General features: G+C 71.9%; 35 protein-coding genes (1 of these 35 running past the window's edge). 27 read left to right on the plus strand and 8 right to left on the minus strand.

From position 1 onward, the window contains the following. Together ubiB and ubiE are read right to left on the minus strand one after the other, a co-directional pair. Positions 1-379 carry the start of a 2-polyprenylphenol 6-hydroxylase gene (ubiB, locus tag AAC134_RS08300; protein WP_339948608.1) on the minus strand. It extends 1,166 nt beyond the left edge of the window, so only the first 379 of its 1,545 coding nucleotides appear in the window; its start codon is at positions 377-379; the stop codon falls past the left edge of the window. A gap of 2 nt (positions 380-381) precedes the next feature. Further along, positions 382-1,188: a bifunctional demethylmenaquinone methyltransferase/2-methoxy-6-polyprenyl-1,4-benzoquinol methylase UbiE gene (ubiE, locus tag AAC134_RS08305; RefSeq protein ID WP_339948609.1), complete on the minus strand. Its 807-nt coding sequence runs from the start codon at positions 1,186-1,188 to the stop codon at positions 382-384. 37 nt (positions 1,189-1,225) lie between these two features. Here ubiE and mutM point away from each other — a divergent pair, with 37 nt between their 5' ends. The 5 genes from mutM to dnaA all read left to right on the plus strand — a co-directional run bounded on the left by mutM (position 1,226) and on the right by dnaA (position 6,086). Beyond that, positions 1,226-2,098 carry a bifunctional DNA-formamidopyrimidine glycosylase/DNA-(apurinic or apyrimidinic site) lyase gene (gene mutM / locus AAC134_RS08310; RefSeq protein WP_339948610.1) on the plus strand — a complete coding sequence of 291 codons (873 nt, stop codon included), beginning with the start codon at positions 1,226-1,228 and terminating at the stop codon, positions 2,096-2,098. A 133-nt stretch (positions 2,099-2,231) separates the two neighbouring features. Next, positions 2,232-3,008: an enoyl-CoA hydratase gene (locus tag AAC134_RS08315; protein WP_339948611.1), complete on the plus strand. Its 777-nt coding sequence runs from the start codon at positions 2,232-2,234 to the stop codon at positions 3,006-3,008. A gap of 245 nt (positions 3,009-3,253) precedes the next feature. Then, a complete protein-coding gene (gene rpsT, locus AAC134_RS08320) occupies positions 3,254-3,520 on the plus strand; it encodes a 30S ribosomal protein S20 (RefSeq protein WP_339948612.1) in 267 nt (88 codons plus the stop codon). Positions 3,521-3,956: 436 nt separating this feature from the next. After that, on the plus strand, positions 3,957-4,409 hold the full coding sequence (locus AAC134_RS08325; RefSeq protein ID WP_339948613.1) for a rhodanese-like domain-containing protein: 453 nt from the start codon (positions 3,957-3,959) through the stop codon (positions 4,407-4,409). A 114-nt stretch (positions 4,410-4,523) separates the two neighbouring features. Beyond that, a complete protein-coding gene (gene dnaA / locus AAC134_RS08330; protein ID WP_339948614.1) occupies positions 4,524-6,086 on the plus strand; it encodes a chromosomal replication initiator protein DnaA in 1,563 nt (520 codons plus the stop codon). A gap of 63 nt (positions 6,087-6,149) precedes the next feature. Here dnaA and AAC134_RS08335 read toward each other — a convergent pair whose 3' ends face one another. Continuing rightward, positions 6,150-8,408, minus strand: a complete 2,259-nt coding sequence (locus AAC134_RS08335) for a methyl-accepting chemotaxis protein (protein WP_339948615.1) — start codon at positions 8,406-8,408, stop codon at positions 6,150-6,152. 291 nt (positions 8,409-8,699) lie between these two features. On the opposite strand from AAC134_RS08335, the gene dnaN reads away from it, so the two are divergent. The 5 genes from dnaN (at position 8,700) to AAC134_RS08360 (ending at position 16,439) form a co-directional block, all read left to right on the plus strand. Further along, positions 8,700-9,818, plus strand: coding sequence for a DNA polymerase III subunit beta (dnaN, locus tag AAC134_RS08340; RefSeq protein WP_339948616.1), 1,119 nt, complete (start codon positions 8,700-8,702; stop codon positions 9,816-9,818). 58 nt (positions 9,819-9,876) lie between these two features. Beyond that, positions 9,877-11,040: a DNA replication/repair protein RecF gene (gene recF, locus AAC134_RS08345; RefSeq protein WP_339948617.1), complete on the plus strand. Its 1,164-nt coding sequence runs from the start codon at positions 9,877-9,879 to the stop codon at positions 11,038-11,040. 186 nt (positions 11,041-11,226) lie between these two features. Beyond that, positions 11,227-11,979 carry an aldolase/citrate lyase family protein gene (locus AAC134_RS08350; RefSeq protein WP_339948618.1) on the plus strand — a complete coding sequence of 251 codons (753 nt, stop codon included), beginning with the start codon at positions 11,227-11,229 and terminating at the stop codon, positions 11,977-11,979. Positions 11,980-12,112: 133 nt separating this feature from the next. Then, complete coding sequence (gene gyrB / locus AAC134_RS08355; RefSeq protein ID WP_339948619.1) at positions 12,113-14,569, plus strand: DNA topoisomerase (ATP-hydrolyzing) subunit B; 2,457 nt, start codon at positions 12,113-12,115, stop codon at positions 14,567-14,569. Between the two features lie 376 nt (positions 14,570-14,945). Further along, on the plus strand, positions 14,946-16,439 hold the full coding sequence (locus AAC134_RS08360; RefSeq protein ID WP_339948620.1) for a carboxypeptidase M32: 1,494 nt from the start codon (positions 14,946-14,948) through the stop codon (positions 16,437-16,439). A gap of 25 nt (positions 16,440-16,464) precedes the next feature. Here AAC134_RS08360 and AAC134_RS08365 read toward each other — a convergent pair whose 3' ends face one another. Further along, positions 16,465-17,442, minus strand: a complete 978-nt coding sequence (locus tag AAC134_RS08365; RefSeq protein ID WP_339948621.1) for a DMT family transporter — start codon at positions 17,440-17,442, stop codon at positions 16,465-16,467. Between the two features lie 452 nt (positions 17,443-17,894). Here AAC134_RS08365 and sucC point away from each other — a divergent pair, with 452 nt between their 5' ends. The 14 genes from sucC to AAC134_RS08435 all read left to right on the plus strand — a co-directional run bounded on the left by sucC (position 17,895) and on the right by AAC134_RS08435 (position 32,623). Continuing rightward, on the plus strand, positions 17,895-19,088 hold the full coding sequence (sucC, locus tag AAC134_RS08370; protein WP_339948622.1) for an ADP-forming succinate--CoA ligase subunit beta: 1,194 nt from the start codon (positions 17,895-17,897) through the stop codon (positions 19,086-19,088). Between the two features lie 38 nt (positions 19,089-19,126). Beyond that, positions 19,127-19,456: a hypothetical protein gene (locus AAC134_RS08375; protein ID WP_339948623.1), complete on the plus strand. Its 330-nt coding sequence runs from the start codon at positions 19,127-19,129 to the stop codon at positions 19,454-19,456. 15 nt (positions 19,457-19,471) lie between these two features. After that, a complete protein-coding gene (sucD, locus tag AAC134_RS08380; protein WP_339948624.1) occupies positions 19,472-20,356 on the plus strand; it encodes a succinate--CoA ligase subunit alpha in 885 nt (294 codons plus the stop codon). Between the two features lie 185 nt (positions 20,357-20,541). Next, on the plus strand, positions 20,542-23,499 hold the full coding sequence (locus AAC134_RS08385; RefSeq protein WP_339948641.1) for a 2-oxoglutarate dehydrogenase E1 component: 2,958 nt from the start codon (positions 20,542-20,544) through the stop codon (positions 23,497-23,499). 15 nt (positions 23,500-23,514) lie between these two features. Beyond that, positions 23,515-25,068 carry a 2-oxoglutarate dehydrogenase complex dihydrolipoyllysine-residue succinyltransferase gene (gene odhB / locus AAC134_RS08390; RefSeq protein WP_339948625.1) on the plus strand — a complete coding sequence of 518 codons (1,554 nt, stop codon included), beginning with the start codon at positions 23,515-23,517 and terminating at the stop codon, positions 25,066-25,068. 7 nt (positions 25,069-25,075) lie between these two features. After that, positions 25,076-25,582, plus strand: a complete 507-nt coding sequence (locus AAC134_RS08395; protein ID WP_339948626.1) for a hypothetical protein — start codon at positions 25,076-25,078, stop codon at positions 25,580-25,582. 15 nt (positions 25,583-25,597) lie between these two features. Continuing rightward, positions 25,598-26,170, plus strand: coding sequence for a hypothetical protein (locus tag AAC134_RS08400; RefSeq protein ID WP_339948627.1), 573 nt, complete (start codon positions 25,598-25,600; stop codon positions 26,168-26,170). Between the two features lie 2 nt (positions 26,171-26,172). Beyond that, positions 26,173-26,586 carry an MAPEG family protein gene (locus tag AAC134_RS08405; protein WP_339948628.1) on the plus strand — a complete coding sequence of 138 codons (414 nt, stop codon included), beginning with the start codon at positions 26,173-26,175 and terminating at the stop codon, positions 26,584-26,586. 48 nt (positions 26,587-26,634) lie between these two features. Further along, positions 26,635-28,035: a dihydrolipoyl dehydrogenase gene (gene lpdA, locus AAC134_RS08410; RefSeq protein ID WP_339948629.1), complete on the plus strand. Its 1,401-nt coding sequence runs from the start codon at positions 26,635-26,637 to the stop codon at positions 28,033-28,035. Positions 28,036-28,203: 168 nt separating this feature from the next. Further along, the gene (locus AAC134_RS08415; RefSeq protein ID WP_339948630.1) at positions 28,204-28,590 is read left to right on the plus strand and encodes a PaaI family thioesterase; all 387 of its coding nucleotides are present in this window, start codon (positions 28,204-28,206) and stop codon (positions 28,588-28,590) included. A 190-nt stretch (positions 28,591-28,780) separates the two neighbouring features. After that, positions 28,781-29,269 carry an N-acetyltransferase gene (locus tag AAC134_RS08420; protein WP_339948631.1) on the plus strand — a complete coding sequence of 163 codons (489 nt, stop codon included), beginning with the start codon at positions 28,781-28,783 and terminating at the stop codon, positions 29,267-29,269. Then, positions 29,266-30,216, plus strand: coding sequence for an ABC transporter permease (locus tag AAC134_RS08425; protein ID WP_339948632.1), 951 nt, complete (start codon positions 29,266-29,268; stop codon positions 30,214-30,216). Before AAC134_RS08420 ends, AAC134_RS08425 begins: the two co-directional genes overlap by 4 nt. Beyond that, positions 30,213-31,031, plus strand: coding sequence for an ABC transporter permease (locus AAC134_RS08430; RefSeq protein ID WP_339948633.1), 819 nt, complete (start codon positions 30,213-30,215; stop codon positions 31,029-31,031). The genes AAC134_RS08425 and AAC134_RS08430 overlap by 4 nt, the downstream gene beginning before the upstream one ends. Further along, positions 31,028-32,623: a dipeptide ABC transporter ATP-binding protein gene (locus tag AAC134_RS08435; RefSeq protein ID WP_339948634.1), complete on the plus strand. Its 1,596-nt coding sequence runs from the start codon at positions 31,028-31,030 to the stop codon at positions 32,621-32,623. The genes AAC134_RS08430 and AAC134_RS08435 overlap by 4 nt, the downstream gene beginning before the upstream one ends. Before the next feature lie 140 nt (positions 32,624-32,763). Here the strand turns inward: AAC134_RS08435 and AAC134_RS08440 are convergent, their stop codons facing one another. The 4 genes from AAC134_RS08440 to AAC134_RS08455 form a co-directional block, all read right to left on the minus strand. Continuing rightward, positions 32,764-35,058, minus strand: a complete 2,295-nt coding sequence (locus AAC134_RS08440; RefSeq protein WP_339948635.1) for a penicillin acylase family protein — start codon at positions 35,056-35,058, stop codon at positions 32,764-32,766. Between the two features lie 96 nt (positions 35,059-35,154). Then, positions 35,155-35,844 (minus strand): HAD family hydrolase, encoded by a 690-nt coding sequence (locus tag AAC134_RS08445; protein ID WP_339948636.1) that lies wholly within the window; start codon positions 35,842-35,844, stop codon positions 35,155-35,157. Between the two features lie 60 nt (positions 35,845-35,904). Then, complete coding sequence (locus AAC134_RS08450) at positions 35,905-37,089, minus strand: MFS transporter (RefSeq protein ID WP_339948637.1); 1,185 nt, start codon at positions 37,087-37,089, stop codon at positions 35,905-35,907. Between the two features lie 260 nt (positions 37,090-37,349). Further along, on the minus strand, positions 37,350-39,611 hold the full coding sequence (locus tag AAC134_RS08455) for a primosomal protein N' (RefSeq protein WP_339948638.1): 2,262 nt from the start codon (positions 39,609-39,611) through the stop codon (positions 37,350-37,352). Positions 39,612-39,761: 150 nt separating this feature from the next. Here AAC134_RS08455 and fsa point away from each other — a divergent pair, with 150 nt between their 5' ends. From fsa to AAC134_RS08470, 3 genes are read left to right on the plus strand one after another with little or no spacing between them, the layout of a single operon-like run. Continuing rightward, positions 39,762-40,412 carry a fructose-6-phosphate aldolase gene (gene fsa / locus AAC134_RS08460; protein ID WP_339948639.1) on the plus strand — a complete coding sequence of 217 codons (651 nt, stop codon included), beginning with the start codon at positions 39,762-39,764 and terminating at the stop codon, positions 40,410-40,412. After that, a complete protein-coding gene (locus tag AAC134_RS08465; protein ID WP_339948640.1) occupies positions 40,412-41,149 on the plus strand; it encodes a DUF484 family protein in 738 nt (245 codons plus the stop codon). The genes fsa and AAC134_RS08465 overlap by 1 nt, the downstream gene beginning before the upstream one ends. 41 nt (positions 41,150-41,190) lie before the next feature. Continuing rightward, positions 41,191-42,081 carry a tyrosine recombinase XerC gene (locus AAC134_RS08470; protein WP_339948642.1) on the plus strand — a complete coding sequence of 297 codons (891 nt, stop codon included), beginning with the start codon at positions 41,191-41,193 and terminating at the stop codon, positions 42,079-42,081. Positions 42,082-42,202 lie beyond the last annotated feature (121 nt).

Raw genomic sequence — 42,202 nt, forward strand, 5'->3', positions numbered from 1 at the left:
CGGAGAACGCCTCCTCCAGCGGGCGGCCCAGCTCATGCTCGACCGTGGCGCGGGCTTCGGCGTCGGGGAAGGGGGCGATGCGGTCCTGCAGCACCCGCAGCTCGCGCGCCAGCTTCGGCCCGGCGACGTCGGGCCGGGTCGAGAGGGTCTGGCCGAACTTCACATAGGCCGGCCCCAGCGCGGTCAGCGCGCGGACCACCGGCGGCAGGGCGGGGTCGCCGCGCAGACCCAGGGGCCCGAGCGGCCAGCCCAGGATGCGCGCGGCCACGCGGATCGAGCGGGGCGCGTCGAGGGCGGCCAGCGCCTCCTCCATCGCGCCGGTGCGCTGGAAGGTGGCGCCGGTGCGCGCCAGCCGCCAGAGATTGGCGAAAACGCCCATGCTCAGATGCGCCAGCCGGAGTGGATCGCCGCCACGCCCATCGTGTAGTTGCGATAGCTCGCCCGACCGAAACCGGCGGCCTTCACCATGTCCAGAAAGGTCTCCTGATCGGGGAACTTCCGAATGGATTCGACCAGATACTGGTAGCTGTCGCGATCTCCCGTCACCGCCTTGCCCATCGCCGGGATCATCGAGAAGGAATACGCGTCGTAGATCTTCTGCAGCGTCGCGTCGGGGATCTGGCTGAACTCGAGGCACAGGAACCGGCCGCCGGGCTTCAGCACCCGGTAGGCCTCGGCCAGCGCCTCCTGCGGGCGGGTCACGTTGCGGATGCCGAAGGCGATGGTGAAGGCGTCGAAGCTGCGGTCGGGGAACGGCAGCGCCATCGCGTCGCCGACCACCCAGTCGAGCTGCTCGGCGAACCCCTGCGCGTCGGCGCGCCTGCGCCCCTCCTCGAGCATGTCGGAGGTCAGGTCGCAGACCGTGGCGTGGCCCTCGCCCTTCAGGCGCTTGAGGAACCGGAAGCTGATGTCGCCGGTGCCGCCGGCCACGTCCAGCAGCTTCATGCCCGGCCGGGGCGCCATCCAGTCGATCAGCGCGTCCTTCCACAGCCGATGCACGCCCCCCGACATCAGGTCGTTCATCAGGTCGTAGCGCGCCGCGACCGAGGAGAAGACTCCCCGCACCAGCCCCGCCTTGTCGCCCTCGGGCACCTCGCGGTAGCCGAAATGCGTGGTGCCCTCGGCGGCCTCCCGGGCCGTCAGGGCGGGGGGCGTGGCCCCCTTGTCATTCTCGGTCGCGTCCGTCATGGCGTTTCCCTTAGCCGAAAGGAGCGCGCGCAGGAACATGCCCGAGCTGCCCGAAGTCGAGACGGTGCGTCGCGGGCTGGAGCCCGTGATGACCGGCGCGCGCCTGACCCGTGTCGAACAGCGCCGCCCGGACCTGCGCTGGCCCCTGCCCGAGCGTTTCGTCGCGCGGCTGACGGGGGCCGAGATCCTGCGCCTGCGCCGCCGCTCCAAATACATCCTCGCGGACCTTTCGACCGGCGAGACCCTGCTGATCCACCTCGGCATGACCGGCCGGATGCTGATCGGCCAGGAGGTGCAGGGCGAGTTCGTCCACGACCCCGGCCTGCATCCCCAGCATGACCATGTGGTCTTCCACCTCGACCGCGGCGAGGGGGGCGACGGGGGCCGGGCCCGCGTCACTTTCAACGACGTGCGCCGCTTCGGGGCCATGGACCTGATCGGGCCGGGGGCCGAGGCGCAGCACTGGCTGCTGGCCTCGCTGGGGCCCGAACCGCTGGGCAACAGCTTCGACGCGCAGCTGCTGCGCGAGCGGTTCTCGGGGCGCAAGGCGCCGGTGAAGGCGCTGCTGCTGGACCAGCGAATCGTCTGCGGGCTGGGCAACATCTACGTGTGCGAGGCGCTATGGCGGGCCGGCGTCGCCCCCGCCCGCGCCGCCGGGCGCATCTCCCGCGAGAGGCTCGAGCGCCTGGCGCACGCGGTGCGCGAAGTGTTGATCGAGGCGCTGGCGGCGGGCGGCTCCAGCCTGCGGGACTATCGCCAGGCCTCCGGCGAATTGGGCTATTTCCAGCACGCCTTCGCGGTTTACGGTCGCGAGGGGGAGCCCTGCCGGCGCGAGGGCTGCCCCGGCGTCGTGGCGCGCATCGTGCAGTCGGGACGCTCGACCTTCCATTGTGCGCGCTGTCAGACGTGACGTAACGGCCGCCGCGACCGGACGGGGAACAGGCCGCCTTGAACGCCCGGCGGCGCTCCGTTAACACCCGCCGGCCGGCTTCAAGGAGGGCGAAGCCGCCCCGCCAGAGGGACCGCAGCAACGGGAGGGGCCGATGGCCTACGCCAACCTGATCGTAGAGACCCGGGACCACGTGGGGCTCGTGAAGCTCAACCGGCCCGACGCGCTGAACGCGCTGAACCACGACCTGCTCAAGGAGCTGGGCGAGGCGCTGGCCAAGTTCGACGCGGACGACAAGATCCGCTGCATCGTGCTGACCGGCTCGGCCAAGGCCTTCGCCGCGGGCGCCGACATCAAGGAGATGTCGGACAAGACCGCCCCCGAGATGTTCAAGCTGGACTTCTTCGCCGAGGGCTCGCGCGGGATCGAGCGCACGCGCACCCCGATCATCGCCGCGGTGGCCGGCTACGCGCTCGGCGGCGGCTGCGAGCTGGCGATGATGTGCGACTTCATCCTGGCCGCCGACACCGCCAAGTTCGGCCAGCCCGAGATCAACCTGGGCGTCATCCCCGGCATGGGCGGCACCCAGCGCCTGACCCACGCGGTGGGCAAGGCCAAGGCGATGGAGATGTGCCTCTCGGGGCGCTTCATGACCGCCGAGGAGGCCGAGCGCTCGGGCCTGGTCAGCCGGGTGATCGCCGCCGACAAGCTGCTCGACGAAGCGCTCTCGGTCGCCGCCAAGATCGCCGACAAGTCGCCCATCGCCACGATGGCCGCGAAGGAGGCGGTGAACCGCGCCTTCGAGACCAACCTGACCGAGGGCGTGATGTTCGAGCGCCGCCTGTTCCACGGGCTGTTCGCCTCCGAGGACCAGAAGGAAGGCATGGCCGCCTTCATCGAGAAGCGCGAGCCGCAGTTCCGCGGGCGCTGAACGCCTGACGCCCGGGTCCGCCCGGGCGACGAATCGCGGGCCGGATTCGGACGCGGGGACAGCGGGCGACTCGCCCGTCTCCGCGGCCGCGCGGCCCAGACGATCCCTCGCCGGAATCCGGCCTGTGGGAATATCGAGACGTCGGAAGGGTTTGGCCAAAGGCCACCGCTCCGCCGTTGACCCCTCGCGGGGCGGCGTGTATACGCCGCGCCTCACGTAGTACGAGCAGAGTTCGGGAATCACAGATGGCCAATTCGCCGTCCGCACGCAAGCGCATTCGCCAGATCGAGCGCCGCACCGCGGTTAACAAGGCTCGCCGCAGCCGCATCCGTACCTTCCTCCGCAAGGTTGAGGAAGCGATCGTCCAGGGCGACGCCGCCATCGCCGCCGAGGCGCTGAAGAACGCCCAGCCGGAGATCATGCGGGGCGTCACCAAGGGCGTGATCCACAAGAACACCGCGTCGCGCAAGGTTTCGCGCCTGGCGTCGCGTGTGAAGGCCCTCTCGGCCTGATCGCCCGGCCGGACCTGGCGTCCGGTCTACCGACAGCGAGACGAGGACGATGCCCAGGGGCATCGCGCCGGTCGGCATGGCCGACCGGCGCGTCTTGTCGTGGCGTCACGGTCTCGACGTCGCGATGTCATGTTCCTGATTTCGTCCTGTTGCCAGCGCGGGCGCCTCGGGCCTAAAGTCGACCTCGTGCTGTTCGAGGGACACGGGACAGCCTCCAAATAAAATCGCAGAACAGACCGATTGAGATGAGACTACTCGCCTCAAATCGGTATCGGCGTTGCTATGCCGTGTCGCAGCGCGTTCAGGAGGCAGACCAAGATGACTCAGTCACTTGAGCGAAAATCCGCCGCGCGACTTGCGAGCGCCTTGCGGGACTTCCCCGCCGCCGCCTACCATACCGCCGATTCCACCGCGACGGCTTGAGGGAGACACGAAGGTGACGCAGGAAACGGGCTCGATCGCGGGCATTCCCCAGCTTCCCCCGGCGCAGGCCTTCGAGGTCCTGTCGGGCGGCGACGCCGCGCTGGTGGACGTGCGCACCCGGGCGGAATGGGCCTGGGTCGGCCTGCCCGACTTGTCGCCCATCGGCGGCCAGCCGGTGCTGGTCGAATGGCAGCGCTACCCCGACATGACCCGCAATCCCGCCTTCGTCGAGCAGGTGCTGGGCGCGCTGGGCGATGCGACGCCGGCGAAACTGCTGTTCCTGTGCCGCTCCGGCGGCCGGTCCCAGCAGGCGGCGCTGAGCGTCGCCGCGGCTCTGTCCGAGAAGGGCCTCGCCGTCGAATGCTGCAACATCGCCGAGGGCTTCGAGGGCGACCTGGGCCCCGACAACCACCGCGGTGGGGTCAACGGCTGGAAGGTCCGCGGCCTTCCCTGGGTCCAGAGCTGACCTGCTGACGCAGCGCCCGTCCCCGACGGCGCATCGTCGCCGCCCGGGCCGGCGCGCCGCCGACCCGCCCGCCGCCTGACCGTCCAGGGCGCCCCACCGCCCACAGGAGACCGAATGCCCGCCATGACTTCCCCGGATGGCCCGGCGCACGGCCGCCAAGCATACCCGTCGTTCGAAACGCCTCGAAGCTGCCCGCCGGCGCTGGTCGCCGCCTGGGACCGCGCCAAGGGCCGCGTGCGCGACGAGATCGGCGAGGCGTTGCATGACAGCTGGATCGCCAACCTCGAGATCGAGGGCGCCGGACAGGGCGTGGCGAAGCTGACCGCGCCGACCGGCTTCATCGCCGAGTGGGTCGACCGCTACTATGCCGAGAGCCTTCTGCGCGCCCTGCGCGCCGAGCTTCCCAACCTGCAGCGGGTCGACCTGCGCGCCGCCCCGCGCCGCGCCGCCGACGGCGCGGCCGAGCCCGACGCCGCGAGCCCCCGGCGCGAGGCGCGATCGGGCCTCGCGCCCGCGGCGCCGGTCGTGCGCGAGCCGGTCGTGCGCGAGACGCTGGACGCGGCCGCGGTTTCCGCGCCCCGGCGCGAGGCCGCGCCCAGCGCGCCGCGCGCCGTCGCGACCACCGATCCGGGCGAGTCGCCCTCGATCCCGCTCGACCCGCGCTTCACCTTCGACCGCTTTGTCGTCGGCAAGCCCAACGAACTGGCCCACGCCGCCGCGCGCCGCGTGGCCGAGGGCGGGGACGTCACCTTCAACCCGCTGTTCCTCTATTCCGCCTCCGGTCTGGGCAAGACCCACCTGATGCACGCCATGGCCTGGCGGCTGGCCGAGTCGCGCCCCGAGGCCAAGGTGGTGCTGCTGACCGCCGAGCAGTTCATGTACCGCTTCATCCAGGCGCTGCGCTCGAAGGACATGATCGGCTTCAAGCAGATCTTCCGCTCGGTCGACGTGCTGATGATCGACGACGTGCAGTTCATCGCTGGCAAGGACTCGACGCAGGAAGAATTCTTCCACACCTTCAACGCCCTGGTCGATCAGGGCAAACAGGTGGTGATCTCCGGCGACCGCAACCCGGTGGACATGGAGCACCTGGAGGAGCGGATCCGCTCGCGCCTGCAGTGGGGCCTGGTCGTCGACCTGCATCCCACCGACTACGAGCTGCGGCTGGGCATCCTGCAGTCCAAGCTCGACCTGTTGCAGGCCAGCCACCCCGATGTGGTGATCCAGCCGCGGGTGCTGGAGTTTCTGGCCCACCGCATCAGCTCGAACGTGCGCGTGCTGGAAGGGGCGCTGACCCGGCTGACGGCGTTCGCCAACCTTGTCGGGCGCCCGGTGGACCTCGACATGGCGCAGGAGTGTCTGGCCGACATCCTTCGCGCCGCCGACCGCAAGGTCACGGTCGAGGAAATCCAGCGCAAGGTCGCGGCCCACTATAACGTGCGTCTGACCGACCTGCTGTCGCCGCGCCGCGCCCGCGTGGTGGCCCGGCCGAGGCAGGTGGCGATGTGGCTCTCGAAGACCCTGACCTCGAAGAGCCTGCCCGACATCGGCCGGCGCTTTGGCGGGCGCGACCACACCACCGTGATCCACGCCTGCAAGACCATCGAGAAGCTCAAGGAAACCGACAGCCAGATGGCCGAGGACCTGGAGCTTCTGCGCCGGATGCTGGAGGCCTGAGGCCCGGTTCGCGCCGCGCTCCCGCCCGGCCCTTGCGGTCGGGACGGGAGCGGCGCCCGTCCCCTATGCCGCCCGGCGGGCGCGCGGGGCCTGACCAACCTTGAACTCGGCGACGCGGGCCTGCACGGCGCGGGCGGCGTCGGTCATCTGCTCGGTCCTCCGCACGGCGTCCTGGGCCATCTCGGCGTTGCGCTGGGTGGCCTGGTCGAGGCTGGCGACGGCCTGGCTGATCTCCTCGATCCCCGAGGTCTGTTCGGCGCTGGCCGCGCTGATCTCGGCGATGGTCCGCTCGAGCGTCGAGACCGCCTCGACGATCTCGGTCAGCGAGCCGCCGGCCCGCTTGGCCGAGGACACGCCCTCGGCGACCTGCTTCACGCTTGTCTCGATCAGGCCCTTGATGTCGGAGGCCGCGTCGCCCGAACGCTGGGCGAGCTGGCGCACCTCGGCCGCGACGACCGCGAAGCCCTTGCCGGCCTCCCCGGCGCGGGCCGCCTCCACCGCCGCGTTCAGCGCCAGCAGGTTGGTCTGGAAGGCGATTCCGTCGATCACCGAGGTGATCTCGGCGATGCGGGCAGAGCTCGCCTCGATCCGTTCGATGATCGCGACCGTGTCGGCGACGACCTTGCTGCCGGCCGCCGCGCTGCCCGAGGCGCGGCGCGAAAGATCCGCCGCGGCGCCGGCGTTCTGGGCGTTGCCGCGCACCGTGGCGGCGATCTCCTCCATCGTGGCGGCGGTCTCCTCCAGAGAGGCGGCCTGACCCTCCGCCCGACCGGCGAGATCGCCGGCGTCGCCAGCCATCTCGGTCGCCAGCGAGACGATCGAGCCGGCGCCGTCGCGGGTCTCGGAGACCAACTGGGCGAGGCGGGTGGCGGCGGCGTCAAGGTCGTCGCGCAGCTGCGCGAAGGCGCCGGCGAAACTGCCGATCATGCGGGCGTCGAGGTCGCCGCCGGCGACCCTGGACAGGGTCTCGCGCGCGGCGCCGACGCCGGCCTCGACGCTGGCCAGCATGCGGTTCATGCCGGTGGCCAGCGCCTGCAGCTCGGCGTCGTCGAAACGGGCCGAGACGCGGCGCGAGAAGTCGCCCGCGACCGCCGCCTCAACCACCACGCCAAAGCTCTGGCCCAGTTCGCGCATCATCTGCGCGCGATGCCGCGCGGCCTCGGCCGACTGCGCCGCGCGGTCCGTCTCGGCCTGGCGCAGGGCGAGCTGGTTGTCGCGGAACACCGCCAGCGCACGGGCCATGGCCCCGATCTCGTGCGTCTGATCCGCGCCGCGAATCTCGACCGAGAGGTCGCCGCCGGCCAGCCGTTCCATGTCCGAGGCAGCGCCGCGCACGGCGCGCCCGATCGAGCCGCCCACGATCGCCGCGACGCCGATCGCAAGCGCCAGCGCAACGGCTGCGCCGATCGCCACGGCGAACAGGCCCGCATCGGCCGAATCGCCCGCCTGGCCGGCGAGCCGCGTCTGGCGACCCACCACGAGGCGCTTGAGCTCGGCCGTCACGTCCAGCAGGCCCGGACCTGCGATGTTCAGACGCTGCTCGAGGATCTCGCGCCGGGCGCCGGCCGCGGACGCGACGGGTTCGACGGCGTCGGCCGCCGCCTGCACCGCGGCGACGCCGGCCTGGGTGTCGCCCGGCACCCCGGTCTGTCCGGCCACGTAGGCGGCCCGGCGGATGGCGCGCGCCGCCGCCTCGTAGCCCGCCTCCGCCGCCTCGAGCGTCGCCGGCGCGCCGGTCAGCCTGAACACCATCAGCTCGGCCTCGGCGGCCAGCAGCATGCGACGCACCGTCTCGGCCAGCAGCAGGACCTCGCTCGCCCGCGGTTCGAAGGCGAGCCGCCCCTCGGCCCGCACCGCCAGCCCCTCCATCTCCTCGAAGGCTGTCGCCCGCGCGGCCTGAGCGTCGGCCAGCCCCTTGGCCCCGCGCTGGGTCTGCACCCTGAGGTCGGCGAAGCCCGCCCCATACTCCTTCGACAGCCGCGCCGCCTCGGTCACCAGACGCGCCTCTTCGGGCCGGTCGGCGAAGGCGGCGGCGAGGGCGCCGAGCGCCTGTTGCTGTTCGGCCACATGTTCGGCGATGTAGTCGACGTCCTGCGAGTTGCCGAAGGCGAGGTAGCGGAAGGCCGCCACGCGCATGTCGGCCACGCTGCGCACCACGAGGTCGAGGGCGATGTTGCGCTCGCTCGCGGCGCTGACCGAGGTCACGTCGCGCTCGATCCGCTGCATGGTCAGCCCGGAGACGCCGGCCAGCGCCAGGACCACGACGATCATCGCGGCGAAGCCGCCCGCGATGCGTTGGAAAATGCTGAGACGGGCAAGCATGGACGGGCTCCGGGTCGTGGGGCTTGGGGGGCGAGGGTCGCCCTGCAGGCCATAGCCGGCGCAGGTTTCCGAAGTCTGAAGGCCCGCCCGACGACGACGCGCCCCGCGCGCCTTCGGCCCCGGTTTCGCGGCCCGACCCGCGACCCGGCGCCTCCGCGGTCGTCGCGACCGTTGCGCCCGCCGCGCCAGCCGCTAGTGTGACCCTCCGAACAATCCGCGCCCTCCCGCCCCACGCTGCGCGCCCCGCGCGCGCGTCGGGCCGAGGGGGGCCATCCGACCCGGCGGGGGACCATGAAGATCAGCGTCGAGAGGGCGGCCCTCCTCAAGGCCATGAGCCGCGCCCAGGGCGTCGTCGAGCGCCGCACCACCATCCCGATCCTGTCGAACGTGCTGCTGGAGGCCTCGGGCGACACGCTCTCGATCCGGGCCACCGACCTCGACGTCGAGGTGCTCGAGCAGATCCCGGCGCTGGTCGAGCAGGCCGGCGCCACCACCGCGCCCGCGCACATGCTCCATGACATCGTGCGCAAGCTGCCCGACGGCGCGCAGGCCACCCTGATCGACGACCCGGCCACGGGCCGGCTCGAGGTGCGGGCCGGGCGCTCGGATTTCAGGCTGGCGACGTTGCCGCGGGAGGATTTCCCGGTGATGGCCACGGCCGACTACGCCTGCGATTTCGAGGCGCCGGCGAAGGTCCTGCGGCGACTGTTCGACAAGGCGAAATTCGCGATCTCGACCGAGGAGACGCGCTATTATCTCAACGGCGTCTACATGCATGTCGCCGAGGGGGCCGAGGGCAAGACCCTGCGCTGCGTGGCCACCGACGGCCACCGGCTGGCCCGCGTGGACGCGCCGCTGCCCGTGGGGGCCGAGTCGATGCCCGGCGTGATCGTGCCGCGCAAGACCGTGGGCGAGCTGAACCGCCTGCTCTCGGACGACGAGGCGGTGATCCAGGTCGGCGTCTCGGAGACCAAGATCCGCTTCCGGGCCGACGGCGTGGCGCTGACCTCGAAGGTCATCGACGGCTCCTTCCCCGACTACACCCGCGTCATCCCGCAGGGGAATCCCAAGCGGATGGAGGTGGATGCCGCCGAGTTCGCCGCCGCGGTGGACCGCGTGGCCACCGTCAGCTCCGAACGCTCGCGCGCCGTCAAGCTGGCGCTGAGCGAGGACCGGCTGGTGCTGTCGGTGAACGCCCCCGACAGCGGCGCGGCGACCGAGGAAGTCGCCGTCGCCTACAGCGAGGAGCCGCTCGAGATCGGCTTCAACGCCCGCTACCTGCTGGAGATCGCCGGCCAGGTGGATCGCGAGAACGCGGTGTTCCTGTTCAACAACTCCGGCGACCCGACCCTGGTGCGGGAGGGCGACGACGAAAGCGCCGTCTACGTCGTCATGCCGATGCGGGTCTGAGGGCCCGACCGTTCCATAGGACCATGCCCCCGCAGGGGCGCAACCGGGCCGCGGGCGGATGAGTCACGTCTCGAGCCTGGCGCTGTCGCACTTCCGCTCCCACAAGCTGGCGCGGCTGGCGCCGGGCGGGCGCTCGGTGGCGCTGTTCGGGCCCAACGGGGCGGGCAAGACCAACCTGCTCGAGGCGTTGTCGATGCTCTCCCCCGGCCGCGGCCTGCGCCGGGCCGAAGCCGAGGCGCTGGCGCGACGGCCCGAGTCGCTGGGCTGGCGGGTGGACGCGGTGATCGAGACCCCCGAGGGCCCCCACGAGGTCGAGACCGGCGCCGAGAGCCCCGGCGCCTCGCGACAGGTGCGCATCGACGGCAAGCCCGCGCCGCAGACCCGTCTGGGCTCGCTGCTGCGCATCGCCTGGCTGACGCCTGCGATGGACCGGCTGTGGACCGAGGCCGCGGCCGAGCGGCGACGGTTCCTCGACCGCACCGCGATGGGCTTCGACCCCGACCACGCCGAGGCCTCGCTGACCTACGAAAAGGCGATGCGCGAGCGCAACCGGCTGCTGAAGGACGACGTGCGCGACGCCCGCTGGCTGGACGCGCTGGAGGCGCGGATGGCGGCCTCGGGCGCGGCGGTGGCCCGCGCGCGGGCGGTGGCCGTCGCCCGTCTGGCCGAGGCCCAGGCCGGCGCCGAGACCGCCTTCCCCACCGCCGACCTGGCGCTGGAGGGGGAACCGGACGCCGCCCTCGCCGAAGCGCTCGCGGCCGGCGAGACGCCCGAGGCCGCGCAGGCGGCCGCCGAAACCGCGCTCCGCACGGCGCTGGCCTCGGGCCGGGGGGCGGACTATGCGGCCGGCCGGACCCTGTCGGGGCCCCATCGCACCGACCTGAAGGCGGTCTACGCGGCCAAGGGGATCGAGGCGCGGCTGTGCTCGACCGGCGAGCAGAAGGCGCTCCTGATCTCGCTGGTGCTCGCCACGGCGCGGGCGCTGGCGGCCCAGACCGGCACGCCCCCGGTGCTGCTGCTCGACGAGGTCGCGGCCCATCTCGACGAGGCCCGCCGCGCCGCGCTCTACGCCGAGATCCGGGCGCTGGGCGCGCAGGCCTGGATGACGGGGACCGAGGCGCATCTCTTCGACGCGCTGGGCGACGAGGCCGTGCGCGTGACGGTGGCCGAGACCGCGGGCGAAAGCCGGGTGCACCCGCCCCCCGACATGGCCCCGTTCTGAGCCGAGGCCCGCGACGCTCGCCCCCTGCGCATGGCCCGATCCCCGCACGACGCCTGCCGCCCGCGCGACGCAGCCAAGCCCGCCCGCAGGGCGCCTGCAGACCGTTTGCCTGCGCTCCCGCGGGACCGCTCGCCATCGGGCCCGTCCCGGCGTAGCCTCGGCGGCGCAGCCAGGGAGGGCTCCCCGATGAAGTTCCGCCACAAGCTGGCCGATCCGGCCCGCGCGCTCTCGATCCAGTTCGCCACCATCCCCAGCCCGGTGGTCACCCAGGCGATGGCCGCGGCCGGCGCCGACGGAGTGCTGATCGACCGGGAGCACGGGGCCGTCGACTGGGCGACCTGCCACGCGATGATCGCCGCGACCCAGGGCTTCGACTGCTCGCCCGCCGTGCGCATCTCGAGGATCGACGAGGCCGAGTGCGGCAAGGCGCTCGACATGGGGGCCGAGGGCATCTGTTTTCCCTTCGTCAACACGCCCCGGGACGCCGCCCGCTGCGTCGCGGCCCTTCGCTACCCGCCCGAGGGAACCCGCGGCTGGGGCCCGTTCCTGGCCGCCTCGCGCTGGGACGCGCCGCTGTTCGACTACCAGCCCCGCTTCGGGGACCGCCCCTACGGCTACTTCACGCTCGAAACCGCCGAGGCCGCCGCCAACGCCGAGGCGATCCTCGCCGTCCCCGGCGTCGATATCGCGGTGATGGCGGCCTTCGACCTGAGCTCCGACCTCGGCGTCGCCGGCCAGTTCGACCACCCCGACTTCCTGGCGGCGGCCAGCAAGATCGAGGACGCGGCGCTCGCCGCCGGCGTGCCGCTGGCCGGCGGCGCCCGGGACGAGGCGCAGGTGCGCGCCATGAAGGCCCGCGGCTACCGGATCTTCGCCAGTTTCGACGTGCTGATGCTCAAGGGCGCCACGGCCGCGCAGGCGGGCTGGGCGCACGGCTGACCTCAGCCCCCCGGGGACGCGCCCGGAAGCCTCCCAGATGAGCCCATTTCTAAAGAACGCGCGCGCGTGCGCGCGTGGACTTCGCCCCCTGCCCCCGATAAGGTGCGCACGCCTATCAGGGAACAGGACGAGCATGAGCGACGAGGCCCAGCCGGGCGCCGAGTACGGCGCGGATTCCATCAAGGTGCTCAAGGGGCTGGACGCGGTGCGCAAGCGCCCGGGCATGTACATCGGCGACACCGACGACGGGTCGGGCCTCCACCACATGATCTACGAGGTCGTGGACAACGCCATCGACGAGGCGCTGGCCGGCCACGCCGACCGGGTGACCGTGACCCTGCATGCCGACGACTCGGTCTCGGTCACCGACAACGGCCGCGGCGTCCCGGTCGAGATCCACAAGGAAGAGGGCGTCTCGGCGGCCGAGGTCATCATGACCCAGCTCCACGCCGGCGGGAAGTTCGACCAGAACTCCTACAAGGTCTCCGGCGGTCTGCACGGCGTGGGCGTCTCGGTGGTCAACGCGCTGTCGGACTGGCTCGAGCTGCGCATCTGGCGCAACGGCAAGGCCCACTACGTCCGCTTCGAACATGGCGCCACCGTCGAGCCCCTTCGCGTCACCGGCGAGGCCGAGGGCCGCAAGGGCACCGAGGTCCGCTTCCTCGCCAGCCTCGACACCTTCTCCAACCGCGAGTTCGTCTGGAAGACGCTGGAGCATCGCCTGCGCGAGCTCGCCTTCCTGAACTCCGGCGTCCGCATCCTGCTGACCGACGAGCGCAGCGCCGAGCCCCATGTTGAGGAGCTGTTCTACGAGGGCGGGATCGAGGCCTTCGTGCGCTATCTCGACCGCTCCCGCACGCCGCTGATGTCCGCTCCCGTGGTGGTCAAGGGCGAGCGCGACGGGATCGAGGTCGAGGCCGCGCTGTGGTGGAACGACAGCTACCACGAGACGGTGCTGCCCTTCACCAACAATATCCCCCAGCGCGACGGCGGCGCCCATCTCGCCGGCTTCCGCGGCGCGCTGACCCGCACGATCAACGCCTATGTCGGCTCCTCGGGCATCGCAAAGAAGGAGAAGGTCTCGCTGACCGGCGACGACGCCCGCGAAGGCCTGACCTGCGTGCTCTCGGTCAAGGTGCCCGACCCCAAGTTCTCCTCCCAGACCAAGGACAAGCTGGTCTCCTCGGAGGTGCGCCCGGCGGTCGAGAACCTGATGAACGAGAAGCTCTCCGAGTGGTTCGAGGAGAACCCCAAGGAAGCCCAGCACGTGGTGGGCAAGATCGTCGAGGCCGCGCTGGCGCGCGAGGCCGCCCGCAAGGCCCGCGAGCTGACCCGGCGCAAGACCGCGATGGACGTGGCCTCGCTGCCCGGCAAGCTGGCGGACTGCCAGGAGAAGGACCCGGCCAAGTCCGAGCTGTTCATCGTCGAGGGCGACTCCGCCGGCGGCTCGGCCAAGCAGGGCCGTCACCGCGGCAACCAGGCCGTCCTGCCGCTGCGCGGCAAGATCCTCAACGTCGAGCGGGCGCGCTTCGACAAGATGCTCGGCTCCGACCAGGTGGGCACGCTGATCACCGCGCTCGGCACCGGCATCGGGCGCGACGAGTTCAACCTCGACAAGCTGCGCTACCACAAGATCATCGTGATGACCGACGCCGACGTCGACGGCGCCCACATCCGCACCCTGCTGCTGACCTTCTTCTACCGGCAGATGCCCGAGCTGATCGAGGCCGGCTACCTCTACATCGCCCAGCCCCCCCTCTATAAGGTCGCCCGCGGCAAGTCCGAGGTCTACCTGAAGGACGAGCGGGAGCTGGAGAACTTCCTGATCCGCGAAGGCTCGGCCGACGCCTCGCTGGAGCTTGCGGGCGGCGAGGTCCGCGTCGGCCCCGACCTGCTCGCCGCGATCGAGGAGGCCCGGACCGCCCGCGCCATCCTCAACACCTTCCCCACCAACTACCCGCGCTTCATCCTCGAGCAGGCCGCCATCGCCGGCGCCTTCGCCCCGGAGGCCGCCAACGACCCCGAACAGACCGCGGCCCGCGTCGCCCAGCGCCTCGACTCCGTGGCCCCGGACACCGAGCGCGGATGGCGGGCCGAGACGATCGGGGACGGCGGCATGCGCCTGATCCGCACCCTGCGCGGAGTGACCGAGACGCGCACCCTTGACGGTCCGGTGTTCCGCGCCGCCGAGGCGCGCCGCCTCGCCTCGGTCGCGCCGAAGCTGGCCGAGGTCTACGGCGGCGGCGGCACCACCGATCCCAACGCCGAGGCGCCCCTGACCTCCCCTGTCACGCTCCGCCGCAAGGAGCGCGGCTATCCGGTCCGCGGCCCGCTGGAGCTGCTGGATCTGGTGATGGCCGAGGGCGAGCGCGGCCTGAGCCTGCAGCGCTACAAGGGTCTGGGCGAGATGAACCCCAACCAGCTGTGGGAGACCACGCTGGACCCCGACGCCCGCACCCTGCTGCAGGTGCGCATCGACGACATGGAGGACGCCAACGACCTGTTCTCCCGTCTGATGGGCGACATCGTCGAGCCGCGCCGCCAGTTCATCCAGGACAACGCCCTGAACGTGGTGAACCTCGACGTCTGAGCCGTGCGGGGCCGGGTCCGGCCGGCCTTCGACGCGTCGCCTCCGATTGCAGGGGCTCCGGGCCCGTCCCGGAGCCCCTTTTGCTGTCGGGGCAGGCCAGACGGCGAGCGACGGCCCCCTTCCAGCGAAAGCCAGACCCGGGCCCTGGCCCGCCGGCCGAGGGCTGCGCCCAATACGCCGGCCCCTGTGAATCGTCGCCGCACGGCATCGACGGGACGGCTTGCGTTCATTCCCCGTGTGGCATTGTTGAACGAAGTTACGAATTCGGCCGCTCAGCCTGCAACGCAGGCGCGGCGCGCTCCGGGCTGTTTCGGCCCGGTCGGCCGCGCTCGCCCCCGCGGCCGCCAGGATTGAAGAGACCTCCGGAAAGGACCCGATGACGCCTGCCGACGCCTATGCCGCCCTGCTCGACCACGCGCGACGCGTCTCGGCGCTGGAACAGACCGAAGGACTGCTCGCCTGGGACCAGGAGACGATGATGCCGCCCCGCGGCGCCGCGCAGAGGGCCGAGCAGATGGGCGCGCTCGCCGCCGTGCTGCACGCCATGCGCACCGATCCGCGCCAGGAGGACTGGCTGGCCACCGCCGAGGGGCTCGACGATCCCGCGCCCGACGTCCGGGCCGACCTGCGCGAGATCCGGCGCGAGCTGACCCGCGCCGCCCGCCTGCCCGACGGCCTCGCCGAGGCGCTGGCCCGCGAACGGTCGGCCAGCCACCAGCTGTGGGCCGAGGCGCGCTCGACCCGCGACTTCGCGCCGTTCGCCCCCGCCCTCGCCCGCGTCCTGGCCCTGCGGCGGGAGGAGGCGCAGGCCGTCGCCGAACCGGGCCAGACCGCCTATGACGCGCTGCTAGACCGCTACGAGCCCGGCGCCCGGGCCGCCGAGCTGGAGCCCGTCTTTGCACGGCTGCGCGAGGGACTGACCGAGCTTCTGGACCGGATCCGCGGCTCCTCCGCCCGGATCCCGAAGATCTCGGGCGCCTTTCCCGAGACGGCGCAGATGGCGCTGGCCCACGAACTGGCGGGCGACTGCGGCTATGACTTCGCGGCCGGGCGGCTGGACCGGGCGGTGCATCCGTTCTCCTCGGGCTCTGGGCTCGACGTGCGGATCACCACGCGGGTCGACCCCGCCGATCCGACCGAGTGCATCTTCGCCACGATGCACGAGACGGGCCACGCCCTCTATGAACAGGGGATCGCGCGGGAGCTGCACGGCCGGCCGGCCGGCGGCCACGCCTCGATGGGCGTGCACGAGAGCCAGTCGCGCTTCTGGGAGAACCATGTCGGCCGCTCGGCCGCCTTCGCGCCGTTCCTGCGCGACCGCATGAAGATCGCCTTCGGCAGTCTGGGCGTGCGCAGCCCCGAGGCGCTGTTCGCGGCGGTGAACGCGGTGACGCCCGGCTATATCCGCACCGCCGCCGACGAGGCGCAATACGACCTGCATATCCTGATGCGCTTCGATCTGGAGCGTGCGCTGCTGTCGGGCGACCTGCCGGTCGAGGATCTGGAGGTCGCCTGGGCCGACCGGTTCGAGGCCGATTTCGGTCGCCGCCCCCCGCACGCGAGCCTCGGCTGCCTGCAGGACGTGCACTGGTCCGAGGGGCTGATCGGCTATTTTCCCACCTACACGCTGGGCAACCTCAACGCCGCCGCGCTGGCCGAGGCGCTGCGGCGCGACCTGCCCGATCTGGACGCGACGCTGGGGCGGGGCGACCTCGAAGCGCCGCTCGACTGGCTGCGCGACAGGATCCACCGCCACGGGCGGGTGAGCACGGCCGAGGACCTGATGACCGGCGCCTGCGGCGGTCCGGTGGACGAGAAACCGCTGCTCGCCCATCTCGAGGCGAAGTTCGGCGCGATCTACGACCTTTAGGCGCGGACGCGGGCCGGCGCGGGGCTCAGGCCCCCGCCGGCCGTCGCGACAGCTGCACCAGCAGAATGCCGACGGTCACGATGCCCACGCCGAGCAGATCGCGGGAGCCCAGCGTCTCGCCCAGGAACAGGGCGGCGACGGCGACGCCCAGGCACGGGTTGAGGAAGTGGAAGGCGGCCGCGTTGGTCGGCCCGATCCGGCGCACCAGCAGGAACCACACCAGCGTCGCCAGGATCCCCGAGAACACGATCGAATAGCCCACGCCCAGCAGCATCGGCAGGCTCCAGGTCACGTCCGCGACGCTCTCGAACATCAGGCCGAACGGGGCCAGGCCGAGACCGCCGACCAGCATCTGCAGTCCCACGATCATCAGCACGTTGGGCCCCGGCGAGACGCCGCGCACCACCAGCGTGGCCACCGCCAGCGCCAGCGCGCCCAGGGCCGCGAGACCCACGAACAGCGGATCGGCCCCGCCCTCGATCCGCGCGCCCATGATCACCGCGACGCCGGCGAAGCCCAGCGCCAGGCCCGCCGCGCCGAGCCGGTTGGGCCGCTCGGACAGGAAGGCCCAGGCGCCGGCGGCCACGAACAGCGGCAGGGTCGAGGCGATGATCGCCGCCAGCCCCCCGTCGATCCGGGTCATCGCCAGGAAATTGAGGCCCAGGTAGAGGCTGTTCTGGCAAAGCCCGAACACCACCACCAGGCCCCACTGCTTGCGCGACAGGCGCGCCGACTGCCCCATCGCGGCGGCAAGCCCGCAGGCCAGCGCCCCGGCGACGGCGAAACGCGCGGTCAGCGCCAGGAACGGCGGCGCGTCGGCCACCACGAACTTCGCCGCGGTAAAGGCCGAGGACCACATCACCGCAAAGGCCAGCCCCATCAGCATCGCCAGCGGATCCAGCCGCGCCCACCACCCCTGCGGAGCGGAGGCGGGCGCCCCGGCGGTTGCGGAGTGGGCGTCGGGGGAAGCTGAGGGGGAGGAAGCTGAGGGCGCGTCGGTCATCCCGGGGCCTTAGCATTTCCCCACACGCCCCGCCAGCGAGAGCGCGCCGCCGACGCGCCTTCGAAAGATCGCCCTTTCCGACCGCCTGGCGCCCTGGGCTCGCCCCGTGACGGTCGGCGGAGCGCGCGCCTGACCGTTGCCGCCCGGAACCTTGCGGGCCGCCCGTGCTGCGCCGCAGCAACACCGACACCGGGCGAATCGCCGTCCGGGCGAGGCGCCGCCACCTCCTTCAAACCGGCGCATCCATTGTGATCACAGCATTCGGACGTGTGATCACAGACGTCGGTTTTTCGGCATTGCGTGAAAGAGTCGATTGCGGCCGGCGCGCGAGGGCGTCTAAAAGGCGCCGAAGGCCGGATCGCCGGCGACGGGGCTCCTCCCGCAAGGGAAGGGCCCGATGCGCGCGCCGCGACCCGGCTCCCGAGGGAGAACCGCGGAAGGGTGCGAGCGACATGAACATCCACGAATACCAGGCCAAGCAGCTCCTCAAGGAGTATGGCGCGCCGGTGGCCGACGGCCGGGCCGTGACCCGCGCCGAAGAGGCGAAGACCGCCGCCGGAGGCCTGGACGGCCCGCTGTGGGTGGTGAAGGCCCAGATCCATGCCGGCGGCCGCGGCAAGGGCAAGTTCAAGGAGGCCTCGGCCGGCGAGAAGGGCGGCGTCCGCCTGACCAAGTCCGTCGAGGACGCGGCCGAACAGACCGCGATGATGCTCGGCCGCACGCTGGTCACGCACCAGACCGGCCCCGCCGGCAAGCAGGTCAACCGCATCTACATCGAGGACGGCGCGGACATCGAGACCGAGCTGTACCTGGCGCTGCTGGTGGACCGCGACACCTCGCGGATCTCCTTCATCGCCTCGACCGAGGGCGGCATGGACATCGAGGAGGTCGCGGCCTCGACCCCCGAGAAGATCGTCACCTTCTCGGTCGACCCTGCCTCGGGCGTCTCCAGCTTCCACGGCCGCAAGGTCGCCTTCGCGCTGGGCCTCAAGGGCCAGGCGTTCAAGGAGTGCGTGGCGCTGGTCGCCAAGCTCTACAAGCTGTTCGTCGAGAAGGACGTCTCCCTGCTCGAGATCAACCCGCTGATCGTGATGACGGACGGCCACATCCGCTGCCTCGACTGCAAGATGAACTTCGATTCCAACTCGCTCTACCGCCAGCCCGACGTGTTCGCGCTGCGCGACGAGACCGAGGAGGACCCGAAGGAGCTCGAGGCGTCCAAGTACGACCTCAACTACATCGCGCTCGACGGCGAGATCGGCTGCATGGTCAACGGCGCCGGTCTTGCGATGGCGACGATGGACATCATCAAGCTCTACGGCTCCGAGCCCGCCAACTTCCTCGACGTGGGCGGCGGCGCGACCAAGGAGAAGGTGACCGAGGCCTTCAAGATCATCACCTCCGATCCGCAGGTGAAGGGCATCCTGGTCAACATCTTCGGCGGCATCATGCGCTGCGACGTCATCGCCGAGGGCGTGATCGCCGCGGTGAAGGAGGTCGGCCTGCAGGTCCCGCTGGTCGTCCGGCTCGAGGGCACCAACGTCGATCTCGGCAAGAAGATCATCGGCGAGAGCGGCCTGAACGTGATCGCGGCCGACAATCTCTCGGACGCGGCCGAGAAGATCGTCAAGGCGGTCAAGGGCTGAGGCTCCGCGGGGCCGGACCGGGCATGAGGGGCCGACACATGTTCCACAACGACCGCGAACCGATCCGCGAGGCGCCGCTTCTGGCGGCGGGCGCGCTGATCGTGGCGGGGATGTTGCTGCTGCGCTCCGACCCCGAGACCCTGTCCATGCCCAGGCGGCGCGGCACGCTCGCCTCCGCCAGGCGGCGGTTCCGGCGTGGCGACCGCGTCGGCGCCGTCGCGCAGGAGACGCGCGACCGCGTGGCCGACGTTCTTCCAAGCAATCTTGCGGCCGGGATCGGCCGCTCCGTTCTGTTCGCCGGGATCGGCATCGTGCTGGCGCGGGTCCTCGACCGGCTCGCCGACGATCGCCCGGCCTCGAAACTCTGAAGGGAGAGACGGAACATGGCCGTTCTCGTCGATGAAAACACCAAGGTGATCTGCCAGGGCATCACCGGCTCGCAGGGCACGTTCCACACCGAGCAGGCGATCGCCTACGGCACCAAGATGGTCGGCGGCGTCACGCCCGGCAAAGGCGGGATGGAGCATCTGGGCCTGCCCGTCTTCGACGGCGTCATCGACGCCAAGGAGAAGACCGGCGCCAACGCCTCGGTGATCTACGTGCCGCCGCCCTTCGCGGCGGATTCGATCCTCGAGGCGATCGACGCCGAGATCGAGCTGATCGTGTGCATCACGGAAGGGATTCCAGTGCTGGACATGATGAAGGTGAAGCGCGCGCTGCAGGGCTCGTCCTCGATCCTGATCGGGCCGAACTGCCCCGGCGTGATCACGCCCGACGCCTGCAAGATCGGCATCATGCCCGGCCACATCCACAAGCGCGGCAAGGTCGGCGTCGTGTCCCGCTCGGGCACGCTGACCTATGAGGCGGTGCTGCAGACCACCGTCGCGGGTCTCGGCCAGTCGACCTGCATCGGCATCGGCGGCGACCCGATCAAGGGCACCGAGCATATCGACGCGCTCGAGTGGCTGCTGGCCGACGACGAGACCGAGTCGATCATCATGATCGGCGAGATCGGCGGCGCCGCCGAGGAAGAGGCCGCGCAGTTCATCGCCGACGAGGCGAAGAAGGGCCGCTCCAAGCCCATCGCCGGCTTCATCGCCGGGCGCACGGCCCCTCCGGGCCGCCGCATGGGCCACGCGGGCGCGATCATCTCGGGCGGCAAGGGCGGCGCCGAGGACAAGATCGAGGCGATGAAGTCCGCCGGCTTCGTCGTCGCCGACAGCCCCGCCGGTCTCGGCGAGGCGGTGCTGAAGGCGATGGGGCGCTGACGCGGCCTCTCGCCGCGCGAACGTCCCTGCATAGTCCCTCGTCCGGCGCGTCCCTATATGGGGGCGCGCCGGCCGAACCCGTTTCGGAACGTCCGGCGCCGACCGGCGCTCCGAAGCGTCCCAGCCGGAGGCGGGCCAGCCGACCTCCGCAACCGTAGGGAGGGCGCGAAGGCGCCTGAATGAGCATGACGGATCAGAGCCCCAACAAGGCCTTCCACTCCTCGTCGTTCCTGCAGGGCCACAACGCGGTCTTCGTCGAGCAGCTCTATGCGCGCTACGCGAAGGACCCGTCCTCGGTGGACGAGAGCTGGCGGAAGTATTTCGACAGCCTGGGCGACGATCCCGCCGCGGTCGAGGCCGAGGCCGCCGGGCCGAGCTGGCAGCGCGACGACTGGCCCCCGCAGGACTTCTCGGAGCTGACCGGCGCGCTGACCGGCGAATACGCGCCCGGACTGGAGCGCTCGCCCAGGGAGCTGGGCGAGAAGATCGCGGCCAAGGCGCAGGCCGACGGCAAGCCCGCCTCCGCCGCCGAGATCAAGCAGGCGGTGCTGGACTCGGTCCGCGCCATCATGCTGATCCGCAACTACCGCATCCGCGGTCACCTCGCCGCCGATCTCGACCCGCTGAAGCTGACCGCGCAGACCCCGCACCCCGAGCTCGATCCGCGCACCTACGGCTTCGCCGAGGCCGACATGGACCGCGAGATCTTCCTCGACCAGGTGATGGGGCTCGAGACCGCGACGATGCGCGAGATCGTGGCGCTGGCCTCGCGCACCTACTGCGGCACCTTCGCGCTGCAGTACATGCACATCTCCAACGCCGACGAGGCCGGCTGGCTGAAGGAGCGGATCGAGGGCTACGGCAAGGAGATCCAGTTCACCAAGCAGGGCCGGCGCGCGATCCTCAACAAGCTGGTCGAGGCCGAGGGCTTCGAGAAGTTCCTCCATGTGAAATACATGGGCACCAAGCGCTTCGGCCTCGACGGCGGCGAGGCGCTGATCCCGGCGATGGAGCAGATCATCAAGCGCGGCGGCGCGCTGGGCGTTAAGGAAATCGTCATCGGCATGCCTCACCGAGGGCGTCTCAACGTCCTGGCGGCCGTGATGGGCAAACCGTATCGCGCGATCTTCCATGAGTTCCACGGCGGCTCGGTCACCCCGGACGAGGTCCAGGGCTCGGGCGACGTGAAGTATCACCTGGGCGCGAGCTCGGACCGCACCTTCGACGGCAACTCGGTGCACATGTCGCTGACCGCCAACCCCTCGCATCTCGAGGCGGTGAACCCGGTGGTGCTGGGCAAGGTGCGCGCCAAGCAGTACCAGCTGCATGACGAGGACCGCATCGGCGTGCTGCCGATCCTGCTGCACGGCGACGCGGCCTTCGCCGGCCAGGGCGTTGTGGCGGAGTGTTTCGGGCTTTCGGGCCTGAAGGGCCACCGCACCGGCGGCACCATCCATATCGTGGTGAACAACCAGATCGGCTTCACCACAGCGCCGCACAACTCGCGCTCGTCCCCCTACCCCACCGACATCGCCCTGATGGTCGAGGCGCCGATCTTCCACGTGAACGGCGACGCCCCCGAGGCGGTGGTCCACGCCGCCAAGGTGGCGACCGAGTATCGCCAGAAGTTCCACAAGGACGTGGTGCTCGACATCTTCTGCTACCGTCGCTTCGGTCACAACGAAGGCGACGAGCCGATGTTCACGCAGCCGCAGATGTACAACAACATCAAGCGGCACAAGACCACGCTGCAGCTCTACACCGACCGCCTGATCGAGGACGGCCTGATCCCCGAGGGCGAGATCGAGGACGAGAAGGCCCGCTTCCAGGCCTTCCTCTCGGAGGAGTTCGAGACCGCCAAGGAATACCGTCCCAACAAGGCCGACTGGCTGGACGGCCGCTGGTCGGGCATGGGCGCGGGCGAGGGCGAGTACCAGCGCGGCGCCACCGCCGTGCCGATCGAGCGTCTGCGCGAGGTCGGCGAGGCGCTGACCACGATCCCCGACGAAGTGAAGGCCCACCGCACCGTCGGCAGGGTCTACGACGGCCGCCGCGAGATGCTCGAGAGCGGCAAGGGCATCGACTGGGCCTTCGCCGAGGCGATGGCCTTCGGCACCCTGCTGGCCGAGGGGCACCCGGTGCGTCTCGCCGGCCAGGACTCGGCCCGCGGCACCTTCTCGCAGCGCCACTCGGCGATCATCGATCAGGAGAGCGAGGAGCGGTACTTCCCGCTCAACAACATCAAGTCCGGCCAGGCCCAGTATGAGGTCGTGGACTCGATGCTCTCGGAATACGCGGTGCTGGGCTACGAATACGGCTACAGCCTCGCCGAGCCCAACACCCTGACGTTGTGGGAGGCGCAGTTCGGCGACTTCGCCAACGGCGCGCAGATCATGATCGACCAGTTCGTCAGCTCCGGCGAGCGCAAGTGGCTGCGCATGTCGGGCCTGGTGATGCTGCTGCCCCATGGCTACGAGGGTCAGGGGCCGGAGCATTCCTCGGCCCGCCTCGAGCGGTTCCTGCAGAACTCGGCCGAGGACAACTGGATCGTCGCCAACTGCTCGACGCCGGCGAACTACTTCCACATCCTGCGTCGCCAGATCCACCGGACGTTCCGCAAGCCGCTGGTGATCATGACGCCCAAGTCGCTGCTGCGGCACAAGAAGGCGGTCTCGGACCTCGACATGCTGGCGACCGGCTCGTCCTTCCACCGGGTGCTGTGGGACGACGCCGAGATGGGCGGCGGCTCGGAGATCAAGCTCAAGCCCGACGCGGAGATCAAGCGCGTGGTGATCTGCTCGGGCAAGGTCTACTACGACCTTCTGGAGCGCCGCGACGCCGAGGGCCGCGACGACGTCTATCTGCTCCGGCTGGAGCAGTTCTATCCGTTCCCCGCGATCTCGCTGACCAAGGAGCTGAGCCGCTTCAAGGAGGCCGAGATCGTCTGGTGCCAGGAGGAGCCCAAGAACCAGGGCGCCTGGACCTTCGTGGAGCCGAACATCGAATGGGTGCTGGGCCGTATCGGCGCCGCGCACGGTCGGGCCCGCTATGCGGGTCGCCCGGCCTCGGCGTCGCCGGCGACCGGCCTCGCCTCGAAGCACAAGCAGGAGCAGGAGACGCTTGTCTCCGACGCGCTCGGCTGACGGGAGACTGAGAAGATGGCTGTTGAAGTGAGGGTCCCGACCCTCGGCGAGAGCGTCACCGAAGCGACCGTGGCGACCTGGTTCAAGAAACCGGGCGACGCCGTGGCGGTGGACGAGATGCTGTGCGAGCTCGAGACCGACAAGGTCACCGTCGAAGTGCCCAGCCCCGCCGCCGGCGTGCTGGGCGAGATCGTCGCCGCCGAAGGCGACACGGTGGGCGTCGACGCGCTGCTGGCGATGGTCGAGGAAGGCGAGGGCAAGGCCCCCGCGCCCAAGAAGGACGCGCCGAAGTCCGAGCCCAAGGCGAAAGCCGAGCCCGAGCCCGAGGCCGACGAGGCGCCCGCCAGCGGTGGCGGCGGCGGCGAGACGGTCGACGTGAAGGTCCCCTCGCTCGGCGAGTCCGTCTCCGAGGCCACCGTCTCGACCTGGTTCAAGCAGGTCGGCGACCAGGTCGCGGCCGACGAGATGCTGTGCGAGCTCGAGACCGACAAGGTCTCGGTCGAGGCGCCGAGCCCCGTGACCGGCGTGCTGGCCGAGATCGTGGTCGCCGAGGGCGACACGGTCCAGGCCGGCGGCGTGCTGGCCAGGATCACCGCCGGCGCTTCCGCGGGCGGCGCGAAGCCCGCGCCGAAGTCCGAAGACGCTCCGGCCGAGGCGCCCGCGGCCTCCGGCAGGAAGGACGTCGAAGACGCGCCCTCGGCCAAGAAGCTGATGGCCGAGAAGGGCCTGACGCCCGATCAGGTCAAGGGCACCGGCCGCGACGGGCGGATCATGAAGGAGGACGTTCAGAAGGCGGCCTCCGGCGGCTCGTCCTCCCCCGCGCCCGCCCCGCAGTCGGCGCCGCGCGCGCCGGTCGCGGCCTCGGACGCGGACCGGGAGGAGCGGGTGCGCATGACGCGCCTGCGCCAGACCATCGCCCGCCGCCTGAAGGACGCGCAGAACACCGCCGCGATGCTGACCACCTACAACGAGGTGGACATGTCCGCGGTGATGGACCTGCGCAACGAATACAAGGGCGTGTTCGAGAAGAAGCACGGCGTGAAGCTCGGCTTCATGTCCTTCTTCGTGAAGGCCTGCATTCACGCGCTGCATGAGGTGCCCGAGGTCAACGCCGAGATCGACGGGACCGACGTCGTCTACAAGAACTACTACCACATGGGCGTCGCCGTCGGCACGCCCAACGGCCTGGTGGTTCCGGTGGTGCGCGACGCCGATCACATGTCCTTCTCGGAGATCGAGAAGCGCATCGGCGAGCTCGGGATCAAGGCCCGCGACGGCAAGCTCTCGATGGCCGAGATGCAGGGCGGCACCTTCACCATCTCGAACGGCGGCGTCTACGGCTCGCTGATGTCCTCGCCGATCCTGAACCCTCCGCAGTCCGGCATCCTCGGGATGCACAAGATCCAGGAGCGTCCGATGGTCGTCGGCGGCCAGATCGTCATCCGCCCGATGATGTACCTGGCGCTGAGCTACGACCACCGGATCGTCGACGGCAAGGGCGCCGTGACCTTCCTGGTGCGCGTCAAGGAGGCGCTGGAGGATCCCCGGCGCCTGCTGATGGACCTCTGAGGCCGCCATGGCCCGGTCCGCCCGCCACGTGATCGCCGCCCTTCTGGGCGGCGCCACGATCGCCTTCGCGGCGGCGGGCTGGGCGCTTTGGCTCTCCTGGGGCGCGACCGGCTGGCCGCGCCTCGACGGTTTCGCACGGGGCTTCGACGAGGGGGCCGAGCTGTTCGCCAGCCTCCTCCTCATGCTGCTGGGCCAGCTTCCGATGCAACTCGCGCGAAGCCTGCTGCCCTCCTCGGGGCAGGCGGTCGCGCAGACGGAGGCCGCGCAGCCCCGCCGGAGCCGGAGGCGGCCGCTCGCCGACTTCCGGGTGCAGCTGGCGCTCGCCGCGATCCTGCTTGCGGCGGTCCTGCCCTATGCGTTCGGGGCGGCGGAGTGGTCCTGGTTCTCCGCCCTGATCCATCACACGCCGGGCTGGGTCCCGATGACGCTGGTCTCTCTGATCGTCGTTCTGGGCGGGGCCCGCTGCATCCGCGACGCGCTCCGCGCCTCCTCCGCGCCCGCGGTCGGGACCTGAGGCGGGGATCGCTCGATGAAGGACAACCGCTCCCGTCCCGAAGCCACGCCGCGCGAGGCGCCGCACTGGACCACCGACGACAAGGGCGTTCTTGTGCTGGCCACGCTGGGGATCGTCCTCGCGCTCGCGATCTGGCTTCCCGGGACCGAGGCGGCCCGCCGCCTCTGGCCCGCGGGACACGACTGGCTCTACGCCTCTGCCCATCGCGTCGGCGCCCTCGCCTGTTTCTCCCTGTTCTTCGGGGCCAGCGCGAACCTGCTGACCCACCGCTTGCGGGATGCGCCGCGGGACGGCGACGCGCGCCGCGAAAAGCGGCCCCTGAGGGACTGGCGGAACCTGGCGCTGTTCTCTGGTGGGCTCGCGCTGGTCTTCTGGGGTCTGCCGATGGCGCTCGGCGCGGGGGAGGGAAACCTGTTCGATCTGTTGGCGCGTCTGGGGTCGATCCCGGTGCGCGACGCGGGTCTGTCGCTGGGCGGCCTGTTTTTCGCCGCCGGCGCTCTCGCGACGCTCCGCCGCGACAGGGCGAAGCGGGCCCCGGCCGGGCCGTCGTCCGCGACCGCCGAATGGCATGGACCGAAGGGAGCCTGAAGATGCCTGAAACCGTCCCCCTGGGCGGGACCGAGATCGTGGTGCTGGCGCTCGGCGGCGTGCTGCTGTTCGTGCAGTTCGTTCTGATGGCGGTGCCGGCGAACCGGCAGCTCGGCCCGAAGAACACCATGGGCCCGCGGGACACGCCGCTGGAGCTGCACGGCAAGGCCGGGCGGTTGCACCGGGCGCTTTCGAACATGCATGAATCGCTGCTGTTCTACGCGGTGGCGGCCCTCAGCGTGACCCTGCTGGGCGCGGCATCGCCGGTCACGGCGGCCTGCGCCTGGATCTGGCTGGCCGCCCGCGTGCTCTACGTGCCCGCCTACGCCTACGGCTGGACCCCCGGCCGATCCCTCATCTTCGCGGTGGGCAATGGCGCCGCGCTCATTATGATCCTCGTCGCGCTGCTCGGCTGAGAGCGCGCGGCCCGAACCCGCGGGCGGAGACCCGCAAGGAGGACCTTCATGTCCGAGACGGAATTCGACCTGGTCGTCATCGGCGGCGGCCCCGGCGGCTACTACTGCGCCATCCGCGCGGCCCAGCTGGGCCTGAAGACCGCCTGCGTCGAGGGACGCGGCACGCTGGGCGGCACCTGCCTCAACGTGGGCTGCATCCCCTCGAAGGCGCTGCTGCATTCGTCCGAGATGGTGCATGAGACCGGCGGCAACTTCGCCAAGATGGGGATCTCGGTCGGCGACGTCTCGGTCGATGTGGCCAAGATGCTGGAGTACAAGCAGGGCGTCATCGACTCCAACACCGGCGGGATCGAGTTCCTGTTCAAGAAGAACAAGGTCACCTGGCTGAAGGGCTACGGCAAGATCACCGGCAAGGGCCAGGTGCAGGTCTCGGGCGAGTCCGAGGGGACCTACAAGGCGAAGAACATCGTCATCGCCACCGGCTCCGACGTCGCCGTCCCGCCCTTCGTCGAGCTGGACGAGGAGCGGATCGTGAGCTCCACCGGCGCGCTGGAGCTGAAGGAAGTCCCCAGGAAGATGGTGGTGATCGGCGCCGGCGTGATCGGGCTCGAGCTCGGCTCGGTCTGGCATCGGCTGGGCGCCGAGGTCTCGGTGATCGAGTATCTCGACCAGATCACCCCCGGCATGGACGGCGAGATCTGCAAGACCTTCCAGCGCACGCTGAAGAAGCAGGGCATCGACTTCACGCTCGGCGCCGCGGTGCAGTCGGTCGAGAAGGGCGACCGCCTGACCGTGAAGTACAAGATGCGCAAGGACGACTCCGAGAAGGAGATGGAGTGCGACGTCGTCCTCGTCGCCACCGGCCGCAAGCCCTACACCGAGGGGCTGGGCCTCGAGGACATGGGCATCGAGCTCGACAACCGCGGGCGCATCGTCACGGATGAGCACTTCAAGACCCGGCTCGACGGCTGCTACGCCATCGGCGACGTGATCGCGGGCCCGATGCTCGCCCACAAGGCCGAGGACGAGGGCGGCGCGGTGGCCGAGATCATTGCGGGCCAGGCGGGGCACGTGAACTACGACGTGATCCCCTCGGTGATCTACACCAGCCCGGAGGTCGCCGCCGTCGGCAAGACCGAGGAGCAGCTCAAGGAGGAGGGCCGCGCCTACAAGGTCGGCAAGTTCCCCTTCATGGGCAACGGCCGGGCCAAGGCCAACCTGGTGGCGGACGGCTTCGTGAAGATCCTCGCGGACAAGGAGACCGACCGGATCCTGGGCTGCCACATCATGGGCCCCGCCGCCGGCGACCTGATCCACGAGGTCTGCGTGGCGATGGAGTTCGGCGCCGCGGCCGAGGATCTGGCCCGCACCTGCCACGCCCACCCGACCTTCTCCGAGGCGGTGCGCGAGGCCGCGCTCGCCTGCGGCGACGGCGCCATCCACGCCTGAGGCCCCGCTCGGCGGCCCTTGCCGCCCCTCCACGCCCGGCAGGCCCCGCGCCCGCCGGGCGTTTGCGTTTCCGCCCCCTCGCGATCCGGGTGGACAGCCGCCCCCCGGCGCCCGAGGCTCGCGCCCGCGATGGCCGAGGCGACCGCCCGGCGAGGAAGGAGCGCGCCGATGACCGAGACCTACGCCCTGCACGGAGAGATCGACTTCGCCGTCACCTTCATCTCGCCGGACCGCACGCTGGGCGAGATGCCGGTGCAGCCGGGCATCCTCAACCCGTTCGGCACGGTCCACGCCGGCGCGCTGATCTGGTTTGCCGACGTGCTCGCCACCCGCCACGTCTTCGGCGACGGCGCGGTCGAGGCGGGCATGGCCTCGTTCCCCGTGGCCGTCACGCTGAACGCGCAGCTGCTCTCGAACCGCAACGACGGGGTGCTGACCGGCGAGTCGGCCTGGGTGAAGAAGGGCCGCCGCGTCTCGACCGTGCGCACGCTTGTCTCGGGGCCTGACGGCAAGGTCCTGCTCGATCTCACCTCGACCCACGTCTCCGCGCGCTGAGCCGCGCCGGCGCTCCGCCCCGGTGTCGGCGAGGGCGGGCGGGTGGGGAGCCGACGCCGGGGCGGAGCGCCGGCGCGGCGGGGACGGCCTCCGGACGTGGCGTCATGCCCCCGGCCCTCCATCGACGCGCCCCGATTTCCCTGCCATTCTCGCCCCATCGCCCCGCCCGCCACCGCGGAGACCCGCCCCCATGCGCCTGCGCCACGAGACAGAGGCCGACCGCGACACCGTCCGCCGCGTGATCGAGGCCGCCTTCGGCCGCGAGGACGAGGCGCACCTGGTTGACCGCCTGCACGCCGAGGACGCCGCCGCCATCAGCCTGGTCGCCGAGATCGACGGCGAGATCGCCGGCCACGTGATGTTCTCCCCCATGCGCAGCCCGCAGGGCGCGCTGGGCCTCGCCCCGGTCGCGGTCCGCCCGGACCTGCACGGCAAGGGCATCGGCGGCGCCCTGATCCGCGAAGGGCTGGAGGAGGCCCGCAAGACCGGCGCCTCGGGCGTCTTCGTGCTGGGCGATCCGCCCTACTACACGCGCTTCGGCTTCGCGCCGGAGACCGCGCGCGGCTACGCCACCCCCTTCGCCGGCCCGTTCCTGATGGCCCTCGAACTGACCCCCGGCGCGCTGCGCGGCGAGGGGGACCTCGCCTACGCCCGCGCCTTCGACGACCTCGCCGAATGACAGCCTTCCTCCTGCAGCGCGCCTTCACCCTCGCGCTCACCCTGCTGGCGGCCACCGTCGCCATCTTCCTGCTGCTGGAAGTCGTCCCCGGCGACCCGGCCCTGACCATGATGGGCATGAACGCCGACCCCGCCGCGGTCGAGGCGCTGCGCGAGCAGCTGGGCCTCAACGCGCCGCTGGTCGAGCGCTACGTCTCCTGGATGGGCGACATGCTCACCGGCGACTTCGGGACCTCCTACACCTACAAGACCCCGGTGACCGAGCTGGTGCTCGAGCGACTGGTGGTGACCCTGCCGCTGACCCTCTACGCGCTGACCCTCTCGACCCTGATCGCGATTCCCGCGGGGATCGCGGCGGCGGCGCGGCGGAACTCTCCCGCGGATCTGACGATCATGGGGATCACCCAGATCGGCATCGCGGTGCCCAACTTCTGGTTCGCGATGCTGCTGGTGATCCTGTTCGCCTCGGTGCTGCAGATGTTCCAGGCGGGCGGGTTTCCGGGCTGGGACGCGGGGTTCTTCGCGGGGATGAAGTCGCTGACCCTGCCCGCCGTCGCGCTGGCCCTGCCGCAGGCGGCGATCCTGACCCGGATCATGCGCTCCTCGCTGCTCGACGCGATGGGCGAGGACTATGTGCGCACGGCGCGCGCCAAGGGCCTCAGCCGATCCCAGGCCCTGCGCCGCCACGCCCTGCGCAACGCCCTGATCCCGGTGCTGACCATCATCGGCATGCAGTTCAGCTTCCTGATCACCGGCGCGATCATCATCGAGAACGTGTTCTTCCTGCCCGGCCTCGGCCGGCTGGTGTTCCAGGGCGTCGCCCAGCGCGACCTGATCGTGGTCAAATCGGTCATCGTGCTGATGGTCTTCGCGGTGGTCATCGTCACCCTGCTGGTGGACATGGCCTACGCCCTCGTCGATCCGCGCCTGCGGGAGGGGCGGCGATGAGGGTCTCGGCCTCGCTCCTCGTCGGCGTGGCGCTCTCGTCGCTGTTCGTCGCCGCCGCGCTGATCAGCTACCTGTGGACGCCCTTCGACGTCGAGAAGATGGCCGTCGCCGCCCGCCTGAAGCCGCCGGGGGCGGAGTTCTGGTTCGGCACCGACCATTTCGGGCGGGACATCTTCTCGATGGTGATGGTCGGCGCCCGGACCTCGATCGCGGTGGCGCTGGTGGCGGTGGGCATCGGCGCGGTCTTCGGCGTGCCGCTGGGCCTGCTCGCGGCCGCCAACCGCGGGGCCTGGTACGACGAGCTGATCATGCGCTTCAACGACCTGGTCTTCGCCTTCCCCGCGCTGCTGCTGGCGATCCTGTTCACCGCCACGCTGGGTCCCGGCGCGATCAACGCGATCCTGGCCATCGGCATCTTCAACATCCCCGTGTTCGCCCGCCTCTCCCGCGGCGCCGCGCTCAGCCTGTGGACGCGGGAGTATATCCTGGCGGCGCGCACGGCGGGCAAGCGCTCGGCCCGGATCTCGGCCGAGCACATCCTGCCCAACATCCTCAACCTGCTGATCGTGCAGGCGACGATCCAGTTCTCGCTGGCGATCCTGGCCGAGGCGGGGCTGAGCTATCTGGGTCTGGGCACGCAGCCGCCGATCCCGTCCTGGGGACGGATGCTGTCCGAGGCGCAGACGATGATCTATGTGGCGCCGTGGTTCGCGATCTTCCCCGGCCTCGCCATCGTGCTGACCGTGCTGGGGCTGAACCTGATGGGCGACGGGCTGCGCGACTGGCTCGACCCCAAGCTGAGGCGCGCGCGATGAGCCTGCTGGAGATCGACCGCCTGAACCTGACCATCGGCGGCGTCCCGATCCTGCGCGACGTCAGCCTCTCGATCGCGCCGGGCGAGTGCCTGGGGCTGGTCGGCGAGAGCGGCTCGGGCAAGTCGATGACCGCGCTCTCGATCATGCGGCTGCTGCCGGGCGGGTCGCAGATGTCGGGCGCGATCCGTCTCGACGGCGACCCGATCTCGGAGATGAGCGAGCGGGAGATGTGCGCCCTGCGCGGCGCCCGCGTCGGCATGGTGTTTCAGGAGCCGATGACCGCGCTGAACCCCCTCAAGACCATCGGCGAGCAGGTGGCCGAGGTGATCCGCATCCACGGCCAGGACCGCGAACCGCGCCGCGCCGCCATCGAGGCGCTGGCCCGCGCCGGCCTGCCGGCCGAGCAGTTCCCTCTCGACCGCTATCCCCACGACCTCTCGGGCGGCCAGCGCCAGCGCGTCGTTATCGCCATGGCCGTCGCCCTGCGCCCCCGCCTGCTGATCGCCGACGAGCCGACGACCGCGCTCGACGTCACCACCCAGGCGGTGATCCTGGATCTGCTCAAGAAGCTGGCGACCGAGGACGGGGCCGGGCTGCTGATGATCACCCACGACCTCGCGGTGGTGGCCGACATGGCCGACCGCATCGCCATCATGAAGACCGGCGAGGTGGTCGAGGCCGGCCCCACCGCCCCCCTGTTCCGCGCCATGTCGCATCCCTACACGCGCGCGCTGTTCGCCGCCTCGACCCACCGTCCCGCGCGCCGGGCCCGCGCGCCGGGCGAGGAGGTGCTGGGCGTGCGCGGCGTGGTCCGCGACTATCGCCTGCCCCGCAAGCGGATCTTCCAGGCGCGCCGCCTGTTCCGCGCCGTGGACGGCGTGGATCTCAGCATCCACGCCGGCGAGAACGTCGGCCTGGTGGGCGAGAGCGGCTGCGGGAAATCCACTCTCTCCCGCGCGATCCTGGGGCTGGAAGGGGTGCAGTCGGGCGAGATCGCCCTCGTCGGCCGCCCCTTCGGCCCCGAGGCGCCCGCCGCCCGTCGGCGCGACGTGCAGGTGGTGTTCCAGGACCCCTACGGCAGTTTCGACCCCCGCTGGAAGGTGGCCGACCTGGTCGCCGAGCCCTTCCACCTCGTCGACCCCAGGCCCCCGCGCGCGGAACGCCGCCGGCGGGTCGAGGCGCTGCTCGAGCGCGTGGGCCTGAAGGCCTCGGACGCCGACAAGTTCCCCCACGAGTTTTCCGGCGGCCAGCGCCAGCGCATCGCCATCGCCCGCGCCCTGATCACCGAGCCCAAGCTGGTGGTGCTCGACGAAGCGGTCTCGGCGCTGGACGTCTCGGTTCGGGCCCGGATCCTGGACCTGCTGGCGGAGCTGTCGGAGACGCTGGACGTCTCCTACCTGTTCATCAGCCACGACCTGCACGTGGTCCGCGCGATCACGGACCGGGTGATGGTGATGCAGAAGGGCAAGATCGTGGAGGCGGGCGAGACCGAGCAGGTCTTCTCCGCCCCCCGGCACGCCTACACCCGCCAGCTCCTCGCCGCGACGCCGGATCTGGAGGTCGCGCTGGCCCGCCGGGAGGGCGCCACGTAGGGCGCATTTCAATGCGCCGCGATCACCAGCGCGCCCCGGGCCTGACCCGGGGTCTCCGCCGCTCTCGGCCGCCGGCGTTGCGCTGGAGGCCCCGGGTCAGGCCCGGGGCGCGCGCGTGCTCCCCGCCCGTCGCGCCCGGGTCAGGCCGGCGTCAGCGCCACCCGGAAGTCCACCGCCGCCTCGACCGCCGCGTCGGTGTAGAGGAACGGCACGTACTCCCCCTTCGCCCACAGCGGCGCGAGATCCCGGTAGTGGGGCGAGGCCGGATCCCCCGACTGCCCCGGCGCGTTGACGCACACCGAGGCGTCCCAGTTCCCCACATCCACCACGAAGCGGACCGAGGCCCCCGCGATCACCCGGAAATCCGTGCCGCGATAGGCGGCCATCATCACCGTGGTGTAATCGCCGCCCTTGGCGAGCGGGCCGATGTTGAGCCCCTCGTCCATGCGGGCCAGGGGGTGTTCGAAGAACCCCTTGTGCAGCTCGCCCCAGGCCCAGGCGGTCTCGTCGGCGCCGTAGCGCTCGACGAGATCCGCATGGGCCTGGGCCAGGGTCTCCGCCAGCAGGGCGTCGCGAGCCTCGAGGGGAGCGGCGCCGAAGCGGGCGTCCGGGGTCTCGAGCGCCGAGACGATGCCCTCGACGTCGCCCGGCGCGAACAGGACCGCGGGGAGCTGCGGCGCGACCAGCGCCAGCAGCCCCGCCTTCAGCCGCCGCGTCCACCACCAGCCCATCAGCAGGGCGGCGGCCGAGTCCGCCCGGTAGGCGCCGTCCCAGTCCGCCAGCAGCGCCCGGCCGGGCGTGTCGTCGGGCAGCGCCGCGACCAGCTTCGCCAGCCGCTGCGCGGGCAGCGAGGTCACATCGGTCTGCAGCGCCTGGCTGGCGGCCACCGAATGCGCCGCGTCAGCCGACAGCACCGCCTCGATCCGGGCGGCGCGGGTGTTCTCCAGCCACTCGAACCCGATCTGGGTCTGCGACTGGTCGTAGCCCTGCGGCAGGTTGAACTCGTTGGCGGAATGGACGAAGCCCCGCTCCGGGTTGATCTCGTGGGGCAGCGCCTCGAGCGGATGGAACCCCTCCCACTCGTTCGCGCCGTCGCCCTTCGCGGGCAGCAGGCCGGTCCAGGTCCGGCGCACCGGGACCATGCCGGCGGGCTGCCAGCAGATGTCGCCGCCCTCGTCGGCCCAGACATGGTTCAGCGAGGGGGTGGCGAAGCGCTTCAGCGCCTCGCGGAACTCGGACGCCGACTGCGCGCGCATGGTCGAGAGCCCGCCGAAATAGGCCGCCGAGCCCGGCTCGAACCACACCGAGCGCAGGGAGAACAGCCGCCCCCCCTCCCGCAGCAGGACCGGGCCGTGGGCGGTGAACTCCAGGACGTGGGTCTGGGGAGCGTGGCCGGCGATCTCGAAGACCTCCTCGACCCGCTCGATGTCCGTCCAGCCCTCGGGCCCGCGGTAGCGGTCGCCGTCCAGCTCGTAGACGTAGACGTCCTCCTGGTCGGTCCCGAAGATGGTCTGGGTGAAGGCGCCCCGCCCGTTGTGACCCATCGAGATGCCGGGCATCGAGGGCTCGCCCGCCCCGATCACGTCCAGCCCCGGCGCGGTCAGGTGCACGAGATAGCGCAGCGAGGGCAGCCCGTGCGCGCGATGCGGATCGCCCGCGCAGATCGGCCGTCCGGTGGCGGTGCGCGCGGCCGAGACCGCCCAGTTGTTCGACCCCGTCCAGGCGGCGTCGGCGACCACCCCCTCCAGCTCGTCGACCTTGCGCCACTTGCCGGCCTGCTCCAGCGGGCAGTCCATGCGGTCCTTGGGGAAGGTCGCGGGGGCGGTGGCGAGCCGGAACAGGTCCAGCGCCGCCAGCGGGATCTCGTCGAACGGGGCGGCGGGCTCTCCGGCGTCGACCGGAGGCTCGAGGTTGCGGCGCAGCAGGTCGGTCTCCGGCCCGGTCTTCGCCAGAACCTGCGCGCGGATCACCTCCGAGAGCGCGTTGCGGGTCAGCGCGTGGGAGCGGACGCGCACCAGATCCTGGGGGGCGAATTTTTCGGGGCGCGTGCCGGTGAGGGCGAATTCGGGGGGAAGGGGGGCCTCGCCCGCCTCGATCGCGTCGATCCAGGCGTTCACCCCTTCGGCGAAGCGGGTGCAGATCATCTCGGCGTCGTCGCCGTAGGCCGCCCATTCCGCCGCCATGTCCCCGCGGTAGAGGAAGGCGCGCGAGGCGCGGTCCTGCTCGAGGAACCCGGGGCCGAAGCTGGCGGCCAGCCGGCCCAGCCCCCGCTTGCGCCACAGGTCGATCTGCCAGAGGCGGTCGCGCGCCGCGTTGGCGCCCTGGGCGAAGAACAGGTCCGACAGGCTCTGCGCCTTGATGTGCGGGATGCCCCAGCGGTCGACCCGGATCTCGGCGGGGGCGGCGAGGCCGGCGAGGGCGAGGCTCTTGCTCATGAGGGGGGGCCTTTCGTGATTGCCCGGGCAGCTTAGGATCGGGCCCCGTCCCGCGCAATACGCCTGAATTGTCTGCAGAGACGCTCGCGCGCGTCCTCAGCCGAGCCCCACCGCCCGCCGCGCCAGCGCCGGCAGCTCTGCGAAATCGGAGAAGGCGGCGACGGGGGCCAGATCCTCCGCCGGGCCGTGGCGGTAGCCTTCGAGGTGCAGCAGGAACGGCAGCTCGGCGGCGCGCGCGGTCTGGGCGTCGGTCTCGCTGTCGCCGAGATAGGCGGCGGGGCCCTCGCCCAGCGGGGCCAGGGCCGCGGCGATCACCCGGCGGTCGGGCTTCAGCACCTCCTGCCCGTCGTCGCCGCGCAGGCTGTCGCCGCCGACCACGTGGTCGATCGCAAAGCCCAGGCCGGTCAGCAGGCGGCGGGCCTTGGCCTCGGTCTTCTGGGTGCAGACGGACAGGCGCCAGCCTTCGGCGGCCAGCGCCGCCAGCGCCGCCACTGCGCCGGGATAGGCGGTCGAGGCCTCGAGCGGATCGTAGCCGTCGCGGAAGGCGGTCAGGAACGGGGTGACGTCGCCGCCGGGCACGCCGCCGGTGTGGGTCAGCAGGCGCTCGACCTGCACCCGCTGGCCGCGGCCGACAAAGCCCTTGTAGGTCTCGACCGTCACCGGCGGCCGGCCCAGCGCCGCCAGCAGCCGGTTGCCCGCCGCGCAGAGGCTGGGGGCGCTGTCGGCCAGCGTGCCGTCAAGATCGCAGACCAGGCGCGGCGCGCGCGCATCGGGGCTCGGGGGCATGGGCTCTCCGGGGGAAGGGCGTCGGGCGGGGGGAAACCAAGCCCGGCCCGGAATGCGGGGTCAATCGCGCCCGACGACGCGCCCGCCCGAGAAGACCAGCAGCCCGATCGCGGCCAGCACCATCGCCGCCGAGCAGAACGGCAGCACGGCGGGCCCGAAGGCCTCGTAGACGGCGCCGGCCACCGTCGCCCCCACCGCCATGCCGAGATAGACCGCCGAGCTGTTGAGCGCGAGCGTCAGCGACGCCCGCTCGGGGTCGAGGGCGACCAGCAGGCTCTGCACCGGGACCATGATCATCATGCCCGAGCCCGCCCACAGGGTCATCAGCGCGATCGCCGTCCAGGCCGGCCAGTCGGCCGCGAAGGGCAGGCACAGCATCACCAGCAACGTGGTGACCATGCTGGCGATGGCAGCCCCGCGGGCGCCCATCGCCGACACCGCGCGGGCGGCGAAGATGTTGCCCGCGATGCCGCCGAAGCCGAACATGAACAGCGCCGGCGGGATCATCGAAGCCTCGAGCCGGCCGACCTCGGCCAGCCACACCGCGATCAGCGCGTAGGTCGAGAACATGCCCACGACCGAGACCCCGCAGGCCGCCACCGTCATCGCCAGCGGCCGGTTGCGCAGCACCGCCATCAGCGTGGCGATGGAGGCGCGCGAGCCCTTGTTGGCCGCCGGCAGCAGTTGCCAGACCACCACCGCGCAGATCACCGCGGCCAGCGCCAGCGCGCCCCAGGCCCAGCGCCAGCCCAGCGTCTGCGCCAGGAACGAGGCCAGCGGCACGCCCAGCACCGACGAGGCCGTGACCCCCCCGAAGACCATCGCCAGCGCGCGGGCCCGATCCTCGGGCGCGACGAGCGTGGCGGCGGCGGCGGTCAGGAACGGGCCGGTCATCGCCGCGCCGAGGCCCATCAGCAGGCGGGCCGCGATCAGCACCGGATAGGAGGGCGCCGCGGCCGAGATCACGCAGCCCGCGGCAATGGCGGTCAGCCCGCCGGCGATGGCCGCGCGGCGGCGCAGGTGGCCCGCGACCGCCTGGGCGGCCGGCGCGGTCAGCGCGTAGACGACGGAGAACACGGTCACCAGGCTCGCCACCGCGGCGGCCGACACGCCGAGCCCGGCCTGAATCTCCTCGACCATGCCCACCGCGCCCAGCGAGGCGCAGCCCAGCACGAAATAGGCCCCGCCCAGCGCGAACAGCGCCACGCGCGGGAAGCCGGGATGCTGGGACGAGGGCGCGGACATCGTCTGGGAAGACGCTTCGCAGAGAGACATACGGGAACACCTGACCGGGCGGCAGGGAGGCCGCGGTTGCGGTGCAACATGGCCCAGCAGGGGCCGAAAGGCAATAAGGCGGCCGAAGTTTACCTTACGGCTCAAGGGGCGCCGTCTGCGCTCCGCCGGCCCGTCCGAGCCTTGGCGTTCGGGCCGCAGGCCGTGCGTCGTCTCGGTTGCCGATCGCGCGAGGCCCCGGGTCAGGCCCGGGGCACGGCGGCAAGCGGCCCTCAGAGGAAGCTCTGCGGGTCCACGTCGATGCGCACGGTCACCTGCGGCTCGGGCCGCACCGCGCCGCGCCAGGCGCGCAGGGCGGGCTGCAGGGCCGGGCCGCGCGGCGCCTTGACCAGCAGGCGCACGCGAAACCGGCCGCGGACCCGGTAGATCGGGGCGGGGGCGGGCCCCAGCAGCTCGGCATGAGCGGGGGCGAGCTGGTCGTGGGCGCGGGCCAGCGCCTCGGCCGTGCGCCAGACGCGATCCTCATGCGGGCCCGAGACGATGGCCGCGGCGTAGCGGCCGAAGGGGGGGGCGCCGGCCTCGCGCCGGGCGTCCGCCTCGGTCTGCAGGAAGGTCTCCTCGTCGCCGGACAGCAGCGCCTCGAGGGCGGGATGCTCGGGCGCGTAGGTCTGCAGCAGCGCCTCGCCGGGGCGATCGGCCCGCCCGGCGCGGCCGGCCACCTGACGCAGAAGCTGGAAGGTCCGCTCGCCGGCGCGCAGGTCGCCGCCGCGCAGGCCGAGGTCGGCGTCGATCACCCCCACCAACGTCAGCAGCGGGAAGTTGTGCCCCTTGGCGACCAGCTGCGTGCCGATCACCAGATCGGCCTCGCCGGCGGCGATCGCCTCGATCCGCGCTTTCACCGCCCCCGCGCTCTCGGCCATGTCGGAACTCAGGATGGCGATCCGGGCCTCGGGGAACCGCTCCTGCGCCTCTTCGGCCAGACGCTCGACGCCGGGGCCGATCAGGGCCAGCTTGTCCTCGCGCCCGCAGGTCGGGCAGGCGGTGGGAATCGCCGCCTCGTGCCCGCACTGGTGGCAGACCATGCGCCCCCGCCGGCGATGCTCGACCAGCCAGGCGTCGCAATGGGGGCACATCACCGGGTCCCCGCAGGCCCGGCACATGGTCAGGGGCGCATAGCCGCGACGGTTGAGGAACAGGAGCGACTGCTCCCCCTTCCCCAGCCGCTCGACCACCGCCTGCGCCAGCGGGTCGGAGATCCAGCGCCCGGTCTCGGGCGCGCAGTCGCGCAGGTCCAGCGCCCGGATCTCGGGCAACACCGCGGGGCCGAAGCGCTCGGGCAGGTCGACGAGATCGTAGCGCCCGGTCCGCGCGTTCACCCAGGTCTCCAGCGAGGGCGTGGCCGAGGCCAGCACCACCGCCGCCCGCCCCAGAGAGCCGCGCAGCACCGCCATGTCGCGGGCGTGATAGAGCGCGCCGTCCTCCTGCTTGTAGGCGCCGTCGTGCTCCTCATCGACGACGATCAGCCCGAGGTCGGCGAAGGGCAGGAACAGGGCCGAGCGGGCGCCGACCACCACCTGCGCCTCGCCCGAGGCGGCCGCGCGCCAGCAGCGCCGCCGCTCGATCTCCGGCGCGGCAGAGTGCCATTCCGCCGGCGGCGCGCCGAACCGCTCATGGAAGCGGGCGAGGAACGCCGAGGTGAGCGCGATCTCGGGCAGCAGCACCAGCGCCTGGCGGCCGCGCGAGAGGCACTCGGCCACCGCCTCGAGATAGACCTCGGTCTTGCCCGAGCCGGTGACCCCGTGCAGCAGGGTCGCCGAGAATCGCCCCTCCGCCGCGGCGACCACCTTTGCGCACAGCGCCTGCGCCCCGGCCTCCTGCGCCTCCGACAGGGTCCGGCGGGGCGCCTCGAGGTCGAGCGGCGCATAGGGCCGGTCGCGCGGAACCTCGACCGAGGCCAGGGCGCCGGCCTTCTCCAGCCCCTTGAGCACGGCGGACGAGACCCCGGCCTCCCGCGCCAGTTCGCCGGGCAGCCACAGGCGGTCGGGCTCGGCCTCGACCAGCTCCAGCACCTTCTCGCGGGCAGGGGTGAGGCGGGCGGGAGGCTCCCCGCCCCGGCGCAGGGCGCGGCGGGCGCCCGGCGCCTCGCGCAGCCCCGGCGCGCGGGAGGCGAGCCGGGCCATCATCCCGAAGTCGGTCAGCGTGTAGTCGGCGGCCTTCTCCAGGAAGGCGCGCATCTCCGCGGTCACCGGGGGCAGGTCCAGCCGGCGCAGCGCCGGGCGCAGTTTTGCGCGCGCGACCTCACCCGTGCCCGGGCCCCAACACAGGGCGACGACCACGCGGGGGCCGACCTCGACCTCCAGCCAGTCGCCCGGCGCGCAGCCGCCGACGGGCGCGAGGTAATCCAGCGTGCGGTCTACCGGGATCGGGACCAGCACTGCCACGGCCGCCCCCTCGCCCCAGCCGCCGGGCGGCGCGGGGCCGATCGCGGGTCCGCCGAACAGGTCGCCGGTCCGACCTTCCCCTGAGTCCGTCATGCAACGCCTCCGACCCGCGCAGTGCGGCGTTCCGCCCGGGCGCGTGGCCTCTCCCCGCGGTCTGCGATATGGTCCCTGCAAGCCTGCCCCCCGGGCCCGGGACGGAGGGGACTGGCGACGCGACCCCGGGACGGAATCAGGCGCGAGCACATGAAATTCTTCGTCGACACGGCCGATGTGGACGCGATCCGCGAACTGGCGGACAGCGGACTGGTGGACGGCGTGACCACCAACCCCTCGCTGATCGCCAAGTCGGGCCGCGACATCCTCGAGGTCACCAAGGAGATCTGCGACATCGTCGAGGGCCCGGTCAGCGCCGAGGTCACGGCCCTGAAGGCCGACGAGATGATCGAGCAGGGCCGCAAGCTGGCCGGGATCGCCGAGAACATCGCGGTCAAGGTTCCTCTCACCATGGACGGGCTGAAGGCCTGCAAGGTCCTGACGGACGAAGGCCGGATGGTCAACGTGACCCTCTGCTTCTCGGCCAACCAGGCGCTGCTGGCGGCCAAGTGCGGGGCGAGCTTCATCTCGCCGTTCATCGGCCGGCTGGACGACATCAACCTCGACGGCATGGAGCTGATCGCCGAGATCCGCCAGATCTACGACAACTACGGCTACGAGACCGAGATCCTGGCCGCCTCGATCCGCACCGCGAACCACGTCAAGCAGGCGGCCCTGATCGGAGCCGACGTGGGCACGATGCCGCCGAACGTCCTCAAGGGCCTGGCCCAGCATCCGCTGACCGACAAGGGCCTCGACGCGTTCATGGCCGACTGGGCCAAGACCGGGCAGACCCTCTGATGTCGGGGGAGGAGGGAAAGGCCGTCAGCCCCGCGGCCGAGACCGACCGGGACGTCGAGGCGCTGCGCGAGGCGGTGCTGGCTTCGCCCGAGGCGGTGCTGGCCGACGAGGCGATGGTCCAGGCCCTCCTCCGCGCCCACGCGGCGCCGGCGGGCGCGCCGGGCCGTCAGGTGGTCGACCTGCGCGGCGCGCTGGTCGACCGGCTCGAGAACCGGCTGGGCCGGCTGGAGGAGACGCACCGCTCGGTCGTCGCCGCGGCCTACGACAACCTCGCGGTCACCGAGTCGGTGCACCGCGCCGCCCTGGCGGTGCTCGAGCCCGACGACCTCGAGGGGGTGCTGCACGTGCTCTCGCGGGTGCTGCCGCCGATCCTGGGCGTGGACCTGGTCCGCGTGGGGATCGAGCGCGAGGGCGCCGGCGATCCGCCCGCGCCCCCGCTGACCGCGCTGGGCGTGGGCGGGGTGGCCCGCTACATGGGCGCCGACGAGGACGGGCCGTTCCGCCCGGTGGTGCTGCGCGCCACCGATCCGGACTGCGCCCGGCTCTACGGTCCCGAGGGGGTCGCGATGGGCTCGGAGGCGCTGGTGCGGCTCGAGTTTTCCGGAGACACCGCCCCGGGTCTGCTGGCCTTCGGCGCCCGCGACGCCGACCGCTTCGGCCCCGACCAGGGCGGCGACCTGCTGGAGTTCCTGGGCGCCGTCGTCGCCCGCGCCCTTCGCCCATGGGCCAAGGGCTGAGCGCCGCGGAGGACGCCCCGCTCGACCCGGCCGCGGCCCTGATGGTCCGCTGGCTGGGCCAGGCGAGCGCCGTGCGCGGCGCCGCCCCCGCCACGATCGAGGCCTATCGCCACGACGTGGCCGGGTTCCTCGCCTTCCTGCGCGCCCATCACGGCGGTCCGCTGGCCGCCGCGGAGCTGTCGGCCACCGGCCAGTCCGAGCTGCGCGCCTGGATGGCGCGGGAGCGGGGCCGCGGCCTCTCGGCCCGCTCGCTGCGCCGGGCGCTGTCGGCGGTGCGCGGCTTCTACCGCTGGCTGGGCGACGCCGAGGGGATCGAGGCGCCCGCCGTGCTCGCCGCCCGCGGCCCCCGCGCCCCGGCCCGCCTGCCGCGTCCGGTCTCCGAGGACGCCGCCCGCGCCCTGATCGAGGACGCCGAGACCGCCGACGCCCCCGACTGGATCGCCGCGCGCGACGCCGCGGTGCTGACGCTGCTCTACGGCTGCGGCCTGCGCATCTCCGAGGCGCTGTCCCTGCGCCGCGCCGACGCCCCCCTGCCCGAGGTGCTGCGGATCCGCGGCAAGGGCGGCAAGGAGCGTCTGGTCCCCGTCCTCCCCGCCGCCCGGGCGGCGGTCGATGCGTATCTCGAAATCCTGCCCTGGGACGCGACGGCGGGGGACGGCGCACTGTTTCTCGGCGCCCGCGGCGGCCCGCTCTCTCCGCGCCTGATCCAGCTGCGCATGGCGGAGGCCCGCGCCCGCCTGGGCCTGCCGGCGACGGCCACGCCCCACGCCCTGCGCCATTCCTTCGCCACCCACCTGCTGAAGGCCGGCGGCGACCTGCGCGCCATCCAGGAGCTGCTCGGTCACGCCTCGCTCAGCACCACCCAGGTCTACACCGGACTCGACGAGGCCCGCCTGATGGAGGTCTACGCCAAGGCCCACCCCCGCGCCTGAGCCGCCCCGCCCCTCGCCGCCAACGCCCGTGCATGCGCCCAAGGCGCCCGGCCGCCCCCCCGCGCGAAGCGCCTGTTCTCCGGAGCCGTCCGTCGCTGATGCCGATCAGAGCGACTCGTCC

This window comes from uncultured Albimonas sp. (genome assembly GCF_963977235.1).
Classification (GTDB): domain Bacteria; phylum Pseudomonadota; class Alphaproteobacteria; order Rhodobacterales; family Rhodobacteraceae; genus Albimonas.

What these genes read in the sequence shown, in the direction of transcription:
- lpdA (WP_339948629.1), top strand. Translation starts at nt 26,635, where the DNA reads ATGTCCGAGACGGAATTCGACCTGGTCGTCATCGGCGGCGGCCCCGGC.
- fsa (WP_339948639.1), top strand. Translation starts at nt 39,762, where the DNA reads ATGAAATTCTTCGTCGACACGGCCGATGTGGACGCGATCCGCGAACTG.
- AAC134_RS08385 (WP_339948641.1), top strand. Translation starts at nt 20,542, where the DNA reads ATGACGGATCAGAGCCCCAACAAGGCCTTCCACTCCTCGTCGTTCCTG.
- AAC134_RS08455 (WP_339948638.1), bottom strand. Translation starts at nt 39,611, where the DNA reads ATGACGGACTCAGGGGAAGGTCGGACCGGCGACCTGTTCGGCGGACCC.
- AAC134_RS08315 (WP_339948611.1), top strand. Translation starts at nt 2,232, where the DNA reads ATGGCCTACGCCAACCTGATCGTAGAGACCCGGGACCACGTGGGGCTC.
- sucC (WP_339948622.1), top strand. Translation starts at nt 17,895, where the DNA reads ATGAACATCCACGAATACCAGGCCAAGCAGCTCCTCAAGGAGTATGGC.
- AAC134_RS08420 (WP_339948631.1), top strand. Translation starts at nt 28,781, where the DNA reads ATGCGCCTGCGCCACGAGACAGAGGCCGACCGCGACACCGTCCGCCGC.
- dnaN (WP_339948616.1), top strand. Translation starts at nt 8,700, where the DNA reads ATGAAGATCAGCGTCGAGAGGGCGGCCCTCCTCAAGGCCATGAGCCGC.
- AAC134_RS08445 (WP_339948636.1), bottom strand. Translation starts at nt 35,844, where the DNA reads ATGCCCCCGAGCCCCGATGCGCGCGCGCCGCGCCTGGTCTGCGATCTT.
- mutM (WP_339948610.1), top strand. Translation starts at nt 1,226, where the DNA reads ATGCCCGAGCTGCCCGAAGTCGAGACGGTGCGTCGCGGGCTGGAGCCC.
- AAC134_RS08360 (WP_339948620.1), top strand. Translation starts at nt 14,946, where the DNA reads ATGACGCCTGCCGACGCCTATGCCGCCCTGCTCGACCACGCGCGACGC.
- AAC134_RS08430 (WP_339948633.1), top strand. Translation starts at nt 30,213, where the DNA reads ATGAGGGTCTCGGCCTCGCTCCTCGTCGGCGTGGCGCTCTCGTCGCTG.
- AAC134_RS08435 (WP_339948634.1), top strand. Translation starts at nt 31,028, where the DNA reads ATGAGCCTGCTGGAGATCGACCGCCTGAACCTGACCATCGGCGGCGTC.
- AAC134_RS08375 (WP_339948623.1), top strand. Translation starts at nt 19,127, where the DNA reads ATGTTCCACAACGACCGCGAACCGATCCGCGAGGCGCCGCTTCTGGCG.
- AAC134_RS08440 (WP_339948635.1), bottom strand. Translation starts at nt 35,058, where the DNA reads ATGAGCAAGAGCCTCGCCCTCGCCGGCCTCGCCGCCCCCGCCGAGATC.
- AAC134_RS08425 (WP_339948632.1), top strand. Translation starts at nt 29,266, where the DNA reads ATGACAGCCTTCCTCCTGCAGCGCGCCTTCACCCTCGCGCTCACCCTG.
- AAC134_RS08415 (WP_339948630.1), top strand. Translation starts at nt 28,204, where the DNA reads ATGACCGAGACCTACGCCCTGCACGGAGAGATCGACTTCGCCGTCACC.
- recF (WP_339948617.1), top strand. Translation starts at nt 9,877, where the DNA reads ATGAGTCACGTCTCGAGCCTGGCGCTGTCGCACTTCCGCTCCCACAAG.
- gyrB (WP_339948619.1), top strand. Translation starts at nt 12,113, where the DNA reads ATGAGCGACGAGGCCCAGCCGGGCGCCGAGTACGGCGCGGATTCCATC.
- AAC134_RS08450 (WP_339948637.1), bottom strand. Translation starts at nt 37,089, where the DNA reads ATGTCCGCGCCCTCGTCCCAGCATCCCGGCTTCCCGCGCGTGGCGCTG.
- AAC134_RS08400 (WP_339948627.1), top strand. Translation starts at nt 25,598, where the DNA reads ATGAAGGACAACCGCTCCCGTCCCGAAGCCACGCCGCGCGAGGCGCCG.
- odhB (WP_339948625.1), top strand. Translation starts at nt 23,515, where the DNA reads ATGGCTGTTGAAGTGAGGGTCCCGACCCTCGGCGAGAGCGTCACCGAA.
- AAC134_RS08405 (WP_339948628.1), top strand. Translation starts at nt 26,173, where the DNA reads ATGCCTGAAACCGTCCCCCTGGGCGGGACCGAGATCGTGGTGCTGGCG.
- AAC134_RS08335 (WP_339948615.1), bottom strand. Translation starts at nt 8,408, where the DNA reads ATGCTTGCCCGTCTCAGCATTTTCCAACGCATCGCGGGCGGCTTCGCC.
- AAC134_RS08365 (WP_339948621.1), bottom strand. Translation starts at nt 17,442, where the DNA reads ATGACCGACGCGCCCTCAGCTTCCTCCCCCTCAGCTTCCCCCGACGCC.
- AAC134_RS08465 (WP_339948640.1), top strand. Translation starts at nt 40,412, where the DNA reads ATGTCGGGGGAGGAGGGAAAGGCCGTCAGCCCCGCGGCCGAGACCGAC.
- ubiE (WP_339948609.1), bottom strand. Translation starts at nt 1,188, where the DNA reads ATGACGGACGCGACCGAGAATGACAAGGGGGCCACGCCCCCCGCCCTG.
- dnaA (WP_339948614.1), top strand. Translation starts at nt 4,524, where the DNA reads ATGCCCGCCATGACTTCCCCGGATGGCCCGGCGCACGGCCGCCAAGCA.
- rpsT (WP_339948612.1), top strand. Translation starts at nt 3,254, where the DNA reads ATGGCCAATTCGCCGTCCGCACGCAAGCGCATTCGCCAGATCGAGCGC.
- AAC134_RS08470 (WP_339948642.1), top strand. Translation starts at nt 41,191, where the DNA reads ATGGTCCGCTGGCTGGGCCAGGCGAGCGCCGTGCGCGGCGCCGCCCCC.
- sucD (WP_339948624.1), top strand. Translation starts at nt 19,472, where the DNA reads ATGGCCGTTCTCGTCGATGAAAACACCAAGGTGATCTGCCAGGGCATC.
- AAC134_RS08350 (WP_339948618.1), top strand. Translation starts at nt 11,227, where the DNA reads ATGAAGTTCCGCCACAAGCTGGCCGATCCGGCCCGCGCGCTCTCGATC.
- AAC134_RS08395 (WP_339948626.1), top strand. Translation starts at nt 25,076, where the DNA reads ATGGCCCGGTCCGCCCGCCACGTGATCGCCGCCCTTCTGGGCGGCGCC.